Origin of the sequence: Streptomyces sp. NPDC008121 (assembly GCF_042957155.1) — a bacterium.
In the GTDB taxonomy this organism is placed as follows: Bacteria; Actinomycetota; Actinomycetes; order Streptomycetales; family Streptomycetaceae; genus Streptomyces.
The window spans coordinates 825,419-882,372 of record NZ_JBIBHT010000001.1 but is presented as its reverse complement, the minus strand read 5'-3'; the positions used below and the strand labels follow the sequence as shown (position 1 = coordinate 882,372).

At 74.1% G+C, this 56,954-nt stretch carries 45 protein-coding genes and 3 pseudogenes (1 of these 48 cut by a window edge); 20 read left to right on the top strand and 28 right to left on the bottom strand.

Annotated elements, in window-relative coordinates:
• Positions 1–146: 146 nt before the first annotated feature.
• Positions 147–1,073: a 2-dehydropantoate 2-reductase gene (locus ACFZBD_RS03820; protein WP_391134767.1), complete on the bottom strand. Its 927-nt coding sequence runs from the start codon at positions 1,071–1,073 to the stop codon at positions 147–149.
• Positions 1,074–1,232: 159 nt separating this feature from the next.
• Here ACFZBD_RS03820 and ACFZBD_RS03815 point away from each other — a divergent pair, with 159 nt between their 5' ends.
• Complete coding sequence (locus ACFZBD_RS03815; RefSeq protein ID WP_391134764.1) at positions 1,233–2,618, top strand: ROK family protein; 1,386 nt, start codon at positions 1,233–1,235, stop codon at positions 2,616–2,618.
• A 342-nt stretch (positions 2,619–2,960) separates the two neighbouring features.
• Positions 2,961–3,683 carry a CDP-alcohol phosphatidyltransferase family protein gene (locus tag ACFZBD_RS03810; protein ID WP_391134761.1) on the top strand — a complete coding sequence of 241 codons (723 nt, stop codon included), beginning with the start codon at positions 2,961–2,963 and terminating at the stop codon, positions 3,681–3,683.
• On the opposite strand, the gene ACFZBD_RS03805 is transcribed toward ACFZBD_RS03810, so the two are convergent.
• Entirely contained in the window at positions 3,664–4,134 is a 471-nt protein-coding gene (locus ACFZBD_RS03805) for an adenylyltransferase/cytidyltransferase family protein (protein WP_391134758.1), read from the bottom strand. The two genes, ACFZBD_RS03810 and ACFZBD_RS03805, sit on opposite strands and share 20 nt — an antisense overlap.
• A gap of 200 nt (positions 4,135–4,334) precedes the next feature.
• On the opposite strand from ACFZBD_RS03805, the gene ACFZBD_RS03800 reads away from it, so the two are divergent.
• From ACFZBD_RS03800 to ACFZBD_RS03790, 3 genes are read left to right on the top strand one after another with little or no spacing between them, the layout of a single operon-like run.
• Positions 4,335–5,540 carry a glycosyltransferase gene (locus tag ACFZBD_RS03800; RefSeq protein WP_391135923.1) on the top strand — a complete coding sequence of 402 codons (1,206 nt, stop codon included), beginning with the start codon at positions 4,335–4,337 and terminating at the stop codon, positions 5,538–5,540.
• The gene (locus tag ACFZBD_RS03795; RefSeq protein WP_391134755.1) at positions 5,537–7,318 is read left to right on the top strand and encodes a lipopolysaccharide biosynthesis protein; all 1,782 of its coding nucleotides are present in this window, start codon (positions 5,537–5,539) and stop codon (positions 7,316–7,318) included. The genes ACFZBD_RS03800 and ACFZBD_RS03795 overlap by 4 nt, the downstream gene beginning before the upstream one ends.
• Positions 7,315–8,556, top strand: coding sequence for a hypothetical protein (locus ACFZBD_RS03790; protein WP_391134752.1), 1,242 nt, complete (start codon positions 7,315–7,317; stop codon positions 8,554–8,556). The genes ACFZBD_RS03795 and ACFZBD_RS03790 overlap by 4 nt, the downstream gene beginning before the upstream one ends.
• Here the strand turns inward: ACFZBD_RS03790 and ACFZBD_RS03785 are convergent.
• Positions 8,529–10,034 (bottom strand): hypothetical protein, encoded by a 1,506-nt coding sequence (locus ACFZBD_RS03785; RefSeq protein ID WP_391134749.1) that lies wholly within the window; start codon positions 10,032–10,034, stop codon positions 8,529–8,531. The two genes, ACFZBD_RS03790 and ACFZBD_RS03785, sit on opposite strands and share 28 nt — an antisense overlap.
• Positions 10,035–10,197: 163 nt before the next feature.
• On the opposite strand from ACFZBD_RS03785, the gene ACFZBD_RS03780 reads away from it, so the two are divergent.
• A complete protein-coding gene (locus ACFZBD_RS03780; RefSeq protein ID WP_391134746.1) occupies positions 10,198–10,734 on the top strand; it encodes a WcaF family extracellular polysaccharide biosynthesis acetyltransferase in 537 nt (178 codons plus the stop codon).
• A gap of 5 nt (positions 10,735–10,739) precedes the next feature.
• Positions 10,740–11,882, top strand: a complete 1,143-nt coding sequence (locus ACFZBD_RS03775) for a glycosyltransferase (protein ID WP_391135920.1) — start codon at positions 10,740–10,742, stop codon at positions 11,880–11,882.
• Here the strand turns inward: ACFZBD_RS03775 and ACFZBD_RS03770 are convergent.
• The 3 genes from ACFZBD_RS03770 to gmd all read right to left on the bottom strand — a co-directional run bounded on the left by ACFZBD_RS03770 (position 11,861) and on the right by gmd (position 16,519).
• Positions 11,861–12,550: a hypothetical protein gene (locus ACFZBD_RS03770; protein WP_391134743.1), complete on the bottom strand. Its 690-nt coding sequence runs from the start codon at positions 12,548–12,550 to the stop codon at positions 11,861–11,863. The genes ACFZBD_RS03775 and ACFZBD_RS03770 overlap by 22 nt on opposite strands.
• An 85-nt stretch (positions 12,551–12,635) precedes the next feature.
• The gene (locus tag ACFZBD_RS03765) at positions 12,636–15,365 is read right to left on the bottom strand and encodes a LamG-like jellyroll fold domain-containing protein (RefSeq protein ID WP_391134740.1); all 2,730 of its coding nucleotides are present in this window, start codon (positions 15,363–15,365) and stop codon (positions 12,636–12,638) included.
• Positions 15,366–15,505: 140 nt separating this feature from the next.
• Entirely contained in the window at positions 15,506–16,519 is a 1,014-nt protein-coding gene (gene gmd / locus ACFZBD_RS03760; protein ID WP_391134738.1) for a GDP-mannose 4,6-dehydratase, read from the bottom strand.
• Between the two features lie 143 nt (positions 16,520–16,662).
• Between gmd and ACFZBD_RS03755 the strand changes: the two genes are divergently transcribed.
• On the top strand, positions 16,663–17,640 hold the full coding sequence (locus ACFZBD_RS03755) for an NAD-dependent epimerase/dehydratase family protein (protein ID WP_391134735.1): 978 nt from the start codon (positions 16,663–16,665) through the stop codon (positions 17,638–17,640).
• A 21-nt stretch (positions 17,641–17,661) separates the two neighbouring features.
• Here the strand turns inward: ACFZBD_RS03755 and ACFZBD_RS03750 are convergent, their stop codons facing one another.
• On the bottom strand, positions 17,662–19,137 hold the full coding sequence (locus tag ACFZBD_RS03750) for an exopolysaccharide biosynthesis polyprenyl glycosylphosphotransferase (protein ID WP_391134732.1): 1,476 nt from the start codon (positions 19,135–19,137) through the stop codon (positions 17,662–17,664).
• Between the two features lie 571 nt (positions 19,138–19,708).
• Here ACFZBD_RS03750 and ACFZBD_RS03745 point away from each other — a divergent pair.
• From ACFZBD_RS03745 to ACFZBD_RS03735, 3 genes are all read left to right on the top strand, one after another.
• Positions 19,709–21,268 (top strand): endo-1,3-alpha-glucanase family glycosylhydrolase, encoded by a 1,560-nt coding sequence (locus ACFZBD_RS03745; RefSeq protein WP_391134729.1) that lies wholly within the window; start codon positions 19,709–19,711, stop codon positions 21,266–21,268.
• Positions 21,269–21,339: 71 nt separating this feature from the next.
• Positions 21,340–22,776 carry a WGR domain-containing protein gene (locus ACFZBD_RS03740; protein ID WP_391134726.1) on the top strand — a complete coding sequence of 479 codons (1,437 nt, stop codon included), beginning with the start codon at positions 21,340–21,342 and terminating at the stop codon, positions 22,774–22,776.
• Positions 22,773–23,237 (top strand): hypothetical protein, encoded by a 465-nt coding sequence (locus ACFZBD_RS03735; RefSeq protein WP_391134724.1) that lies wholly within the window; start codon positions 22,773–22,775, stop codon positions 23,235–23,237. Before ACFZBD_RS03740 ends, ACFZBD_RS03735 begins: the two co-directional genes overlap by 4 nt.
• Positions 23,238–23,286: 49 nt before the next feature.
• Here the strand turns inward: ACFZBD_RS03735 and ACFZBD_RS03730 are convergent, their stop codons facing one another.
• The gene (locus ACFZBD_RS03730; RefSeq protein ID WP_391134721.1) at positions 23,287–23,709 is read right to left on the bottom strand and encodes a DUF350 domain-containing protein; all 423 of its coding nucleotides are present in this window, start codon (positions 23,707–23,709) and stop codon (positions 23,287–23,289) included.
• A 254-nt stretch (positions 23,710–23,963) separates the two neighbouring features.
• On the opposite strand from ACFZBD_RS03730, the gene ACFZBD_RS03725 reads away from it, so the two are divergent.
• Positions 23,964–24,521, top strand: coding sequence for a DoxX family membrane protein (locus ACFZBD_RS03725; protein ID WP_391134718.1), 558 nt, complete (start codon positions 23,964–23,966; stop codon positions 24,519–24,521).
• 124 nt (positions 24,522–24,645) lie between these two features.
• The gene (locus ACFZBD_RS03720; RefSeq protein ID WP_391134716.1) at positions 24,646–25,656 is read left to right on the top strand and encodes a DNA topoisomerase IB; all 1,011 of its coding nucleotides are present in this window, start codon (positions 24,646–24,648) and stop codon (positions 25,654–25,656) included.
• Here the strand turns inward: ACFZBD_RS03720 and ACFZBD_RS03715 are convergent.
• The 3 genes from ACFZBD_RS03715 to ACFZBD_RS03705 form a co-directional block, all read right to left on the bottom strand.
• Complete coding sequence (locus ACFZBD_RS03715; protein ID WP_391134714.1) at positions 25,649–26,179, bottom strand: hypothetical protein; 531 nt, start codon at positions 26,177–26,179, stop codon at positions 25,649–25,651. The two genes, ACFZBD_RS03720 and ACFZBD_RS03715, sit on opposite strands and share 8 nt — an antisense overlap.
• A gap of 222 nt (positions 26,180–26,401) precedes the next feature.
• Entirely contained in the window at positions 26,402–27,211 is an 810-nt protein-coding gene (locus ACFZBD_RS03710; protein ID WP_391134711.1) for an SDR family oxidoreductase, read from the bottom strand.
• Positions 27,212–27,248: 37 nt separating this feature from the next.
• Positions 27,249–27,995: an SDR family NAD(P)-dependent oxidoreductase gene (locus tag ACFZBD_RS03705; protein WP_391134708.1), complete on the bottom strand. Its 747-nt coding sequence runs from the start codon at positions 27,993–27,995 to the stop codon at positions 27,249–27,251.
• A 558-nt stretch (positions 27,996–28,553) separates the two neighbouring features.
• Between ACFZBD_RS03705 and ACFZBD_RS03700 the strand changes: the two genes are divergently transcribed.
• A complete protein-coding gene (locus ACFZBD_RS03700; protein WP_391135915.1) occupies positions 28,554–29,885 on the top strand; it encodes an MFS transporter in 1,332 nt (443 codons plus the stop codon).
• 223 nt (positions 29,886–30,108) lie between these two features.
• Here ACFZBD_RS03700 and ACFZBD_RS03695 read toward each other — a convergent pair.
• The 11 genes and pseudogenes from ACFZBD_RS03695 to ACFZBD_RS03645 form a co-directional block, all read right to left on the bottom strand.
• Positions 30,109–30,897: pseudogene (locus ACFZBD_RS03695) on the bottom strand (glycosyltransferase family 9 protein); the annotation flags it as partial.
• A gap of 29 nt (positions 30,898–30,926) precedes the next feature.
• Positions 30,927–32,309, bottom strand: coding sequence for a PfkB family carbohydrate kinase (locus ACFZBD_RS03690; protein ID WP_391134705.1), 1,383 nt, complete (start codon positions 32,307–32,309; stop codon positions 30,927–30,929).
• Positions 32,310–32,728: 419 nt separating this feature from the next.
• Positions 32,729–33,355 (bottom strand): annotated as a pseudogene (locus tag ACFZBD_RS03685) (SIS domain-containing protein); the annotation flags it as partial.
• A gap of 137 nt (positions 33,356–33,492) precedes the next feature.
• Positions 33,493–34,737, bottom strand: coding sequence for a glycosyltransferase (locus tag ACFZBD_RS03680; protein WP_391134702.1), 1,245 nt, complete (start codon positions 34,735–34,737; stop codon positions 33,493–33,495).
• Positions 34,734–35,699 carry a glycosyltransferase gene (locus ACFZBD_RS03675; RefSeq protein WP_391134699.1) on the bottom strand — a complete coding sequence of 322 codons (966 nt, stop codon included), beginning with the start codon at positions 35,697–35,699 and terminating at the stop codon, positions 34,734–34,736. Before ACFZBD_RS03675 ends, ACFZBD_RS03680 begins: the two co-directional genes overlap by 4 nt.
• On the bottom strand, positions 35,696–36,826 hold the full coding sequence (locus ACFZBD_RS03670) for a glycosyltransferase family 9 protein (RefSeq protein ID WP_391134696.1): 1,131 nt from the start codon (positions 36,824–36,826) through the stop codon (positions 35,696–35,698). Before ACFZBD_RS03670 ends, ACFZBD_RS03675 begins: the two co-directional genes overlap by 4 nt.
• Positions 36,823–37,629: an HAD-IIIA family hydrolase gene (locus ACFZBD_RS03665; protein ID WP_391135911.1), complete on the bottom strand. Its 807-nt coding sequence runs from the start codon at positions 37,627–37,629 to the stop codon at positions 36,823–36,825. Before ACFZBD_RS03665 ends, ACFZBD_RS03670 begins: the two co-directional genes overlap by 4 nt.
• A 230-nt stretch (positions 37,630–37,859) precedes the next feature.
• Entirely contained in the window at positions 37,860–38,924 is a 1,065-nt protein-coding gene (locus ACFZBD_RS03660; protein WP_391134692.1) for a glycosyltransferase, read from the bottom strand.
• Entirely contained in the window at positions 38,921–40,585 is a 1,665-nt protein-coding gene (locus ACFZBD_RS03655; RefSeq protein WP_391134689.1) for a carbamoyltransferase C-terminal domain-containing protein, read from the bottom strand. The genes ACFZBD_RS03660 and ACFZBD_RS03655 overlap by 4 nt, the downstream gene beginning before the upstream one ends.
• Before the next feature lie 99 nt (positions 40,586–40,684).
• A complete protein-coding gene (locus ACFZBD_RS03650) occupies positions 40,685–41,647 on the bottom strand; it encodes an NAD-dependent epimerase/dehydratase family protein (RefSeq protein ID WP_391134687.1) in 963 nt (320 codons plus the stop codon).
• Positions 41,648–42,052: 405 nt separating this feature from the next.
• A complete protein-coding gene (locus tag ACFZBD_RS03645) occupies positions 42,053–42,550 on the bottom strand; it encodes a hypothetical protein (protein ID WP_391134684.1) in 498 nt (165 codons plus the stop codon).
• A gap of 653 nt (positions 42,551–43,203) precedes the next feature.
• On the opposite strand from ACFZBD_RS03645, the gene ACFZBD_RS03640 reads away from it, so the two are divergent.
• Positions 43,204–44,874, top strand: coding sequence for a trehalose-6-phosphate synthase (locus ACFZBD_RS03640; protein ID WP_391134681.1), 1,671 nt, complete (start codon positions 43,204–43,206; stop codon positions 44,872–44,874).
• A gap of 179 nt (positions 44,875–45,053) precedes the next feature.
• Here ACFZBD_RS03640 and ACFZBD_RS03635 read toward each other — a convergent pair whose 3' ends face one another.
• Positions 45,054–47,528: a polysaccharide lyase family 8 super-sandwich domain-containing protein gene (locus ACFZBD_RS03635; protein WP_391134678.1), complete on the bottom strand. Its 2,475-nt coding sequence runs from the start codon at positions 47,526–47,528 to the stop codon at positions 45,054–45,056.
• Between the two features lie 414 nt (positions 47,529–47,942).
• On the opposite strand from ACFZBD_RS03635, the gene ACFZBD_RS03630 reads away from it, so the two are divergent.
• From ACFZBD_RS03630 to ACFZBD_RS03610, 5 genes and pseudogenes are all read left to right on the top strand, one after another.
• On the top strand, positions 47,943–48,557 hold the full coding sequence (locus ACFZBD_RS03630) for an RICIN domain-containing protein (protein WP_391134675.1): 615 nt from the start codon (positions 47,943–47,945) through the stop codon (positions 48,555–48,557).
• 152 nt (positions 48,558–48,709) lie between these two features.
• Positions 48,710–49,504 (top strand): DeoR family transcriptional regulator, encoded by a 795-nt coding sequence (locus ACFZBD_RS03625; RefSeq protein WP_391134672.1) that lies wholly within the window; start codon positions 48,710–48,712, stop codon positions 49,502–49,504.
• Positions 49,505–49,554: 50 nt separating this feature from the next.
• Positions 49,555–50,019 (top strand): annotated as a pseudogene (locus ACFZBD_RS03620) (histidine kinase); the annotation flags it as partial.
• Positions 50,019–50,255 carry an RICIN domain-containing protein gene (locus ACFZBD_RS03615; protein ID WP_391134669.1) on the top strand — a complete coding sequence of 79 codons (237 nt, stop codon included), beginning with the start codon at positions 50,019–50,021 and terminating at the stop codon, positions 50,253–50,255. The pseudogene ACFZBD_RS03620 and the gene ACFZBD_RS03615, both read left to right, overlap by 1 nt.
• A 238-nt stretch (positions 50,256–50,493) precedes the next feature.
• Entirely contained in the window at positions 50,494–52,047 is a 1,554-nt protein-coding gene (locus ACFZBD_RS03610) for an alkaline phosphatase family protein (protein ID WP_391134666.1), read from the top strand.
• A gap of 122 nt (positions 52,048–52,169) precedes the next feature.
• Here the strand turns inward: ACFZBD_RS03610 and ACFZBD_RS03605 are convergent, their stop codons facing one another.
• The 5 genes from ACFZBD_RS03605 to ACFZBD_RS03585 form a co-directional block, all read right to left on the bottom strand.
• Positions 52,170–54,134 (bottom strand): ABC transporter permease, encoded by a 1,965-nt coding sequence (locus ACFZBD_RS03605; RefSeq protein ID WP_391134663.1) that lies wholly within the window; start codon positions 54,132–54,134, stop codon positions 52,170–52,172.
• A gap of 324 nt (positions 54,135–54,458) precedes the next feature.
• Positions 54,459–55,280, bottom strand: a complete 822-nt coding sequence (gene modA, locus ACFZBD_RS03600; protein WP_391134660.1) for a molybdate ABC transporter substrate-binding protein — start codon at positions 55,278–55,280, stop codon at positions 54,459–54,461.
• Positions 55,281–55,377: 97 nt separating this feature from the next.
• Positions 55,378–55,773 carry a TOBE domain-containing protein gene (locus ACFZBD_RS03595; protein WP_391134657.1) on the bottom strand — a complete coding sequence of 132 codons (396 nt, stop codon included), beginning with the start codon at positions 55,771–55,773 and terminating at the stop codon, positions 55,378–55,380.
• A 237-nt stretch (positions 55,774–56,010) separates the two neighbouring features.
• A complete protein-coding gene (locus ACFZBD_RS03590; RefSeq protein WP_391134655.1) occupies positions 56,011–56,469 on the bottom strand; it encodes an SRPBCC family protein in 459 nt (152 codons plus the stop codon).
• Between the two features lie 92 nt (positions 56,470–56,561).
• Positions 56,562–56,954, bottom strand: the 3' portion of a protein-coding gene (locus tag ACFZBD_RS03585; protein ID WP_391134652.1) for a hypothetical protein. It continues 333 nt past the right edge of the window; the window shows 393 of its 726 coding nt (coding positions 334–726); its start codon lies off the right edge, out of view; it ends in the stop codon at positions 56,562–56,564.

Sequence of the window (56,954 nt, the reverse complement as noted above, 5' to 3'; positions counted from 1 at the left end):
GCGAGCAGATGGCGGACCGTCGAATCCCGACACTGACCGGAATTCGCCCAGGAGACGCCCAGCCGGGACGGACCTGTCAGGGGCCCCGACCCCGTCACCCGAGACCCGCCCCACCCGCGCCGGGCGCCGGCCAGGCCCGACAGGCGTCAGGAGCCCGCCAGGGCGCGCCGCTGGTGCACGCGCAGGTGGAGGGTGGCGAGGTCCAGCAGGGGCGTCGCGACCGACAGGGCACGCGCCCGCGCCACCAGATCGCCGAAGAGGTGCTCGACCTCGGTCGGTCGCCCGGCCACCAGATCGCGGTAGAGGGAGGGCACCATCGGGGAACCGGTCGCCGTCACGATGCCCAGCGTCGCCGCCGTCTCCCGCTCCGGTACGGGATATCCGGCCGCGGCCGCCACCGCCGCCGCCTCCGCGAGGACCGCCGGGCCCAACTCCGTACCGCCGGGTTCGGCGTTCACCTCGCCCACCGTTCCGCGCATCAGGCTGGTCACCGCACCGAACGTGGTGATGAAGACCCACTTGTGCCACATCGCCGCCGTCACGTCCTCGGAGACCAGGACGTCGACGCCCGACTCGGCGAGCACGGACCGGATCTTCTCCACGCGGGGCGAGAGCCCGCCGCCCTGCTCGCCGATCGTCAGCTGGGCCAGGGGCGCCAGGCGGACGATGTCCCCTTCGTCGTTCAGGGTGGTGACCACCTTGGCGACGCCTCCGAGGACCTGCCCGGCGCCGAAGCGCGCGTTGAGGGCGTCGATGTGCGCCAGGCCGTTGAGCATCGGCACCACGGCGGTGCCGGGGCCGACGGCGGGCGCCACGTCCTCGATCGCCTGCCGGAGCGCGGTGGACTTCACGGAGAGCAGGACGAGGTCGTACCGGCCGGTCAGCGCGTCGGCGGTGACGAGGCGGGGCTCCACCGACCACTCCTCGTCCCGGTCGACGACCCGCAGTCCGCGTGAGCGCAGGACCGTCGCCCGGTGCGGGCGGACGAGGAAGGTGACGTCCTGTCCGGCGCGGGCCGGCAGGGCCCCGAAGTAGCCTCCGGTGGCTCCGGCACCGACGACCAGGATCCTCATGTGCGGCTGCCTTTCGGGAAGGGGAGTCCACGGACGGGGCGCGCCGCCGGTCGGGCGGCAGGCCGTGCGGCGACAGTATCCGGGGATGGAGAAGAGGGGGAGCACGGGTGGCACCGGGCGCCTCGGGCCGTGCGCGACACCCCCTAGGCTCGGCGCACGATGAAGAAGACTCCGGTGACCGGGAACGCGCGCCCGGTGGGACCCAGGAACGCGCGCCAGACGGGGCCCAAGGCCGACAAGGCGAGCGTGCGCCGTCACAACCTCAGCCTCGTGCTCCGCACGGTCCACGAGGCGGGCGAGACCACCCGCGCCTCGGTCGCGGCGCGGGTGGGACTGACCAGGGCCGCCGTCTCCTCACTGGCCGAACAGCTCCTGGAGAACGGCTTCCTGGTCGAGTCGGGCAAGACGTTCAGCGGGCAGGCCGGACGGCCGGGGACGGTGTTGAAGGCCGCGGACACCGGCCCGGCCGGGCTGGGTGTCGAGATCAACGTGGACTACGTGTCCGTCTGCGTCGTCGATCTGGCGGGCGCCGACCGGATCCGGATCACCCAACCCCTCGACAATCGCGCGGCCGCCGCGGGCGACGTCCTGCGGCGCGCCGCCCGGCTCGCCGCCGCCGCGCTGGAGGCCGCGGCGGCACGACGGCTGCACCCCGTCGGCGTACGGCTCGCCCTGCCCGGGCTCGTCTCCGCCGGGACCGTCCACCAGGCGCCCAACCTCGGCTGGAACCGGGTGGAGGCCGACCGTCTCTTCGCCGAGGCGCTTGCCGCCTTGCGCCCCGGGCGGTGGGGCCACGGGCCGGAGCTGCCGGTCGCCTCGGACAACGAGGCGAACGTGGCGGCGCTGGCGGAGCTGTGGTTCGGCTCCCTGGGGCCGGTGCGCAGCTTCGTCCACCTCACGGGCGAGATCGGTGTCGGCGGCGCGATCGTCGTCGACGGAGAACCGCTCCGCGGTGCGCACGGCTTCGCCGGGGAGATCGGCCACCTGCCCGTGGACGCGAACGGCCCGCTCTGCCGCTGCGGCTCCCGGGGCTGCCTGGAGCAGTACGCCGGACAGTCGGCCCTGCTGCGGGCGGCGGGCCTCACGGTCCCGCCCACCCCCGAGACCGGCACCCCCGAGACCGGCACCCCCGAGATCCCTGCCCCTGGGGGTCCGGCCCCCGCACCGGCCCCCGCATCCGAGCTGTCCGGCGCCGCCTCCGGCGTCGACTCCGGCGTCGACGAGCTGGTCCGACGGGTCGAGGCCGGCGAGCCCCGCGCCGTGGCGGCCGTCGAGGCGGCCGGGCGGATGCTCGGTATCGCCCTGTCCGGCGCGGTGAACCTGCTCGACCCGGAGGCGGTCGTCCTCGGCGGCGTCTACCCCCGCCTCATGTCCCGTCTGGGCCCGGCCGTCGAGGACGAGCTGGCCCGCCGGGTGGTCTCCGGGCTCTGGACCCCCTCCGCCGGGCGCCTGCGCGCCGCGTCCGCCAGCGCCGACGCGGCCCGGGGCGCGGCCGCCGTCGTCGTCCGCGAGGTCCTGGCCGACCCGCTCTCGTACAGCGGCTGACGCCGTCGCGGCCCCGGCCCGCCGCCTGTCCACGGCGGGCGCCGGGGCGCGCGACCGCCGCGATCCGGCCACGCGGCCCGGGAACGCGTCACGGAGGCGCAGGGGCGTGCGGCGGCGGGCGACCGCCATCCGGCGCGCTCACGGGGCGCCCGCGCGCCCGTGTCCGCGGCCTCCGCGAGGGGAAGATCACCCGTGCGCGGCGGCGTGACGCCCGGCCGCCGGACAGGTACGGTCCACGCCATTCCCGGGGACGGCCCGTGCGGGGCGGTCCCTCGGTGCTGTCATGATGTGGACCAACACATACGAAAATGTGACCATACGCATGATGACCCGGGGGGGTTCGTGGGAACGATCGGTACCGCGCTGACCGAGTTGAGATCAGCCCAGAAGTCCGCGAAGGGGGTCTCCCTCTATTCGCGCTTCGTCAACCGGCCGGTCGGGCGGTACCTCGCGGCCGGGGCGTACGCCTGCCGCCTGACGCCCAATCAAGTCACGCTGATCAGCGCCGCCTTCAGCTTCGCGGCGGTGGCCGGCGCGGCCCTGGGGACGCCCACGTGGACCCTCGGCCTGCTGATCTGGCTCGGTCTCGCGGTCGGCTTCGCCTTCGACTCCGCCGACGGGCAGCTCGCCCGGCTGCGCGGCGGCGGCAGCGCGGCGGGGGAGTGGCTCGATCACGTCGTGGACAGCGCGAAGATCACCGCGCTGCATGTGGCCGTCCTCATCGCCTTCTACCGCCACCCCGGACATTTCGGGACGGCCGACGACCTCTGGCTGCTGGTACCCCTCGGTTTCCAGCTCGCCGCCGTCGTCACCTTCTTCGGCGGGCTCCTCACCGAGAAGCTCAAGCCCCGCCCGGCTCCCGGGACGCCGGCCCAGGCGCCCTCCACCGTCCGCTCGCTCGCGCTGCTCCCCGTCGACCACGGCGTCTTCTGCCTGGTCTTCGTCCTGATCGGTGCGGGCCCGGCCTTCCGCTGGGCCTACACCGCACTCGGCGCCGTGAGCGCGCTGTTCCTCGTCGCCTTCCTCGCGAAGTGGTTCCGCGAGCTCAGCGCTGTCCCTCGCTGACCCCCGCCGGGCCGGCCTCCTGCGCCAGCAGGTCGAGCGAGCGCCGGAGCTGCGTGCTGGAGGTGTGGACCGTGTACGGGAAGTAGACGATCTCCACCCCCACCCCCGCGAAGTCCCGCTCCAAGCGCTCGCCCTTGGGCGTACCCCGCCAGTCGTCGCCCTTGAACAGCACGTCGAACCGGACCTGCTTCCAGGTCTCCAGCTTGTCCGGCACGGTCTCCACGAACGCCGCGTCGACGTACTTCACGCTGCGCACGATCTCCAGCCGCTCCACCAGCGGGATCATCGGACGGCGGCCCTTGGCCAGCTCCGCCATCTCGTCCGACACCACACCCGCGACCAGATAGTCGCACTGACTCCGCGCGTGCCGAAGGATATTGAGATGTCCGATATGGAACAGATCGTACGCCCCCGGGGCGTATCCGACCCGGTGCGGCCTGCCTGTGGTCATGCGAGGAACCCCCCTGGTGCGTTCGCGCTCCCCAGCGCGAAGGAGTCTCAGACGATAGCGTGCACGTTCCGTTGAGACCGAGTGAACGACTAGGGTGGAGCCTAGGTCCGGGTACGGGGAAGAGGGGGACCGGCATGGGGGAAGCAGTGAGCGACACGTCGACCGGAAAGAGTGCGTCCGGCGAGCGGCGACGCCTGCTCATGGTGTCCACGAACTACGCCCCCGAGCACGCGGGCATAGGCCCGTACGCCACCCAGATAGCCGAGCACTGGGCCGCCCTCGGCCACGAGACCCACGTCCTGGCCGGCATGCCGCACTACCCCTCCTGGTCCCTCGACCCGGCCTACGCCGGCGCCTGGCGCCGCACGGAGGAGCGCGCCGGAGTCGTCGTCCACCGCAGACGCCACACCGTCCCGCCCCGCCAGACCGCGCTCAAGCGGGCCGCCTTCGAGGCCAGCGTCCTGGCCCACGGCCTGCTCGCCCCGCCCGCCATGGCCCGGCCCGACGCCGTCCTCTCGCAGATGCCCAGCCTCGCCGGCGGGATCATCGGCGCCCGCCTCGCCGCCCGCTGGCGCGTCCCGTACGTGCCCGTCGTCCAGGACCTCATGGGCGCCGCCGCCGCACAGAGCGGCATCCGCGGCGGCGACCGGGCCGCCACCCTCGCCGCCAAGGCCGAGCGCTACGCCCTGCGCGGCGCCGCCCTCGTCGGCGTCATCCACGAGACGTTCGTCGACAAGGTCGCCGACCTCGGCGTCGACCGCGGCCGCATCCGGCTCGTGCCGAACTGGTCGCACGTCGCCCGGCCCTCGGCGCCCCGCGAACAGACCCGCGCCCGGCTCGGCTGGCACGACGGCGAGACCGTCGTCCTGCACTCCGGGAACATGGGCCTCAAGCAGGGCCTCGACGTCCTCGTCGAAGCCGCCCGGCGCGACCCCAAGACCCGGATCGTCCTGCTCGGCGACGGCAACCAGCGTGCCCACCTGGAGGCCCTGGCCGCCGGCGTCGACAACCTCGACTTCCTGGAGCCCGTCGGCGACGACGAGTTCCCCGACGTGCTCGCCGCGGCCGACGTCCTCGCCGTCACCCAGCGCGCCTCGGTCCTCGACATGAGCGTCCCCTCCAAGCTGACCTCCTACTTCGCCGCCGGCCGGCCCGTCGTCGCCTCCGTCGCCGCAGAGGGCGGAACCGCCCTCGAAGTACTGCGCTCCGGCGCCGGAGTCCTCGTACCGCCGGAGGACCCCGACGCCCTGCTCGCCGAAGTCCGTAGACTCGGCGACGATCCGGCGGCCGCCGACGCACTCGGCGCGCAGGGGCCCCGCCATGTCGAGGCCCACCTGACCCGGAAGGCCGGACTGGCCCGGATCGACGCACTGATCGAAGAGGCTCTGGGGGGTCCGACCACGTGACACACACGCACGTCTCCGCGGTGGAGGACGACGAACCGGAACTGCTGCGGGACCAGTTCCGCCAGCTCCTGCGCTACCGCTCGATCATCGCGGGCGGCATCGGCATCGGCCTCCTCGGCGGAGTCTGGTTCGGCCTGTCCAACGCCGACACCTACGTCGCCACCAGCCAGGTCGTCCTTCGCGCCCCCGTGAACGACCCCTTCAACCCGAGCATCTCGCAGGACAAGACGCTCAACATGGGGTCCGAACGGCAGACCGCGCTCAGCAGCAGCGTCGCCGAACAGGCCGCCAAGCGGCTCGGCTGGACCGGCACCATCGGCAGCCTCCAGAAGGACCTGCAGGTCACCAACCCGCCGCAGAGCCAGGTCCTCCAGTTCACCTACACCGCGGACACCCCGCACGCCGCCGCCGACCGCGCCAACGCCGTCACCCAGGCCTATCTGAAACTGCGCGAGAAGCAGTGGACCGACGTACGGGCCACCATGCTCGCCGGCCAGCAGAAGCAGCTCGACGAGGTCGCCAAGAAGCACGACCAGAAGACCAAGGAACTCGACCGGATGGCCGACGGGTCGGCCCGCGACGCCGAGTACGGCGTCAAGACCAACCTGCTCAACCGGATCAACGAACTCGACGCCCGGATCAGCCAGCTCAAGTCCCTCGACATGTCGCCCGGCACCGTGATCCGCGTCGCCAACGCCCCCGGCTACTCCGACGGCCCCGGGCTCCCCATGAGCCTCGGCCTCGGCGCCCTCGTCGGCGTCGCCCTCGGCCTGCTCGCCGCCTGGGTCCGGCTGGTCTTCGACCCCTCGCCCCGCTCCGCCGGCGACGTCGCCCGCGCCGTGCGCGCCCCCGTCCTCGGCACCCTCCCGCGCGGCGCCACCGACGTCCTGCTCGCCGACGACCACACCGACGCCCGGGTCGCCGAGGAGTACCGCTCCGTCGCCTTCCGGCTCGCCTACGACCAGCGGTTCGCCGACCGCCGCCGGCTCCTCGTCGTCGCCCCGCGCGGTTCCAACGACGCGGCCGTCGCCGTCGCCTCCCACCTCGCCGCCTCCTTCGCCGAGACCGGCAAGGACGTCCTCCTCATCGAGGCCGACCTGCGCACCCCGACGCTGGCCGGACGCCTGCGCGCCCACGCCGCGACCGCACCCCGCTGGAGTCACCCGGCGGAGCCCGCGGGCACCGAGGAGAGCGGCTGGCCCTCCCGCCGCCAGCTCTCCGTCGACGCGGGGGAGTCCGGCTCCTTCGGCCTCGTCCCCGGCGAACGGGTCCGCAACGTCGCCCGAGCCCTGACCGCCCCGCGCGTCACCCGGCTCATCTCCGAGGCCGACTCGCCCAACTCCACCGTCGTCGTCCTCGCCCCGCCCGTCCTCAACTACGCCGACGCGCTCGCGCTCGTCGACCGGGTCGACGGCGTCCTCATCGTCTGCGACCCGCGCAGCGTGCACCGCGCCGACCTCCAGCGCATCCGCGAACTCATCGCCGGCGCCGGAGGCACCGTCCTGGGCGCCGTCGTCCACACCCCCGGCGGCGGGCGCGCCGCCAAGCAGCCCGCCGGACGCCGCGGCGGCGGCCGTGGCCGCCCGCCGGCCCCCCGCCCGGCCGAACCGGAGGAGTACGACGGCGACCCGGAGCCGGAGCACGATTCCGAGCCCGAGCCCGAGCAGGTCGTCCCCGGTGACGGCTCCGACACCGTCACCCTGCGCTCCCTCCGGCCGAGCGACCTGCGCGGCGCGGGCTCCTCGCGGGGCGGCGCCGGCCGCACCGGCGATCGGTGAGACGAGCCGTCACCGTCGCCGCCTCGGTCCTCGACCAGGCGGCGGCCAGCCTCACCAACATCGCCGTCCTGGTGATCGCGGCGAGGGTGTCCACCGCGGACGGCTTCGCCGCCTTCTCCATGGTCTACATCACCTTCACCGTCCTCATGGGCCTCAACATGGCCTTCGTCGGACAGAGCGTGGTCCTGGAGAAGGGCGAGGACGCGTCCGTCGGCGGAGCCGCCCGCGCCTCCGTCACCTTCACGGCCCTCGCCTCCACCGCGGGCGGGCTCCTGCTGGCCCTCGGCGGCGCCCTCACCGGCGGCGCCACCGGCCAGGCGTTCCTCGCCCTCGGCCTGGTGCTGCCCGTCGTCCTCGTCCAGGACGGCCTGCGGTACGCCTTCTCCGCGCTCCGCCGACCCCACCGGGCCCTCGCCGCCGACACGCTGCGCCTCGCCTGCGTCCTCCCCGCCCTGCTCCTCCAGCCGCACGGCGCCTCACCGGCCCGACTGGTCCTGGTCTGGGGCCTGTCGGCGCTGCCCGCCGTGCTCCTCGGACTCGTCCTGCTCCGCCCCCTCGTGCGCGGCCGCCCCGGCGACCCCCGCCGCTATGTGCGCAAGGGCCACCTCGGCCGTCGCTTCGTCGTCGAGTTCGCCGTCGGCAACGCCTCCAGTCAGCTGGCCGTCCTCGGACTCGGACTCTTCGCCACCCCGCTCGCCGTCGGCGCGCTGCGCGGCGCCTCCACCCTCTTCGGCCCGCTCAACGTCCTGTTCACCTCGGTCAACGCCTTCGGACCGCCGCTCCTCGGCCGGGCCGGCTCACGCCGTGCCACCGTCCGCGCCGCCGCCGGACTCGGCGGGATCCTCGCCCTCCTCGCGGCGGGCTGGGCGACCGCGCTGTACGCGCTGCCCGACCGCCTCGGCCGGCAGCTCCTCGGCGACACCTGGGACTCTGCCGCGGCCCTGCTGCCCGCGACCGGAAGCCAGTACGCCGTGATGGCGGCCGGCACCTGCGCGCTGGTCACCCTCCGCGTCCTCAGCCCCCGCGCCACCCTCTCCGTGCAGGTCGTCTTTTCGCTGCTCGCGGTCGCCCTGATGCTCGGCGGGTACGTCCTCGGCGGCGCGGCCGGTGCCGCCTGGGGCCTGGCCGCGGGCTCCGCCCTCAAGGCCGTCGCCGCCTGGTCCCGCGTCAGCCGTACCCACCCCGAACCCCGGACGGACCAGACGGAGGATCAGCGCAGCACGGCGCCCTTGTCCTGACGCCAGGTGGTCACCAGCGCGATGCAGACCAGGGCGATCGCCACCCGACCCGACGCCTGGAGCAGCGGCCCGCGCAGCAGGATGAAGGAATAGCCCGCCACCAGGGGCACCACCAGCGAGATCAGACTGCCCGGCGGCGCCCTGCGCGTACCCCGGCGGGCGAACCGCCCGTCCACGCGCGCGGCGGCGTAGCCCAGGCCCAGCATCCCGGCGCTCATGCCGACGGCTCCGTAGTCGATCCACAGCTCCGCCCAGATCGGCGAGGACAGGTTGGTGTTGACCGTCCCCATCCACTGGCCGACCATCACGCCGGTGTCCCGCGGCTTGCCCGCCCACACCGACCGGGGCACCGCGAACAGCACGGACCCGGCCAGCTGACGGCCGTAGCGGTGCCGGCTGCCGGAGTTCACCAGCGTGATGGTGTTGGCGAACATGCCGACCTGGTCGTAGTCCTTCAGCGCCAGCGGCTCCAGCACCGACGTCGTCTCGACCGGCCGGTAGTTCTTCTCGTCGTAGCGGAACCGGTCGGAGAACGGGAAGACGATCAGCGCCATCACCACGCCCAGACTGAGCGCCGAGCGGTACATCGCCGCGCTCCGCGGGAAGACGGTGAACAGCAGCGAGAACATCACCGTCAGGAACCAGTACCGCGGGTTGGAGATGGGGTTGTTCACCACGCCGTTGAGCATCACCAGCGACAGGAAGACCGCGATCACCATCGGCCGCCGCCTGGCCCGCCGCGAGGTGACCAGCCACCGGCAGTACACCAGCAGCGCGAAGAGGGCGGGGACCGTGCCGAAGCCGCGCAGGAACGCCTGCCCGGCCTGCGAGTCGGCCTGGGAGACGCCCGCCTCCTCGATGCCCGCGATGATCTCCTGACGGCTGGAGAAGAAGACCGCGGGACCGCCCAGCTTGACCACGAACAGCCCGCTGCACGCGAAGGCGAGCACCACCAGGAAGTACAGCCGGCGCCGGTGCACCAGCGCCGGGCGCTCCTCGGCCCGCTTCGACCCGCCGGGACGGCCCCGGGCCAGCAGCGACCCCAGGTCGAAGGCGGCGCAGCCGACCAGGACCAGAGCGACCGCCATCGTCAGGTCCGAACGCGGACCGACCACCGGCGTCGGCACCCGGCCGAGGACCGCCTGCGCCAGGGGCGCCACCCCCATCGCCATGTAGACGAAGAGCCAGAACGACCCCTGGAGCAGCTTGCGCCGGTTGGTCAGGATCATCGCCGACAGCCGGGCGCCGGCGTACATGGTCAGCGCGATCTGGAGGTAGTAGGCGGCGTCCCGGGCTCCCGCGCCGGGCTGAATCGCCACGGCGAGCGGCAGGAACACCGAGAAGCCGAGCACGAGCGGGATCGACAACGCGCGCGAGAGCAGCGTCCGCGGGGAGACCGCCGGGGCCAACAGCAGCGGGGCGGGCGCGGGCGGAGCCGGACGCGCCTGTGTGCCCGTATCGCGTACATCGGTCGTCATCCCGCCCCCTGGCTTTTCTGCGGTCCCGCGCCGGGAAGTCGCCGCCCCCGCCCCCGGAACCTCACCGCGGCAGTCTACCGACGCCGCCCGGCCACCTCGCGTCAACCGTTAGTCTGACCTCGTCGGCACCAGGGGAGGCGCCGACGGGGGGTGAACCGAAATCATGAGAAACCTTCCGGCCTTCACGCTGGCCGGCTACGACAAGGGCCGCGGCCTGCTGACGCAGGCCCTGTGGTTCGCGGTGATGAACACGGTCTTCATGGCCTGGTTCTGCCCGGCCGGGCTCCGGGTCGCGCTGCTGCGCGCCTTCGGCGCGACCATCGGCGACGGCGTGCTGATACGGCACCGGGTCAGGGTCCTGTGGCCCTGGAAGCTGACCGTCGGCGACCACACCTGGATCGGCGAGGGCGCCTGGCTCCTCAACCTGGAGCCCATCACGCTCGGCGCCCACGTCTGCGTCTCCCAGGAGGCGCTGCTGTGCACCGGCAGCCACGACCACCGGGCCGCCGACTTCCGCTACCGCAACGCCCCCATCACCGTCGAGGACGGCGCCTGGGTCGCGGCCCGTGCCACCGTCCTCGCGGGCGTCACCGTCGGCGGGCACGCCGTCGTCGCCGCCGGCACCACCCTCCACAAGGACCTGCCGGAGCTCACCCTGCACACGGCCGAGGGCCGCCGACCCCTCCCGATGCCGGTATGAGCGGCCTGCGCGTGCTGCACGCCGTCACCCTGCACAGCCCCACCCACGCCTTCGGCGGGCCCGTCCGGGTCGCGCTCAACCTCTGCCAGGGCCTCGCCTCGCGCGGGCACCGGCCGCTGCTGACCGCGCTCGGCGACGGGTTCGACGCGGCGGGCGGCTCGCTGCCCACGGAGGTGGAGGGCGTGCCCGCCCGTCTCTACCAGGCCCGCTCGATCCTGCCGCTCGGCTTCAGCGGCATCACCTCGCCCGCGATGCTCGCCGGCGCGGGCAGGCTGGTGCGGGACGCCGACATCGTTCACGTCCATCTCGCGCGGGATTTGGTGACCCTGCCCGTCGCGCTCGCCGCGCTGCGGGCCGGACGCCCGCTGGTGCTGCAGACCCACGGGATGGTCGACCCGAGCGGGAAGGCGCTCGCCAAGGTGCTGGACGCGGTCGCCGTCCGCCGCGTGCTGCGCGGCGCCTCGGCCGTCCTCCACCTGACCGGCCGGGAGCGCAAGGACCTGGACGCCGTCGCCGGCGCCCCCCTGGAGCGGTCCGTACGGCTCGTCAACGGCGTCCCCGCCCAGGAGCCGCGCCCCGCCCCGGAGGGGCCGCCCCGCATTCTGTACGCGGCCCGGCTGCAGGCCCGCAAGCGGCCCACCGACTTCGTCGCGGCGGTCCCCGAGATCCTGCGCGACCACCCGGACGCCCACTTCGTCCTCGCCGGTCCCGACGAGGGCGAGCGGGCCGCGGTCGACGCGCTCGTCGCCGAGCTGGGTCTCGAGGACCGGATCAGCCGGCCGGGGCCGCTGTCGGCCGAGCGGATGCTGGAGGAGCTGCGCCGGGCGCACGTCTATGTCCTGCCGTCCGTCGACGAGCCGTTCCCCATGTCCGTCCTGGAGTCGCTGTCGGTCGGCACGCCGGCCGTCGTCACCGGCTCCAACGGTCTGGCCCGGGACATCGAGGAGGCGGGCGCGGGCCGCGTCGTCGCCGACGCCGCGGGTCTCGCCCCCGCCGTGCACGCCCTGCTTGACCCGAGGGAGAACGACGAAGCCTCCGCGGCGGCCCGGAAGCTGGCCGCGGAGGCGTTCTCGATGGATGCCGTCGTCGACACCCTGCTCGATGTGTACGAGAGGGCGCGCGCGGGTCAGGCGGGCAGCCAGGCGTAGCAGCCGGAGGAGACGAACTCCTCGGTGCCCGCGGGGATCTTGGCCTTGACCTGGCCTTCGGAGCCGAGCGGCGGCCCGGAGGCGAGGACCTTCCCGCCGTCGCCGAGCGCGCGCCAGGAGCACGCGGGGTCGGTGGTCAGCGCGCGGTAGGTGCCGGCCTCGGGAGACTTCACGGTGCCGTCGGGGAAGCCGGTGGCCGCCGTGGCGAGCAGCGGCTTCTGCGCGGTGCACAGGTGGGTGATCGTCGCCTCGGCGTCCTTGATGTCGCCGGCGATGATCGCGCCGACGGCGGCGTCCTTGTCCCGCTTGGCGGTGCGCTCCAGGCGCTGGCAGGACTCCTGCCCGGTCTGGAGCACGGCGGCGGGGTCGGTGTTCTTGGGGACCCGGCCGCTCAGGTAGGACTTCTGGGTCTTGGTGAACGAGCCGGTGGCGGGCTTGAGGTCGGAGTCCGGTACGACCGGTCCCCGGGAGGTGGAAGGGGTGGGGCCGGTCGGCGCCACCTCGTTCTGCCGGTCGGGCACGGAGCCCGGCCGGGTCGTGCCGGTGGCCGTGGGCGGCCCGCCGGCCTCGGCGTCGCCGCCGTCGGACGACGAGCAGGCGGTGAGGGCGAGCAGGCCGGCCAGCACGGCCGCCGCGGCCGCCGGGCGCCGGTGAAGTGGACGACGCATGGATGAGCTCCTGAGGTACGTGGGCCGCGGGGACCCGGCTGCTGCCGGGGCCCCGCGGCCTGTCATGAGGGGTACTGCGTGCTGCTTACGGGGCGCCGAAGGTCAGCACCAGCTGCGGAGTGCCCTCCGCGGCCGCCGCCTCGGACGACCAGATCCACAGCGGGTCGGTCCCGACGCTGGTCAGCGCGACACTGTACGAGCTGCCGAGCGCCGCCGAGATCGCCGCGTTGTCCAGCGCGGCGGAGTAGATCGCCGAGCCGTCCGTGGCACCGCTCAGGGTGCCGATCGGAGTGGCGCCGAGCGCGGGGCGGTTGGTGTACGTCACCGCTCCCTCGGTCCACGCGCCGGTGACCGGGACGACGGACTGGCTGTCCGCCGAACCCGCGCCGGCCATCGTGGTGGTCTTCACCGCGAGGCGGGCGCTCTTGAGGACGGTGCCGGCCGGGGCGGACGGCAGCGTGAACCGCAGGTAGGACTGGTACGCCGAGGTACCGCGGACCGCCATCGAGCTGGAGGTGCCGTAGTTGGTGCCCGGGGCACCGGCGTTGACGTAGCTGTCCTCGGTCGCCGTTACGGTGCTGACCGTGTCGGCGGGCGCGGAGGCCAGGTTGTAGTGCTTGGCGACCTGCGCGGCGGTGAGCGCCGACGGGTAGACGGCCGCCTCGTCGATCTGACCGGCGAAGAAGCTGCTCGACGGACGCAGCGGCCAACCGGAGAGGTTGTCGGCGCCGACGTGCCAGTAGCCGGAGTACTGCTGGTTGGTGGTGACGTTGTTCGAGCCGGCGAGCTTGCCGTCGATGTAGAGGCGCATCCCGTCCGGACCCTGGGTGCCGACCGCGTGGTGCCAGGCGCCGTTGTTGTACGAGCCCCACGAGGTGAGCGTGCGGGTGGAGCCGGTGTAGACGCCGAACACCACGTTGCCGGTGTTCGTCATGTACAGGTGCTTGTCGTAGCTGCCGCTGTTGCGGGTGGTGTTGTCACCGAAGCCGATCAGCTTGCCGCCGCGGTTGGTGGTCGTCTTGAACCACGTCTCGACGGTGAACGAGCCGTTGACGTTCTGCCGCTTGTCGGTGTGGATCTGCTCGTCCGAACCGTTGAGCGCCACCGCGGTGGAGGCTCCGGTGACGGCGGCCGGGGTCTGGCGCAGCACCGGGGCGTTGACGTACAGGCCGCTGTTGTTCGCGTCCGAGGAGTCGGCGGCGTACGGCGTCGCCGACTCGTCGAAGCGCCAGTAGAGGCCGGCACCGTCGGCGATGACCTGGGAGGCGTACGGCTCCGGGGACGTCGGGACGGTCACGGTGGACGTCGCGGACGGGGCGCTGGTGTTGCCGTCCGCGTCGCTCGCGGTCACCCGGTAGGTGTAGGTCTGGCCGGGGGTCACGCCGGTGTCCTTGAAGGAGACCTGCGGACGGGACCAGTGCAGGGAGTCGCCCTCGACGGTCGCGACCGGGGTGGCCGCTCCGTTGCGGTAGACCTTGTAGGTCAGCGTGGAGTCGTCCAGGTCGAGGCTGGAGCGCCAGCGGACCTGCACCGCGTTCGTGGCGACGGCCGCGGCGCTCGCCACGGGGACGGTCGGCGCACCGGTGTCGGGGCCGGAGGCGAAGCGGGTCAGACCCTGCGCCGGGGCGCCGTTGGTCGTGGTGAACTCGCCGCCCACCCACATGTACTTCGTGGCACCCGTGCCGGAGATGGCGAAGGCGCGCGGGCCGATGCCCTCACCGAGGCCGTCGTTGGTGTCGGGGAACCAGCCGAGCTTGCCGGTCGACGTGGTCGGCTGGGCGAGCAGGTGGTAGCGGCGCCCGTCCGGGAACTCGCCGACGCTGGAGCAGTCGTGTGCGTGCGAGGCGCTGTACAGCACGCCCTCGTACGAGCGGACCGCCTGCGTGGCGCCCAGGCAGGTGTCGCGCCAGCGCTGCTCGAAGTCCGAGAGGTTCAGGGCTATGCGGCCGTCGAAGACGCCGCCGCCCGTGCCCTCGTTGCCGGTGTAGAACCCGGTGGCGTCGGTCTCGATGTCCTTGACGACCGAGTTCTGCGGGATCCAGCCGTTGGGGTACGCCTTCGTCACGGTGCCGCTCGTGGCGTCGACCACGGCGAGGGCGTGCGAGTTGGCGCCGTTGACGCGGAAGAAGTCACCGCCGAGCAGCACGTGCTGCCCGTCCGGGGTGATCTCGATGGCGCGGCCGGGCTCGTCGGCGTCCGCGCGGAACGGCAGCAGCGCGCCGCCGGTGGTGATGGCCGCGAACCGCTCGCGGGTCTGGCCCTCGACCGAGCCGAAGTCGCCGGCGGCGTAGATGGTGGTGTCGGTCACGGCGAGCGCGCGCACGGTGGCGGGGAAGCTCGGAGTGAAGCTCGCCTTGGGCGTGCAGGTGGCGATGTCGATGGCCGCCAGGCTGGAGACCGGCGTGCCGTTGACGGCGCCGAAGTAGCCGCCGGCGTACAGCGTCTTCTTGTCCGGCGAGACCACCAGGGTCCGCACGGTCGCGGTGCCGCTGCCCACCGTGAAGGACAGGGAGCAGTTGGTGGGCGCGCCCGTGGCCGCGTTCATGGCGGCGAAGTTGACGGCGTCCTTCGGGGTGCCGGCGACGCCCTCGGGCGGCCGCAGCTCGGAGAAGGTGCCGCCGACGAAGACGGTGTCGTTCGCCTCGGCGAGCGCCCAGACGATGCCGTTCGTCTGCCAGGTCGGCAGATCGTCCGCGGTGAAGGCGACCGGCGGCGTGAGCGCCGAGGCCTTCGGGGCCAGGAGCGAGCCGCCGGCTGCGACCGCCGCCCCGATGGCGATGACGAGGGCCGAGGTGAGCCCCCAAGTTTTACGCATGTTCCCCCCAGGCGTGAAGCCCAGTAAATGTGGCGCGAAGTCGTGCCATGCGATGTGATGAATGCGAACTGTATGACGAACCGGACGGCATTGTTGCGCACTTGACCAATCCGGTACATCCGACCCGGTGAAACCGCAGGTCAGCGGTCAATTCGAACGGTAGCTCCAGCCAACTGGTCCTGGACAAGACGGACATCCGCGTCCACCATGATCCGCGCCAGCTCCTCCACGAGGACGGTCGGCTTCCAGCCAAGCAGTTCGTTCGCCTTGCTCGCGTCACCGATCAGCGCGTCGACCTCGCTCGGACGCTCGTACTTCGGGTCGAACCGCACGAACTCCGACCAGTCAAGACCGGCGTGCGAGAAGGCCGTCTCCAGGAACTGCCGCACCGTGGCCGGCACCCCGGTCGCCACCACGTAGTCGGTCGGCTCGTCCTGCTGGAGCATCCGCCACATCGCGTCCACGTACTCGGGGGCGTACCCCCAGTCCCGTACGGCGTCGAGGTTGCCCAGGTACAGCCGGTCCTGCAGACCGGCCTTGATCCGCGCCACCGCGCGGGTGATCTTGCGGGTCACGAACGTCTCGCCCCGGCGCGGGGACTCGTGGTTGAAGAGGATCCCGTTCACGGCGAACATGTCGTACGCCTCGCGGTAGTTCACCGTCGCCCAGTACGCGAAGACCTTGGCCGCGCCGTACGGGCTGCGCGGGTGGAACGGCGTCTGCTCGTTCTGCGGCGGCGGCGTCGCGCCGAACATCTCGGACGAGGACGCCTGGTAGATGCGGGTGTCCACGCCGCTCGCCCGGATCGCCTCCAGGAGCCGCAGCGCGCCCAGGCCCGTCACGTCGCCCGTGTACAGCGGGGCGTCGAAGGAGACCCGCACATGGGACTGCGCGCCCAGGTTGTAGACCTCGTCGGGCCGGATGTCCCGGAGGAGGTTCACCAGCGCGACCCCGTCGGAGAGGTCCGCGTGGTGCAGCACGAACGAACGGTTCGCCTGCTGCGGATCCTGGTAGACGTGGTCGATCCGCTCCGTGTTGAAGCTGGACGACCGGCGGACCAGGCCGTGCACCGTGTAGCCCTTGGACAGCAGCAGTTCCGTCAGGTACGAACCGTCCTGACCGGTCACGCCGGTGATGAGTGCGGTCTTGCTCATGCGTGGAGCCCCTCCCGAACGAACCGGCCCCCAGCCGATCCGTAGCGTGCGAATATCCCGTGGCATACGGGTCTGTGGTGGAACAAGAAGAAAATCCGGATCTGGTGTGTGATCGCCCCCGGCGGCCTGGCATGATCCCGACCATGACTCAATCGACGACCGACCCGACGACCGACCGGACGGAAGCTCCGTCGTACCTGCCGGAGCACGCCCGCGTCTTCGTCGCGGGCCACCGCGGCCTGGTCGGCGCCGCCGTGGCCCGTCGGCTGACCGCGGACGGACACGACGTGATCACCCGCACCCGCGCCGAGCTCGACCTGCGGGACGCGGCGGCGACCGCCGCGTTCCTCGCCGAGACGCGCCCCGACGCCGTGGTGCTCGCAGCCGCCAAGGTCGGCGGCATCATGGCGAACAGCACCTACCCGGTGCAGTTCCTGGAGGAGAACCTCCAGATCCAGCTCAGCGTCGTCGCGGGAGCGCACGCCGCCGGGGTCGAGCGGCTGCTCTTCCTCGGCTCGTCCTGCATCTACCCCAAGCTGGCCCCGCAGCCCATCCACGAGGACGCGCTGCTCACCGGCCCGCTCGAGCCCACCAACGAGGCCTACGCCCTCGCCAAGATCGCCGGCATCGTTCAGATCCAGGCCTACCGCAAGCAGTACGGCGCCGCCTACATCTCCGCGATGCCGACCAACCTCTACGGCCCCGGGGACAACTTCGACCTCGAGACCTCGCACGTCCTCCCGGCGCTGATCCGCCGCTTCCACGAGGCCCGCGAGGACGGGCGCGAGGAGATCGTCCTCTGGGGCTCCGGCACCCCGCGCCGCGAGTTCCTGCACGTCGACGACCTCGCCTCGGCCTGCGCCGTCCTGCTGCGGACCTACGACGGGGACGAGCCGGTCAACATCGGCTGCGGCGAGGACCTCACCATCCGCGAACTCGCCGAGACCGTCGCCGACGTCACCGGCTTCCGCGGCCGGCTGGCCTGGGACACCGCCAAGCCCGACGGCACGCCGCGCAAGCTCCTCGACGTGTCCCGGCTCAGCGGCCTGGGCTGGAAGCCCTCGATCGGTCTCCGGGACGGCATCGCGTCCACGTACGCCTGGTGGCGCGCACAGCACTGAAACCATGAGGCGGCCGGCCCGTCAGTACGCTCCGCGACCGTCGACGACGGCGCGGAACGTACGGGCCATGACGTCGACGTCACTGGTGAACGACCAGTTGTCGACATAGTGAAGGTCCAGCTCGACCGTCTCGTCCCACGACAGGTCGGAGCGGCCGCTTATCTGCCACAGACCCGTCATCCCCGGCCGCACCGAGAGCCGGCGCAGCTCCACGTCCCCGTACCGCGCCACCTCCTCCGGCAGCGGCGGACGCGGGCCCACCAGCGACATGGCGCCGGACAGGACGTTGATCAGCTGCGGCAGCTCGTCCAGCGACGTACGGCGCAGCAGCCGCCCCACCCGCGTCACCCGCGGGTCACGGCGCATCTTGAACATCAGACCGTCGTTCTCGTTGGCGTGCGACAGCTCGGCCTTGCGGGCGTCTGCGTCCACGAACATGGTGCGGAACTTCCACATCACGAACGGCGCCCGGTCCTGACCGATCCGCACATGGCGGTAGAACACCGGCCCCGGCGACGTCAGTCGTACCGCCGCTCCTATCGCGAGGAACAGCGGCGACAGGACGAGCAGACCGAACGCGGCGCCCGCCCGGTCCATCACGGACTTCAAGAACTGCTGCACACCGCTGCGCACCGGCGGAGCGACCCGCAGCAGCGCCATCCCGGCCGCCGACGTGGTCTCCAGCCGCTTCACGGAGAACTCCACCAGACCCGGGGCGAGCGCCAGCTCGGTGCCCGCGTCGTGCAGCCCCCAGGAGAGCCGGCGCAGCCGCTCACCGGCCATCCGCGCACCGGCCGCGACCAGGACGACGTCCGCCTCCAGTTCACGGGCGGCGGCGAGGACGTGCTCGGTGTCCCCGTCGGCGGCCTCGGGCATCAGCACGCCGAGCCGGGCGGCCACCGGGGCGCCGGTACGGACCGGGCCCTCGCCTATGGCGACGACACCGACCACGACGTACGGGTGCTCGGTGCGGCCCGCCAGGTGCTCGGCGACGTCACCGGCGGCCCGGGGCTCGCCCAGGACGAGGACCCGGGTGACCACCTGCGCCTCGCGGCGCGCGGCCACCAGGTGGTTCCAGGTCAGCTTCGTGCAGATCAGGGTGAGGACGGGCGCCGGCAGCACGGCCGCGAGGCAGAGCAGCGCCGGGTGGTGCAGATCGGCGGCGGCCCGCAGGACGGCGAGCACACCGAGCAGGATCAGCCAGTCGTGCAGCACCGGCAGACTGCCCCGGGACTCGCCCAGCGAACGGCCGGCGTAGCGGCGGCGCAGCGCGCGCACCACGACCCACGCCAGAGCGGCGACGGCCGCGCCGGTGAGGGCGTACGGCTGTCGCTCGACGCGCATGATCAGCGCGGTGGGCAGAGCCACCCCGAGGATGTCCACCGCCAGAGCGAGAACCCGATACCAGCGCGCTTTGGCGCGTGGATGCGGATGGACCGGTCGTGAGCCGCCTTCGGTGCGGACAGACTGGGTCTCAGTTGTACGGGCATGCCACATGTACCCCCCCGGCACGTGTCGACGTTCGCCGCCCTACTCACCGGGCCCCTGACCGGATGAGCAAGCGTCGCAACGCGGAACAGTACGACAAACTCGCCCACGTCCGCTGCGGTTCACGCGAACGACCTCAGAAGGTGATGGCGCGTTCATCTCGTGACAAGGCGGCCCGCGTTCTCGCGGCCGACCGCATAATACGCCCGGCGGGCCCGAGTTGGCGCACGTGAGGCGGTGAACGGAACCTCCGGGTCCGCCCGAAGGAAGGCAGACCTCACTTCTCGAAAAGTTCCCAGTGTGGCGAAAACCACAGTCATCCCCTGGTGGAGAGGCGGGCAGGAACGGGACCTTCCGGGCGAAACGAATTCGGTCGTCCGCCGCCGGCGAAGCGGAACCCGCCGCCCCCTCGTCCGCCGCCGGTCACCCCCGCCGACGCGCCCGCAAGCGGTACCGGCCGCGCCGCCGGAGGCCGCCCGGCGCGACCCGGACGGTTGTTGTCCCCCGGTGCGGGATCGGCTGTACTACTGACAGCGCAGCCCGCGGGACCGCGGCAGCCTCGACCCGCCGGAGGGACCCCATGGCGCCCATCCCCACCCCACCCGCCCTGCCGGGACGCAGGACCCGCGCCGCACGGCCCCACCGGGCCCCGGGGCGCCGCAGACTCCTCCCCGGCCTCGTGCTCGGCGTCCTGCTCGCCGGATCCCTCGCCGGCATCGGCGCGGCGGCGGCGCTCCGCGACGGCGCGACGGCGGAACGGGCCACCACGGCGGAGCAGTACAGCACCGCCCTCCCCTTCGACCTCCCCGACACCCGGACCCTGCGCGCCTCCGGCAAGCTGGTGTTCGCCCACTACTTCACGCCGTACCCGCTCTCCCTCGACAACCGGCCGCCGCGCGACGACTACTACAGCCGCAACTACCTCACCGCGAACGGCGAGAAGGGCAAGCACCGCGCCTACGCCGGACTCCTGCGCGACCGTCCGCTGCCCGCCGGACCCGAGACCGGCGACTGGGAGCTGGCCCACCTGCGCCAGGAGGTCCGCACCGCACGCGACGCCGGACTCGACGGCTTCACCGTCGACCTCCTGTCGCTGAGCGGACGCAACTGGGAGCGGGTCGGACTCCTCATGCGCGCCGCCGCCGAGGAGGACCCCGGCTTCCGCGTCCAGCTCATGCCGGACATGACCTCCCTCGACACCACCCCGGCCGCCCTCGCGGATTCGCTCGCGCAACTCGCCCGCCACCCCTCGGCCCACCGGCTTGCCGACGGCCGGCTCGTCGTCTCCCCCTTCAAGGCGGAGGAGAAGGACCCCGCCTGGTGGCGGCTCACCATGGACGAACTGCGCTCCCGGCACTCCGTCCGGACCGCGCTCGTCCCGCTCTTCCTCGACTTCACCCCCGACCGCGAGCGGTACGCGTCGATCAGCCACGGCTTCTCCGACTGGGGCAGCCGCACCTACCACCGCCAGTCCGGTGCCACCGCCGACGCCGACCGCGCCCACCGGCTCGGCAAGATCTGGATGCAGCCCGTCTCCGTCCAGGACGCCCGCCCCAACCAGGGCATCTACGACGAGGCGGGCAACACCGAGACCCTGCGCGCGAGCTGGGGCGCGGCCATCGCCTCGAACGCCGACTGGGTCCAGCTCACCACCTGGAACGACTACTCCGAAGGCACCCACTTCGCGCCGTCCCTGCACAACGGCTACGCCTATCTCGACCTCTCCTCCTACTACCTCACCCGGTTCAAGACCGGCGCCTGGCCGAAGATCGTCCGGGACACCGTCTATCTGACCTCCCGCGTCCAGTTCGCCGGCGACAGGCCCCCCGCCGCGGCCCAGCCGAAGGTGATAGAGCCGCGCGAGGGCACCGCCCCGCCGCGGGACACGGTGGAGGTGCTGAGCTTCCTCACGGCGCCCGCGCGGGTGCGCACCGGCACCGGGGGAACGCAGGGCGCGTACCAGGCACCGGCGGGTGTGCACGCGCAACTCCTGCCGCTGCGCACCGGCCACAGCGAGGCCACCGTGGAACGCGCCGGACGGATCACGACGACGGTGACCAGCCGCTATCCGGTACGCCGGCCGATCGACCGGCAGGACCTGCAGTACTACGCCGTGACGAGCGGCCGCAGCCAGCGCTGAACCGGGGCCGGGGAGGCGCCGGGGTCCGGGGTCGAGGAGCGTTGTCAGTGGCAGCGCCTACGGTTTTCCCCATGACGACGAAGACCTATCTGGAGCTGTCCCAGGACGGCGGCGGCGCGCACAAGTTCTACGAAGTGACGGTCGACGACCTCGTGGTGTCGGTCCGTTACGGCCGGATCGGCTCGGCCGGACAGACCCAGACCTCCACCTTCCCGACCACCGAGAAGGCCCGTGCCGCGGCGGCGAAGAAGATAGGGGAGAAGGTCCGCAAGGGGTACGCCCCGGCGGTGCAGGGCCGGCGCGCCGCCCGGTCGATCACCCGCCGCGAGGTCGTCTCCGCACCCTCCACGGCACGCGCCGTCGCCCCGGTCCTGTGGCGCTTCAGGACCGGCTCCGCCGCCTTCGGCATCCACGTGGACGACCAGCACGTCTATGTGGGGAACCAGGCCGGCTCGGTGTACACCCTGAGCCACACGGGTGACGTCCGGGCCCGGTTCAGCCTCCCCGACGGCGTGAAGTGCCTGGTCGCGGACGACTTCTGGATCTACGCCGGCTGCGACGACGGCCGGGTGTACGACCTCTCGTCGAAGCTGCCCTTCGCCGCGTACGACATCGCCGCCGACGTCGACATCTTCTGGCTCGACATCCACGAGGGCGTCCTCGACGTCGCCGACCGCTCCGGGCGGCTGACCGTCATCGACCACGAGGACGAGCACCAGTGGTCCCGCAACAGCCGGGGCGAGCACGCCTGGATGGTCCGCGCCGACGGCGACGCCGTCTACCACGGGCACAGCAAGGGCGTCACGGCGTACGCACCCGACGGCGGAGGCGAGTTGTGGCACACCGCGACCGCCGGCGGCGTCCTCTTCGGATGGCAGGAGGACGCCGCGGTCTACGCCGGAACCGCCCACCGGAAGGTGCAGCGGCTGGCGAAGAAGACCGGGCGCGTCGAGGCCGTGTACGCCTGCGACAGCCCGGTGTACTCCTGCGCGACCTCGCCGGGCGGCCGGTTCGTCTTCGCCGCCGACTCCGCCTCGTCGGTGTACTGCTTCGCCGAGGACGGCACCCGGCTCTGGAAGCTGGGCACCGGCGGCGGCTCCGCGCTCTCCATGCAGTACCGCGAGGACCGGCTCTATCTGGTGACCACGGACGGTTCGCTGGTCTGTGTGGACGCGAGCGAGGCGGCGATCGCCGCCGCCCAGCAGGGCACGGTGCCGGTCGCCAAGGACATCAAGCTCGCCGCGGCCCTGCCGACCTACGAACCGGCGACGACCGTGGAGGCCGTGACGGTGGTGAGCGCCGCGCCGGCCGGCTCGGTCGTCGTGGAGTGCGTCCAGGAGGGCGGCAGGACCCGGGTGCACGTGATCTCCGAGGGCTACGAACCCTCCTGGAACGTGCAGTTCCCCCGAGCGATCCGCGAGGCCGGCGCACGGTACGTGGTCGATGCCCTGCACCCGGCCTCCGGCGGCTTCTACCGGGTCCGCGGCGACATCCGGCGCCTGCAGTGAGCGGCGGGGCGTTCGAGGCGGCGACGGGGGACGGCCCGCCGCCGCCGGCCGAGGAGGCCGAGCAGCGGTCGCGGGAGGTGCGGGCGGCCTGGGAAGGGCTGCTGCAGATCCGCCGGTTGAGCCGCCGCGACGGCGGCGAGCCGGGTGCCCTGCCCGCCGAATGGGAGCGAAGACAGCCCGTCCGCGCGATCGCCCTCGCCCTGGAGGCGGCGAAGACGCCTCCCTCGGCCGTCGACCCCGCCGGAGCGCGCGTGGCGACCGGCTACCGCGTCACCGCGGGGGAGCGGCCGGGCACGGCCGTCGTGGAGTGGCTGGGACCGCCGGCCGGCGGCGCCGCGGGAGAGGCGGAACCCGCCCTCACCCGGCTCGTCCCCGCCCTGGAGCGGTGCGGCTGGGAGGCGCTGCTCTACCGGGGACCGCGCGGCCGGCGCTTCCTGGAGGTCGAGCCGCTCGGCGGCTGACACCGGCGGAGGTGGGCGCGTCTCCCCGGCGACGGGCCGGGCGCGGGGGTCAGGCGATGGAGGCGGAGAGGATGGCGGAGACCGCCAGGTTGCACGAGGCCGTAACCCAGACCGCCGGGTGCGGCTCGGGGTCGACGAGGGTGGCGCCCAGCTTGCCGGGCGTGACCAGGTCCACCACCAGGAACGCCACGGCCATCATCACCAGACCCAGCAGACCGAACGCGGCCGTGGAGGCAAGCCCCTTGCCGAAGGAGTCGTAGGTCGTCCAGATCGACGTGAAGACGATCCCGCCGATGCCGAGCAGCGCCGAGCTGAGCAGGAGCGCGGCGTTGCGGTTGCGCTCCTCCCAGATCTGCCGCCCGAGCTTCCCCGGCGTCAGGAGGTCCACCAGGACGATGCCGAGGATCAACAGCACCACACCCAGGGCGCCGTAGGCGGTGGCCCGGCCGAGGCCGTTGACGATGTCGCTCATGGGATTCCGGCTCCGAACAGAAGTGATCGCGGATGATCGAGGGGCGGGGGACCGGCAAAATGTAGCGCACGACTCCGCCGGGCGGACCCGGCGGTCTCGAACGGACGGACGGGACGGCGCGGGCCGGGCAACCGCGGGGCGGCGTAACCCATGTGGCGCAACAACGCAGAGGCCCCGGCTCCCGGGGCGGCGAGAGTGGGTCACGGAGGGCACGCCGTACGCCCGCCCCGACCCCAGCGACCGGGAGACCCCTTATGACCTGCCTCAACCGACGCGACCTCGGGCTGCTCGTGCTGCGGGTCGGCACCGGCGCCGTTCTCGCCGCGCACGGAACCCAGAAGCTCTTCGGCTGGTTCGGCGGCGGCGGGGTCGAAGGCACGACCCACGCCATGGAGGCCATGGGCTTCTCCCCGGGCCGGGAGAGCGCGATCGCCGCGGGGGCAGGTGAGACCGGCGGCGGAGTCCTGCTCGCCCTCGGCCTCGCCACCCCCGCTGCCGGGGCCGCGGCGGCCGGCGCCATGGCGGGCGCGGTCGCCGTCCACGCCCCGGCCGGCTTCTTCGCCCAGGCCGGGGGCTATGAGTACCCGGCCTTCCTCGGCTTCACCGCCGCCGCCATCGGCGTCGCCGGTGCGGGCCGCTACTCCCTCGACCACGCCACCGGGCACGTCGTCGACCGCCCCTGGGTCGTCGCCGTCGCCTTCCTCGGCAGCGCCCTCGCCGCCGCGGCCGTCGTCGGACGCCGCGGCCGGATCCAGTCCGCCCGCTCGGCCGCGGAGCCCGTGCTCGACCCGGGCCCCGACGAAGCACCCTGAGCCCGGCCGGGCGGACCCGGCTGCGCGGACCGACGTACGGGGCCGGTCCGCGGCGCCCGCCCCGCTTCCGCCGCTCCCGGCAGCCCCCGGCAGTGAAACGGGCCGCACCGGGCACAAGGAGGACGTGCGACTGAGAACGAGCGACCCCGACCGTCCGGGGTGGCGGCGCGTACGCCACGGCCGAGGCTTCCGCTATCTGGACGCCGACGGACACCCCCTGGCGAAGGACGACACCGAGCGCGTCAAGGCGCTGGTCATCCCCCCGGCATGGCAGGACGTGTGGATCTGCCCCTGGCCCAACGGCCACATCCAGGCCATCGGCACCGACGACGCCGGCCGCCGCCAGTACCTCTACCACGAGGAGTTCCGGCGCCGGCAGGACGAGGTGAAGCACGAGCACGTCCGCGCGGTCGCCCGCAGCCTCCCCCGGCTCCGCGAAGGCATCGCCGCCGACCTGGAGCGCCGGGGCCTGTGCCGCGCACGCGTCCTCGCCTGCGCGGCACGCCTGCTCGACCTCGGCTTCTTCCGGGTCGGCGGCGACGGCTACCGCCGCGACAACGGCTCGTACGGCCTCACCACCCTGCGACGCGAACACGCCCGCTGCGCCCGGGGCGAGGTCCGCCTCAGCTACCCCGCCAAGTCCGGCCGCCACCAGACCCGCGCCCTCGTGGACGAGGCCGCGCACAAGGTCCTGAGGGCCCTGCTCCGCCGACGCGGCGGCGGAGAGCAGCTGTTCGCCTACTGGGACCACGGCGCGTGGCACGACGTCCACGCCGACGAACTCAACGCCTACCTCCGTGAGCGCTCCGGCAGCGACATCACCGCCAAGGACTTCCGGACCTGGCACGCCACCGTCCTCGCCGCCGTCGCCCTCGCCGTCTCCGAGGTGAGGGCGGGGGAGTCACGGACCGCCCGGGCCAGGGCGGTCGGCCGGGCCGTACGGGAAGTCAGCGGCTACCTCGGCAACACGCCCGCCGTCTGCCGCAGTTCGTACATCGACCCGACCGTCGTCGAACGCTTCGAGGCAGGGGACACGATCGCGTCCGCCCTGGACCGCCTCGGCGAGGACGGGGTGTTCGGCCGCCCCGCCACCCAGGGGGCGGTGGAGCGGGCGGTCCTGCGGCTGCTCAACTGAGGCTCGCGGGAGGGAGGTCGCGCGGGGCGGCCGTTCCTGCCGCGGTCGACCGTACCTCCGCTGTCAGGACGTGCGTCGCGGCCGTCGTCCGCATGGCCTCCAGGGCCTGGGACTGGCGCCGGGCGCGCTGGATCAGCTCGTCGAGGGCGTCCGGGTCGAGACGGGGATCCGTCCGGGCCAGCCCGCGCAGGGAGCGCCAGCAGTCGGCCTTGCCCTCGACGGCCAGCCGCATCGCCTCCAGTTCGAGGACGTCGCTGAGCGGGGAGCGGGTCAGCACCCTTCCGTTGAACTTGAACCGTCCGAGCCTCTCGGCCGCCCATCCCGCCGCGGCCCTGGAACGCCGCCGGGGGACGCCGAGCACCTCCATGAGCCGGCACAGCGTCCGGCGGTCCTCCCGCACCTCCTCGGCCAGCCCGGCGAGTTGCCGTTCGAAGGCCCTGCCGCGATGCGCCCGGGTCATCCGGCGCGCCAACTGCACACCCGCGGAGGCTCCCGCGAGGTGGTCGTTGAGATAGACGGCCACCAAGGGGGGTCCGGAACGCTTCCCGGCACCCCTGCCGTGCCTCCACCCCGGCCCCCTCAGCTCTTCCGCTCCCGCCTCCGCCGTCGTCCTCGTGTTCGTCCTCGTCTTCACTTCGCCTCCGGCTCGTCCGCCCCGAGCGGCCGCCCGCGCGAACGGCGCGCGCGGCGTGTCCGCCGGTCATGCGGCGCGTACCCGCCGCCGTCCCGCCCAGACATCCCGTCGTCAGGGGCGCCGCCAGTCGTCGCTCTCCAGGTGCGAGCCCGCCATCGGCCCCATCCGCAGCATCCCGCCGTCCACCGACCACGAGGCGCCGGTGACGTACGACGCCTCCCGCCCCGCAAGCAGCGCCACCACGGCCGCCACCTCACGGGCGTCCCCCGGCCGGCCGAGCGGGATGCCCGGGCGGGACGCGGCGAGCACGTCGGCGTCCTCCTGGCCGGTCATCGGCGTGGCGATCTCGCCGGGCGCGACCGCGTTCACCGTGATGCCGTGCTCCGCCAGCTCCAGCGCCATGACCTGCGTCAGCAGCCCCAGGCCGCCCTTGGCCGCGCAGTACGGGCCGGCGCCGACCCGGGGCTGGTGCTCGTGCACCGACGTCACGTTCACGATCCGTCCGCCGCCGCCCTGGGCGATCATGCGCCGCGCCGCGCGCTGCGAACACAGCAGCGGCCCGACGAGGTCCACGTCGAGGACGGAACGGACGGTCGCCAGGTCGAGATCGAGGAAGGGTGTGGCCGTACCGGTCCCCGCGTTGTTGACGAGGACGTCGACCCGGCCCAGCTCCTCCGCCAGCAGATCGACCACGTCGGCCGCCTCCGGCAGCCGCGTCAGGTCCATCCGCGCGACCACCGCCCTGCGACCCTGGGCACGCACCTCCTCGGCCGTGGCCGAGGCGCCCTCCTCATCGGTGTGCCAGGTGATGCCCACGTCCAGTCCCGCCTCCGCCAGCCGCACCGCCACGGCGCGGCCGATACCGGAGTCCGCACCAGTGACGATCACCGTCCGGGGGTCGAAGCCGAGGGTGTCGGCCATGGCTCTGCCTCCTCCACAGAAGATTTCCGTCCGTCGGTCACGGCCACGAGGGTTCCCGCCGGGGGACGACCACAACCTCGGCGACCGCGCTTCCCGGCGGCACCGACAGCGCGTACATCACGGTGTCCGCCACGATCTCCGGGCTCTGCAGGAGCGAGACGTCGGCGTCCGGAAAACGGTCCAGGATGAAGGCCGTCTCCATGCCGCCGGCCACCACCCCCGTGACGCCGATGCCGGGGCAGTCGCGCTGCGCCTCCTTGAACAGGGTGTGCGTGAACGTCCGCAAGCCCGTCTTGCCGGCGGCGTACGGGCCCGCCTCCGTCCACGTACGGATCGCGGCCGTCGACAGGATGTTGACGATGTGTCCGCCGCCCCTCGCCACCATCCGCCCGTAGCCCTCCCGGCACAGGTACATCGGGCCGAGGAGGTTGGTGGTGATGACGTGCGTCATCTCCTCCGCCGTCAGCTGCTCCACGGCCTTGGTGACGTCGACGGCGGCGTTGTTGACCAGGATGTCGACCGCCTCGCCGGTGTCGTCCAGGTCCCGGAAGACCTCGGCCACCGCCTCCGCGTCGCGGACGTCCAGCACGACCGGCCGCGCCCGGCACCCCTCGGCGAGCAGGCTCTCGCACAGCTCCTTCGCGAGGTCCTGGCGCACGTCGGCGACCAGCACGGACGCTCCCGCGCGGGCGAGTCGCCGGACGATCGCCGCACCGAGCCCCCGCGCCCCACCGGTGACGAGAGCCTGCTTGCCGTCCAGCTCGACCTGTACGCCGCTGTTCATCGCGTTCCCTTCCGTGGGCGGGCGGTGCCGGTGCTCCGCGCACGGCGACTGCCGTGGCTCCGCCGTCGCCGTGCGTTCCGTCCCACTCTGCGTACGGGTCGGGGAGCGGGCGCGTCGGATTACGCCGCCGGGCGCAACGGCACCCCCTAGGGGGTGCCCGGGCGCGGGGCCGGGCGGGGGACGCCGCTCGGGCGGGGACGGCGGCCGGTGTGAGCAAGCACACCAGAGGCGGCGATGCCCGCAGGCGAGGGCCTGTTGGGGGTTTCCGGTGCCGTCGGCGCGGGACGGGCCGACGGCTTCTCGGGCACCGTCTGCCACGATGGTCGCCGGGACCGCCCCGCCGCTCACCGCCGAGCGCACGCGGAACGCCACTCCACCCTCCGGGGACAGGCGCACCGGCCCCCACGCTCCCTCCCCGTCCGCGCCGAAGCGCCCCCAGGTACCCCTGTGTCTTCCTCCACGCCACCGCCCTCGCCCGCCGTCCAGGGCGCTCCCGTCCCGCCGGCCCGGGACGCTTCGAGCGACCGCTCCCCCTGGCGTTCCCTGCGCGGGCGCAGCATGCGCTGGTGGGCCGTCGCCCACTTCGTCTCCAACGCCGGCACCTGGATGCAGCTCACCGTCCAGAACCTGCTCGTCCTCCAGATCACCGGCTCCGCCGCCGCGACGGGACTCTCCATGTCCGTCCAGGCCGCGCCCGGCCTGCTCCTGGGCCCCCTGGGCGGAGCCGTCGTGGACCGCTGGCCCCGGAAGCTGACGGCCGCCGTCGGCCAGACGCTGCTCGCCGGGATCGCCGCTCTCACCGCCGTACTCGTGGCGCTCGACCAACTGAACCTGCCCGTGCTCATGGGCCTGGCGGCGCTCACCGGGATCGTCGCGACGGTGGACGGGCCGGCTTGCGCCCTGCTCGGCAACGACCTCGTCCGCGCCGAGGACGTCCCCTCCGCCATCGGGGTCGGCTCCCTCGCCCACAGCGGGGGCCGGCTCGCCGGAGCCGCGCTCGCCGGCGTGACGGTGGGCGTCCTGGGCACGGCCGCCGCCTACGTCGCCAACGGGCTGTCGTTCCTCTTCGTCGCCGCCGTGATCCCCTTCCTCAAGCCCGTACGGCACGACGGGCGGCCGAAGGCCACGGGGCGGGCGCGGCGGCGGTCGCCGCGGGCGGAGCGGGCCGGGCGGACGCGGCTCGAGGGCGCGCGGCTCGGACGAGGCGGCGGCGCCGGTGACGGCGGGGGCGGTGTACGGGAAGGGCTGGCCTTCTTCGCCCGGCGCCCGCGGCTGGTCGCCCTGGCGGGCCTCAACGCCGTCAGCGCCCTGTTCGGCCGCAACTACTCGCTCACCCTCGTGGTCCTGGTCACCGGCCCCCTCGCGGGGGACGCCGCAACGTTCAGCACCGTGGCCACCGTGCTGGCCGTGGGCGGCATCGTCGGCGCCGTGCTCGGCGCCCGCCTGCGCCGCCCCGGGGTCCGGCTGGTCGCCCTCCTGACGCTCGCCGGGGCGCTGCTCCAGGTCCTCGCCGGCGTCGTGCCGTCGGTCGCCGTCCTGCTGGTCCTCGTCCTGCCCATGGCGGTCGCCGAGTCCGTCGCGGACACCGCCCAGAACACCGTCCTGCAGACCGACCCCCCGCCCGCTCTGCGCGGCCGCGTCCTCGGCGCCTGGAACAGCGTCCGCACGCTGTGGGGCCTGGCGGCCCCTCCGACTCTGGGCCTCCTGATGGAGCTCCTCGGCGTCCGCGGAGCCCTGGTGACGGGCGGCCTCCTCGTCGCGGCCACGGTCACCGCGGCCCTGGCCGTCCGCTCACGCCGGGGCCGGACCAAGGCCGTCCCGCTTCCCGCCCTCGTACCGATCGGGCCGGCTGTCCCGACGGCGCGGGCCCGGGTGGGCACGGCGGTCTGACGGCGGGAGTGCCCGCCAGGGCCCTTTGCATGGTCCTCGCCACCTCGTCCGGGGTGATCCGGAGGAGTCTGGGATCCGGGGCCGGACCGTGGGGGTCGCCCGGTCGGAGGGGGTCGTCGGTGGGGGAAGGGTGCCAGATCGGGTGGTGCGGGCCGGCGGCCGGCGGGCCCCAGAGCCGGGGCGCAACCGGCCCGAAGAGGACGACGGAGGGGGTGGCCAGGGCCGAGGCGAGGTGGGCCAGCCCCGTGTCGCCCACCACCACGCAGCGTGCCTCCGCCACCAGCGCGCACAGCCGGTCGAACGGCACGTCGTGCCCACCGCCCATGACCGACGCGGCGGGCAGGCCCGCCAGCTCCGCCACCGCACGGGCCGTCGGGCCCTCGCCACGGCCCGCCGTGACCGCCACCGGGTGCCCGGCCCTCCGCGCGGCGCGCGCCACGGCGGCGAAGCGGTCGACGGGCCAGCGGCGGGCGGCCGCGTCCGCCCCCGGGTGGATCACCACGGCCCCCGGCAGCGGGGAGGGCACGACCGGGCGCGGGATGCGCAGCGCGTCGGGGTCGGCGTCGAGGCCGTACCAGCGCAGCAGCCGGCACCAGCGCTCCCGTTCGTGCTCGTCCGCCTGCCACCGCGGGCCCCGCTGATCCGGCAGGCCGGGATGGCGGAACGCCCAGAGCGCGCCCGGCCCGAGCCCCGCCAGAAGGCGGTGGCTGAGCGGGCCGTTGCCGTGGAGGTCGACCGCGAGGACGGGCGGCGGGCCGGGCCAGTGCAGCGCGGCCGGGACCTCGCGCCCCGAGGCACGCGTCGGCAACAGCCGGTCGACCGCGCCGGTGGCCCGCGCGACGTCCGCGAGCCGCGCCGGAGCGGCGAGGACGATCTCGTGGCCGGGGTATCCCCGGCGCAGCGCCCGCAGGGCCGGTACGGCGGTCAGCAGGTCGCCGAGCCCCAGGGCGCGGAGCACCAGGACGCTCGGCCGCCGCCCGGTGGCGTGCTCGCCCTCGCTCGCGTACGCCATGTCCGACAGGTCCTCCGCCTCCCGCGCCGTCACCGTTCGGCCGCCGCCCGGGCCGCGCGGTCGGCGAGGGAGGTGGTGGAACGGCCGTCGAGATAAGGCAGCACCACCGCCTGGCCGTCCCACTTCCGCAGCACCTCCGCCTCGGGCAGGTCGTCGGCCGCGTAGTCCCCGCCCTTGACCCACACGTCGGGCCGCAGCGCTTCGAGGAGCCGTACGGGAGTGTCCTCCTCGAAGGACACCACCGCGTCGACGCTGCCCAGTGCGCCGAGCACCCGCATGCGGTCCGCCAGCGGGTTCAGCGGCCGCCCCGGGCCCTTGAGTCGGGTCAGCGAGGCGTCGGAGTTCACGCAGACGATCAGGCAGTCCCCGATCCGGCCCGCGTTCTCGAGGAGACCCACATGGCCCGCGTGCAGCAGGTCGAAGCAGCCGCCGGTGGCCACCACGGTGCCCCCGCGCGCGTGGACCCGGCGCGCCAGCTCGAAGGCGTCGGAGGACGGCGGCGGTCCGGCGTCGCCGGGGCCGGCCGGTTCCCAGAGGCCGGGGTTGCCCGCGCCTCCGGCGTTCACGAACGCCGCCGCCTCGGCGACCGCGCGGACGACCGCCTCCTCCGGGAGCGCGCCGTCCGCGAGGGCGCAGGCGACCGCCGCCGCGAAGCAGTCGCCCGCGCCGCACGGATCGCCGGAGGCGCGGTAGGGGGGCGGAACCAGGACCGGAGCGGACCCCGGCCGGGTGAGGAGCGCACCCCGCTCGCCGAGCGTCACGCACACGGAGCCGGCCGCCCACCGCCCGGCGAGGTCGGCGCCCCGGCCGGCGTGGGCACGCAGGGAGCTGCCGACGACGGCGCAGAGCGCGGTCGCCTCGGAGGCGTTGGGGGTGACCAGGCGGGCGCCCGGAACCGGCGGGCCGCCCCGGGGATGCGGGTCCCAGACGAGCGGCACCCGCGGGGCGGCGGAGGCGAGCGCGGTGCGCAGGACGTCGGCCGTGCCCCGGCCGTAGTCGGCCACGAGGACGGCCCGGGCCGAGGCCAGGGCGGCGAGGACGCCGGACCCGGGCGCGCCCGGCGTACCGCCGCCCCGGTCGATCCGTACCACCGGCCGGCCGGCGGCGAGCACCCGTGTCTTCACCGGCAGCGTCCCGTCCAGCGGAAGCTCCGCCAGGGCCACCCGGTCCCGCAGCGCGCGCCGGGCGGTGTCGCTCGCCGCGTCCCGGCCGAGCGCGGTGATCAGGACGACCTCCCCGCCGTACCGGGCGGCGAGCGCGGCCGCCAGGCCGGCCCCGCCGGGCCGGGACCGCCGCGTGGCGGCCTCGACGACGGGCACGGGGGCATCGGGGGCGAGGCGGGTGGCGTCTCCCTCGATGTCCTCGTCGAGGAGGAGGTCGCCGACGACGACGAGCGGCCCGGACGAGTTCACGGCGACCTCCTGAGGACGGGGGCGGGGGTGGCCGCCGGGCCGGAGGGGGGCGCGGGCGCGCGGTCGGGTGCGGGGCCGCGGTCGGGTGCGGACCCGTCGGTGGGCAGCCCGCGCTGCGGCGCGCCGGCCCTCGCCGCATTCCGGCGAACCGTGTTCCGTGCGGCCGAAGCCGAAGCCGAAGCCGAAGCCGAAGCCGAAGCCGAAGCCGAAGGCGGTGTCGGAGCCGGAGCCGGTGCCGGTGTCGGTGCGGGCCTCGTTCCCGAAACCGACGCAGCCCCGCGTGCGGCCGTCTTCGGTCGTCCCGTCTTCCGGGCCGGGGCCGCCCGGGCCGCCCCGTTCAGGACGACCCCGTCGGGCCGCGCCCCGGCCGCCCCGGCCGCTTCCGCTGCCCGGGAAGCCGTCCGCGTGTCCCGTACCCCCGCGACGGCGGCGTCGAAGGATGCGCAGAGCAGGTGCACGGCGACCAGGTGAGCCTCCTGCACCGTCGCCGCCGTGGCCGCGTCGACGCACAGAGCCTCGTCGGCCGCCTCCGACAGCGGGTTGGGGGACGGGCCGGTCAGGGCCCAGACCCGGAGTCCGGCGGACCGGGCGGTCATGGCGGCGGAGAGGAGATTGGCGCTGCTCCCCGAGGTCGACAGCAGGACGAGGACGTCGCCGGGGCGGCCGTGCGCGGCGACCTGGCGGGCGAAGACCTGCTCGAAGCCGTAGTCGTTGCCGATGGCGGTGAGGCTCGACGTCTCCGCGTGGAGCGCGAGCGCGGAGTAGGCGGGCCGCTCCTCCCGATAGCGGCCGACCAGTTCGGCCGTCAGGTGCTGCGCCTGCGCGGCGCTGCCGCCGTTGCCCGCCGCCAGCAGTCGTCCCCCTGCCGGGAGCGCTTCGGCGAGCTGCTCGCCCCAGCGGGCGAGCAGCCCGAGGTCCCGGCGGCGCAGCCGCTCCAGGGCGCCCGCGAGCGCCTCGACGTGCCGCGCGGCGTCGTCGTACGGGTGGGGCGAGGAGGGCCGCGCGGGCGAGGTATGAGGGAGGCGTGACGTGGGGGAATGGCTCATGGTGGGTCGGCCGGGCGCTTGCTTCGGCGCCCCGCCGCACCTCCTTCCGGCTTCGGTGCTTCCGTGCTTCCGTACTTCGTGGCTCGTGGCCGGTCCGCCGCCGGCCCGGTGAGGCCGCCCGCGGCCGCCCTCGCCGTTCAGAGCGCTCGCGCGACGGGGGCGCGGGCGGCGAGGGCCGTCCGGTACGAGACCTCCGTGGCAGCCGCCACCCGCGCCCAGGAGAACCGTTCGAGGACGCGCCGGCGGCCCGCCTTCCCGTAGGCCGCACGCAGGGCGGGATCGTCGAGCAGGGCGGACACCGCCGCGGCGAGGGCCCTGGGATCCCGCGGCGGCACCAGCAGCCCGTTGACCCCGTCGGCGACGGTGTCGAGCTGCCCGCCCACGGCGCTGGCGACGAGCGGCCGCCCGCAGGCCATGGCTTCCAGGGGGACGATGCCGAAGGGCTCGTAGTCGGCAGGGCAGAGGACGACGTCCGCGCCTCGTATGAGGGCGGGCACCTCCGTGGTGGGGACGCCGCCGAGGAAGCGGACCCGGTCCGCGACGCCGGCCTGCCGTGCGAGGGCACGCAGGCGCCGTACCTCCGGATCGCGGTCGAGCCGCTCGGCGGGCGGCCCTCCGGCGAGGACCAGCTCCGCGTCCGGCAGCCCGGCCAGGGCCGCGATGGACACCGCCGCCCCCTTGCGCGGTACGAGACGCCCCAAGTGGAGCAGCCGGTACGGGTACGGTCCCCGGGGCGCGACGGCGCCGTCGGGGCGGAAGACGCCGGGGTCGACGCCGCAGGGGACGATGTCCACCTTGGTGCGCGGGACGCCCATGGCGGCCAGTTCGTCCACTTCGTCGCGGCAGGTGGCGATGACCCGCTCGCAGCCCGCGCCGACGTCGCTCTCGCAGGCGATCCGGACCCGCGGGCTGGTGTCCGCGTGGCCCTGGTGCCGCCGCTTGACGGTGCCGAGGGCGTGGTACGTGTGCAGCAGCGGCAACCCGGTCTCGCGAGTGGCCCGAAGCGCGGCGACGCCGGACATCCAGAAGTGCGAGTGGACCGCGTCGGGGGCGCGGACCTGCCAGTGCCCGGCGAGATGATGGGCGAACTCCTGCATGTACGGCAGGAGTTCGTCCTTGGGCATCGGTTCGGGCGGCCCCGCGGGCACGTGGTGCACCTCGACGCCGGACCGTAGCTCCGTGTGGACCGGGAGGTCCGGGGCGTCGCGCCGGGTGTACACGGTGACCTGGTGGCCGAGGTCGGCGAGCGCCCCGGCGAGATGGGCCACGTGGACGTTCTGGCCGCCGGAGTCGACGTCACCGGGGGGCGCGAGGGGGCTTGCGTGCTCGGAGACGAGGGCGAGGGCCAGGGGACGGCCGCCGGTGGTGGGAAGCGATGTCATGACCGTACCTCCGCGATGAGCCGCTCCCAGTCGTCCAGGAAGCGTTTGAGGCCGTACCGCTCCAGGGCCGCCTGCCGGGCCCGCGCACCGTCTTCGGCGGCGGCCTCCGGTTCGGCGAGGTAGTGCCGCGCGGCGCGGGCGAGGACCTCGGGGCGGGTGGAGAGGGTTCCGGTGCCGGCGGGGACGGCCTCGACGGCCTCGGTGGTGGCCAGCGCCACCACGGGCATCCCCAGGTGCATGGCCTCCAGGAGGGAGAGCCCCAGCGAGGTCCAGCGCACGGGATGCAGATAGAGCCTGCGCTCGGCCATGGCGGCGTGGAGTCCGCCCTGGGGGAGGTCGGCCGCGCGGCACCGGTCGGCGGGCAGTCCGAGATGGCCGGCCAAGCCTTCCGTCCGCATGCCGAAGACATCGAGCGGTGCCGCCCCGGCCAGCAGCGGCAGCAGGTCCGTACCCACGTAACGGCCCCGTCTGACAGGCTCGTTGACGACGACGGCGGCTCGCGGCAGCCGACCGGTGTAGAGGTGGCCCGGATCGACGATGCCGTGTTCGATGACGGTGGTGCGGGTGGTGCCGTTGTCCCAGAAGAGCCGGTTGAAGTGGGTGACGTGCACCAGCGTCACGTCGTCGCGGTCGGCCATGGGGTGCCGGGTGTCGGGCACGTCACCGCGCGGGGTGTTGTGTTCCAGGTAGACGGCCGGCACGTCCTTGCCCGGGCGGCGGCCGCCGAGCCAGCGGTCGGCCAGCTCCTCCTCATGCGGGCGCTGTAGCACCACGAGGTCCACCGGGGCGTCGGCCAGTTCCTCCGGGGTCGCCTCGCGGACGGTCGACGGCCAGCTGAAGGTCTCCGCCCGGCCGCGCCCGTCGGCTCCCCGGTCCGGGGTGACGGGGACGAGGTAGGTGTGGGGGCCCTGGACGAACGCCGTGGTCCAGGAACCGTGCACGTGCCACAGCAGGATGTTCATACGCCCGCTCCTCGCTCGGTCCCGTAAGCGCCCTCGCGGCGGACCCGTTCGGTGCCCGGCCCCGGTCGGCCGCGGGCGTGGGACGCCGCACCGGCATGAGCGGTGTCGTCCACCGGCGGGTCGACGAGGGCGGCCACCGCCGCGATCACGTCGGCGTCGCCGACCGCGTCGAGGCACGGATGCCCCTCGACCGGGCAGACCCTGGCCCTGGTCAGCGCGCAGGGTGCGGTCTGGTCGCCGAGCAGCGCATGGGGGACGCCGTACGGTCGCCAGCGCTCGGCGGGCACCACCGGCGCGAACAGGCAGACCACGGGCGTGCCGACGGCCGCCGCCAGGTGGGCGGGGCCGCTGTTGCCGGCCACCACGCACCGGGCGCGGCCGAGGACTCCGGCGAGGGTGCGCAGATCGGGGGTGGCCCCGCCCAGGTCGACGGCGTGCCGGCCCGCGACCCATGCCGTGAGCGCCTTCTCGGCGGGGCCGCCGGTCACGATCACCCGGTGGCCGGCGTGGTGCAGGGCGGCCGCGGCCCGCTCCGCCCGCGCGGGGCTCCACGCGCGGGCGGGCACCGCCGCGCCGGGGTGCAGCACGACGTACGGCTCGGGGCCGGTCAGTCCGGCGGTGTCGGGCGGGTCGGAGACGCGCAGGGCGCCGTCGTCGCCGGGCGGCAGCCGGAACCCGGCGGCGTGCGCCAGGTCCCGCGCGGCCTCCGCCTCGTGCCGGCCCGGACGGCGGCGGTGCCGCAGGTCGAGCAGGGTGCCGGGATAGTCCTCGCTGTCGGCGGCGATCCACGGCACTCCGGCGAGCTTCAGGAGCAGGGCGGCCGGGAGCGGACTCTGGTGGTACGAGACGAGGACGAGAGCGCGGTCGAAGCGGTGCGCGGTGACGGCTTCGACGAGTGCGGCGCAGGCGCGCGACGACACCGGGGGCGGTTCCAGGCCCACCCAGGGTGCGTCGTGGACGAGGACGTCGTCCACCCCGGGGAGCACCTCGGCGGCGGGGGCGCCGAGCGGGCCGCAGAGCATCGCGGTCCGCGACGACCCGGCCGCCACCGCTCGGACGGCGGGCCCGGCGAGCAGTACGTCCCCGGCGCTGTCCAGGCGTACGACGAGGGTGCGGGGCGCGTTCATCGGCCACCTCCGGGCGGCGACGGGTGTCCGCCGCCGGAGCCCCGCGGGCGCGGGCCGGGGTCACGGCCGCGGGCGCCTTCCGGGTGCGAGCGGCCGCCCGGCGCCGGCGGGCGCGCGGGCGCCTGGGGGGCGGCGTGGGCGGGGGCGTGGGGCGGGAAATCGTCCGGTCCGGCGACGGGCATCGCTCCGGCGAACGGGGTGTGCACGGTCGGCGCTTCGGCCTCCGCGTCGTCGGCGAGCGGTCGGCGTTCCGCCGCTGGGGGAGCCACCCCGGCTTCGGCTGTCGCGCCTTCGCCGAGCAGTCGGCGTGTCGCCGCGGGGAGATCCGCTCCTGTCCCCGTCAGCAGCCTGCGGACCGCGGTCCGCAGGTCGGGGGCGGTCTCGGCGGCGGTCTCGATCTCGGTGGGGAGGGTGACCGGGGTCGGGACGAGGACGCCTCGGGCGCCGGCGGCGCGGGCCGCCTCGGTGTCCGCCGCGATGTCGCCGATCACGACCGTGCGGGCGGGCGGAACTCCCAGCCGCGCGCAGGCGGCCAGGACGAGGCCGGGTTCGGGTTTGCGGCAGGCGCAGCCGTCGTCGGGTCCGTGCGGGCAGACCGCCCAGACGGCGAAGGGGCCGAGGAGCGCGTCGACCCGCCTCCGTACCGCCTCCACGTCAGGACGGGTGATCAGGCCGCGGGCCAGGCCCGACTGGTTGCTCACCACTCCGACGGCGATCCCGAGGCTCCGGAGGGCGGCGACGGCCTCGACGGCGCCCGCCATCGGCGTCACCAATGCGGGATCGCCGTTGTACGGGACGTCAATGATCAGGGTTCCGTCGCGGTCGAAGAGGACGGCCCGCGGCAGCCGCGCGTCCGGCCCGCGCGGCCGGCCGCGCCCCGCCGTTCCCCGGGACGTCGCGGGTCCCCCGTCCGGCCCGCCGTCGAGAAGCCACGGTCCGGACGTCGACGGGAACCCTGTTCCACCGCGTCCGGCGCCGGCCGCGCGTCCCCCGTGCGCGTCGGGCGCGTGAGGCCGGGCTGTCGAAGGGCCGGTCATGAGCGGACCTCCGCGCGCCGGGGCTCGTCCGGGGCGCTCCGGTACCGGGCGGGCGGGCCGGCCGGGCCGCGGGGGCGGGCGCTCCGGTGGGCGATCAGGCCGCGCACGCGGTGCCACGCGGCGGCCGGGGGGATGACGACGCTCGTCAGGAGCATGCTGGTGATCTCCTCGCGCGTGCGGGGCCCGGGGGCGATGCGGGCGAGGGCGAACTCGGCGGTGCCCGCGAGCCAGCCCGCCGCGCACACGGCGGCGCCGGTCCGGCGGCCGAGGGCGGCGCAGCCCAGGGCGGAGACGCCGGCCGCGGTCACCGCCAGGTGGCGGGGGATCCGGCCGCGGGGCGCGTCCGCGCGGGTCCACCAGTCGGCGCCGTGCAGCCGCTTCATCAGGATGTCGTCGGCGTTTCCGGCCTGTTGGCGCAGCGAGATCCAGCGGTCGGCGGGGCGTACGGGATGGGTGGTCCTGCGGGTTCCGGCCGCGAGGACCCAGCCGCCGTCGAGGAGCCGCAGCGCCAGGTCGGCGTCCTCCCGGAAGGCGCGGCGGAAGCGTTCGTCGAAGCCGCCGGAGGCGTCCAGCGCTTCGCGGCGGAAGGCCATGTCGGCGGTGATCCAGCGGGCGGTGGCGAGGCCGGCCGTGTTGCGTTCCCAGTCGGTGGCGCGGCGGTCGGCCGGGAGCGGTACGTCGATGCGTGCGGAGACCCCCGCCGTGTCGGACGAGGCCGTGGCGAGGTCGCGGACCAGGTCCTCGCCCCAGGTGGCCGAGGGGAGCACGTCGTCGTCGAGGAAGACGATCCAGGGGACGGAACCCGTGGCCGCGACGCCGGTGTTGCGGGCCGCCGCCGGCCCGCGGCCTCCGCCGGGCACCACGACGGTCCTGGCCTTCAAGGCCTCCGGGATCCTGAGCCCGGGGATGGCGCCGCCGCCGGGGCGGTCGTGGACGATCACGACCCGGGCGGGCCTCGGCCCGGGGGAGGCGGCCAGGGCGTCGAGGCAGCGACCGAGGCTGGGCCGGCCGAGGGTCGGGATGACGACGGCGTACGAGAGCGGGGTGCGGGTGTCGTTCACCGGGACCACCCGCCCGCGGACGACCGGAACATCTCGCCGCGGTGGACCGCGAAGGGGCCGATGGCCAGCAGGTCGACCGGCGCGGATCCGAAGCACTCCAGGGCGTCGCGCGGATCGTCCACCATGGGCCGTCCGGCGGTGTTGAGGCTCGTGTTGACCACGACCGGCAGGCCGGTGCGGCGCTCGAACTCCTCCAGAACGCGGGCCATCAGCGGTTCCCTTCCACGGTCGACGGTCTGGATGCGTGCCGTGCCGTCCACGTGCACGACCGCGGGGATCCGGTCCCGCCATCCGGTGGCGACCCGGTGGACGAAGAGCATGTAGGGGCTGGGTAGTTGTCCGTCGAAGATCTCGGCGGCGCGCTCGGCGAGCACCATGGGCGCGACGGGACGGAACTGTTCGCGGCCCTTCACGTCGTTGAGTCGCTCCAGGTTGCCCGCGTGGCCCGGGTGGGCGAGCAGCGAGCGGTGGCCGAGTGCCCGGGGACCGTACTCCGAACGCCCTTGGAACCAGGCGACGACGGCGTTGTCGGCCAGGGCCTGGGCCACGGTGGCGGCGATGTCCGGGGGGCGTTCGAAGGGGATGGCGGCCGTCTTGAGGAGCCCGGCGAGTTCGGCGTCGGACCAGTCCCGCCCGAGGGCGGCGGTGGACATCGGTTCGGGGTCGTCCCCCGCTCCGGCGGAGAGCAGCAGCGCGCTGCCGAGGGCGGTTCCGGCGTCACCCGCGGCGGGCTGGACCCAGACGCGGTCGAACGGGCCTTCGCGGGCGATCCGGGAGTTGGCCACGCAGTTGAGGGCGACCCCGCCGGCCAGGGTGAGGAGTCGGTCGTGCGTGCGCCCGTGGAGCCAGCGCACGAGATCGAGCATCGTCTCCTCGAGGACGGCCTGGGCGCTCGCCGCCACGTCGGCGTGGGCCCGGGTCCACTGCTCGTCGGGCGCGCGCGGTGGACAGAACTCGCCCCACGGGACACCGCTCGCACGGAAACCGCCGTCGCCCGTCGGGTGGACGTGGCGGCGGAGTTCGGCCAACATCCGGGGGGTTCCGTGCGAGGCGAGGGCCATCACCTTGAACTCGTCGGAGGAGCGCAGGAACCCGAGGTGCGCGGTGAGCTCCTCGTACACGAGGCCGAGGGATTCGGGGAGGTCCTGGGCGTACAGCGGCTCGATGCGGTCACCGGTCCGGCGCGCCGAGAGGTGGGAGCCGCGCTCGCCCCGCCCGTCGAGGACGAGGACCGAGGAGGTGCCGGCGTCGTCGGCGGCGAAGGCGCTCGACGCGGCGTGCGCCATGTGGTGGCCGACGAAGCGGACGATGCCGGGGTCGAGGCCGGGCAGCGCGGCCTCGAGGAACCCGGGGGCCTCTCGTGCGTAGCTCTGACGGAGGTGGTCCCACGGATCGTCGAGGCCCATGTCCGCGGCCGGCCGGGCCTGCGCCGGGTCGTAGGAGTACGCGACGGCGTCGAGGTCCTGTGGTCGCAGCCCGGCGCGCTCAAGGCACCATCGGGCAGCCTGTTCGGGCAGCTCCCAGGCGGAGAACGGCACGGGGCGTTTGCCGTGCTTACGCCTGGAGAATCGTTCCTCCTCGGCAGCGGCGACCGTCGTGCCGTCGACGACCAGGGCGGCGGCGGGGTCGTGGAAGAGTGCGTTGATGCCGAGAACGCGCATGGTGCGGGGCCTTTCCGCTGTCGGGTGGGGGCTGTCTCGGGACGGGCCGGCTCGCGGTTCCGCGAGGGGCGCTACCGGCGGCGGTGCACGCGCGCGGGGTCAGTCGTCCTGATGGGCGCGGAACCAGTCGATGGTGCGCCGCAGCCCCTCCTCGGCCTGGACCGTGGGCTCCCACTGGAGCTTGTCCCGGGCCAGCGTGATGTCCGGACAGCGGACGGCGGGGTCGTCGGTCGGCCGCTCGATGAACCGCACTTCCGAGCGGGAGCCGGTGAGTTCGACGATCCAGCGGGCCAGGTCCAGCATGGTGATCTCGGCCGGGTTGCCGAGGTTGACCGGGCCGCGCATACCGTGGGCGGCGGCCGCGAGGATGCCCCGGACGGTGTCGTCGACGTAGCAGAGCGACCGGGTCTGGAGCCCGTCGCCGGTGACGGTCAGCGGTGCGTCGGCCAGCGCCTGTCGTACGAAGGTGGGCACGGCGCGCCCGTCGTACCCCCGCATCCGGGGGCCGTAGGTGTTGAAGAGCCGCACGATGGCCGTGTCGGTGCCGTGCTCCGCCGCCTCCGCCGTGGTGAGCGCCTCTCCGAAGCGCTTGGCCTCGTCGTACACGCTGCGCGGCCCGACCGGATTCACATGGCCCCAGTACCGCTCGTTCTGCGGGTGCTCCTGCGGATCGCCGTACACCTCGGACGTCGAGGCGAGCACGAACCGCGCCTCCGAGGCGCGGGCGAGGGCCAGGGCGTTCCGCGTGCCCAGGCTGCCGACCTCCAGCGTGTGCAGGGGGAGGCGGAGATAGTCCGCGGGGGAGGCGGGCGAGGCGAAGTGGAGGACGAGATCAGGGGGCCGGTCGACGGCGAAGGGTTCGGAGACGTTCGCCGCCACGAGGGTGAAGCCGGGCCGGTCCATGAGGGGGGCTATGTTCGAGCGGCGGCCGGTGCTGAAGTCGTCGACGCAGGTCACCGCCGACCCCGCGTCGAGCAGGGCGGCGCACAGGTGCGATCCGACGAAACCGGCGCCGCCCGTGACGACCGCGTGCTGCCAACGCGAGGCGGATGCAGGCGACATGGGTGATCTCCTCCGACGGGTGGGGAAGGACGGGTCGTGGCGCCGCTGGGTCGCCGGCGTCCTCCCCGCCCCCTGAGGCGGGGCGATGTCAGACCGGCCGGCGCGGAGCTTCAGAGTGCGTCACGGCGGTGCGGGCTGCCAGGCGAAACCGCCTGTCCGGGTGGTCTCCGACGGTGCGCGGGAACCGGCACCGAGGGGTCGTACGGGTGTGCAGAGACATGGAGTGAGCGGGGGGCGCTCGCCTCCGGCACCGCACGTACCCCGGCCGGCAGCCGCTACGCGGCGGAGTCGCCCGATGACGCCCGTATGGCGGCACAGGTCACCGACGGTCTCGCGCGGCGGGCCGACGCACGGGGCGCCGGCGCGTCGTGCATCGACCCCCGCCCGCCTGCCGCCCGGGGCCGGTCAGCCCGTCGTACAGCCGGCGGCGTTCTCGGCCTCGGTCAGTGCCTTGGTCAGCGCCGTCAGATCGGGTGCGATGCGCGCCTGGGCGGCGGGACCGGTGGCGTCGGGGGCGAGGCGGGCCACGGACGCGCTTAGCCTGTCGTACGCCGTGCGCAGACCGTCGACGCGTACATCCGTCCCCTCGGCGGCCTCCTCGACGTCGTTCATCGACTCGGCCAGGTCGGACCGTACGTCCTCGATGTCCTCGACGGTGTCGGAAGGCTCCAGGGCGGCCATCTCCGAGGCGTCGGACCTGAGGTCGTCAAGGCTCTCGCAGACCGCCTGGGCGGCGTCGTCGGCGACCCCTGTGTCATTGCCGCCGCTGGGACCGGCACCGTCGTCGGAGCAGCCGGCCAGGGCCAGCAGCGCCGCGGCGGCGACAGCGGTCAGCGGACCGCGCCGGGCGGCCGGGCGTCCGCGCCCACTGTCGCCGACGGCGCGCGTGAGGTGCGGGGGCATGGTCGGCCACCTCCTCCGGATCCTCGGGAAGCGGTCGGCGGCTACCCGGGCACGGCCGGGATACTCGGGGGCTCTCTTGACGGCCCCATCCGTGCCCGTCCTGAGCGCGGTCAGGAAAAGAGGAACGCGAGAGCTCTCGGATGGTGAGAGAGCGCTCCTGTAGGGCTCGGGCGAACGGGTCGGAGGCATATTCCACCCGCCGCCCGCAGGGCCGTCCCCTCCCCTCATCTGGATCGCCCTTGTTTCCGCGTTGCGGGGGCCGCATTCCTGCCCACCCGGCGGGTGGTTCTCGGCCATGCTTTTCTCCGGCCGCGGCGATGCCCCGGGAGCGCCGTCAGAGGCCCATGGACGCCCGGCCGCGCCGTCGCGGTGGCCGCGGGGCGGAGGGCCGCCTCAGGGGAGCCCATCGGGAAGGGGAGCCTCTTTCGCTTCGGCCCCTCTGCTCTCACCCGTTTCCCCTGACACAAGAGCACCGGTGGGGGAAAGGAATATGCCGCCACCGTGCATGAATTCGAGCAATAAGCCAGCCTGTTGGACATTTTCGAGAACCACCGGGGCACCACCGATCTGAAGGCGATCGTCGACTTCCGGAACTATGCCCACCGTTTTCCTGGTGTGCCTGGACCGAGTGATCTCCCGAAAGAGGGCTCCGGATGGAAGAGCTGCACAAGAACGGGCTGCGCGGCAACGGGCCGCACCGGAACGGGCTGCACCGGAACGGGCCGCGCGAGGAGGGGGCGCCGGGAAGCGAGTCGTCGGCAAACGGGTCGCCGGGAAACGCGTCGCGGGGAAACGAGTCGCAGGGAAGCGGGTCGCCGGGGCACGGAACGCCGTCGGCCGGAGCCGGGCTCGTCGTCGTCGCCAATCGGCTTCCGGTGAGCCTGGAGCGGGGCGCGGACGGCGCCGAACGGTGGCGGCGCAGCCCCGGCGGTCTCGTAAGCGCGCTCGAGCCGTTCCTCCGCGCACAGCAGGGGGCGTGGGTCGGCTGGCCCGGGGTCGGCGGGACCTCCCGGGGATCCTGGCAGGACGGCGAACTGCTCCTGCACCCGGTGGACTTGACCGCGGAAGAGGTCGACCAGTTCTACGAGGGCTTCTCCAACGCCACCCTGTGGCCGCTGTACCACGACGTCGTCGTGCCGCCGGAGTACCACCGCCGCTGGTGGGAGGCGTACGTCCAGGTCAACCGGAAGTTCGCGGTGGCCGCCGCCCAGGTCAGCGGGCACGGGGCGACGGTCTGGATCCAGGACTACCAGCTCCAGCTCGTCCCCGCGATGCTGCGCGACCTCCGTCCCGACCTGCGGATCGGGTTCTTCCTGCACATCCCGTTTCCGCCGGTCGAGCTGTTCATGCGGCTTCCTTGGCGCACCGAGATCGTCCAGGGACTCCTCGGCGCCGACCTCATCGGCTTCCACCGCCCGATCGGGGCACGGAACTTCCAGTGGCTCGCCCGGACGCTTGCCGAGGCGGAGACCGCACGGCCCGTGTCGGCCGTCGACGACGAGCCCGGCCTGCTGACGGTCGGCGACCGCACGGTCGGGGTGGGGGCCTTCCCGATCTCCATCGACGCGGCCGAACTCGACCGGCTGGCCCGCAGGCCCGACATCGAGCGCCGCGCCCGGCGGATCCGCGCCGACCTCGGCAACCCCCAGAAGGTCGTGCTCGGAGTCGACCGGCTCGACTACACCAAGGGCATCGACGTCCGGCTGCGCGCCCTGCACGAGCTGCTCGCCGAGGGCCGGATCTCCGCCAGGGACACCACCATGGTGCAGATCGCCACCCCCAGCCGCGAGCGCGTCGAGCACTACATCCGGATGCGCGAGGACATCGAACGCGCCGTGGGCCGCATGAACGGCGAGTTCGGCCGGGTCGGACACCCCGCCGTGCACTACTTCCACACCTCGGTCGACCGCGAGGAGCTCGCCGCCTTCTACCGCGCGGCCGACGTCATGCTCGTCACCCCGCTGCGCGACGGGATGAACCTCGTGTGCAAGGAGTACGTCGCCTGCCGCCACGACCTCGGCGGCGCGCTGGTCCTCAGCGAGTTCGCGGGCGCCGCCGCCGAACTCACCGACGCGCTCCAGGTCAACCCGTACCACCTGGAGGAGGTCAAGGCGCAGCTCGCCCGCGCCCTGGAGATCACCCCGGAGGAGGCGCGGCGCCGGATGAGCGCCCTGCGCAGCCAGGTCCTCACCCACGACGTGAGCCACTGGGCCCGCTCGTTCCTGACCGCCCTGCGCGGCGGCACGGCGGGCGTCCCTCCGTCGGGCGCCGACACCGCGGTGGGCGAGCCGGTCGGCGCCGCCGGGCATGCCGTACCGCTCTGACGCCGCCGCGCCGGCAGGTGAGGCCTCCGCCGCCCGTGCGGCCCCGGGAAGGTCGCCGTCCCGGTCGCGGGGCGGCGACCCGTCGTCGCGTAGGGGAGTACGGCGCACCCGGACGAGACCTGAACCGCGCGCCCGGCGCCCGCGCTCCCGCGGCCCGGGCTCGCAAGTGTCCGCGCGTATCAGCCCAGGCGGACCACCGCACGGTGCACCCCCGCGAGGGTGCCCGGAGTGACGCGCAGCCTGAGGCTCGGACCGGTGGCCTGGACCGCGACCGTGGGGTCCTTCGACAGGACGGCCGGGACCGGCCGGTTCCAGGTCAGGTCCACGGCCGCTCCGTCCCGCAGGGGGCCGGAGACGCAGACGGTGGCGGTGGTGCCCGTCTCGCGGATCAGCACCGAGGCGGGCGCGCCGGCCGTCACGGCTCCGACCGTGCCGCCGAGCCAGAAGTTGATCCCGGTGAAGCCCAGGGACGGGACGCGTACGCCCTGCTGGTCGTTGCTGTTGGCGAGCACCTGGAGCCAGGCCGGGTCGGCCGCGCGGGCCGCGGTCGCCGCCGTGCTCGCGCCGGGCATCAGGACGTAGGAGTACGCGGCCCAGGTCGGGTCGGTGCCGTGGTCGAACCAGAGGGTGAGGTAGCGGCGGGTGACCGGATCGGTCACGGCCCCCCGGTTGATGTCCGACCAGGCGCCGGTGCGCGCCTCGCGCAGCGCCTTCAGCGGCGCGGCCGCGCCGCCCGGGAAGACGTACCCCGCGTGCCCGGCGAGGTGCGCCCACCGGGCGCCGGTGAGGGTGGCGCTCCAGCCGGGCGTGGTGGGCCGGGCCGCGCCGTCGACGGTGAAGGCGTGGACGCCGTTCGCGCCGAGGTTGCGGTTCTCGACCACCGACTCGACGCCGGTGCCGTCGCGGCCGTGGATCCCGGCGCCGAGACAGACGACCGCGTCGTCCAGGAAGAACCACGACTTCTTGGCGAGGAGGGTGGAGGCCAATCCCTTGAGGTACTGCCCCACGGCCGCGTACGTGCCGTCGGTGGCCCCGCCGACCCAGCGCACGTCCGGCCGGGCGACGCCCCACGCGCCGCCCTGGCCGTCGGTGAGGGGCTTGCGGGAGGCGGTGGTGCCGGGCAGCCGGTAGGGGTCGACCGTGGGCCAGAAGTCGTCGCTGTACTGGCCGTTGGCGAAGTCGCCGCCCCACCAGTACAGCATCCCGGAGCCGCTGTGCCAGGCCCTGAGGTTCTCGCCGTTGCCGTTCTCGTAGTACGTGATCCGCTTCGACGCCATGGACAGACCGGCCGCCCAGCCGGGGCGGCGGTGCACGGCCCGGTCCATGCCCGGGAAGAGGCGGTGCCCGACCGGCTCGGGGGTCGTCGGCGCCGTACCGCCGTCGACGGTCTTCAGACGGGCGAGGGCGGCGACCCCCAGGGCGGGACTGGTGAGGAGCGGGCTGTAACGGTCCCGCGCGATCCAGCCCTTGACCATGCCGTCCCAGCGGGCCTTCTCCGCCGCGGACGCGCTCCCTGCGAGCAGGGCCACGCACGCGATGATCGCGTGGCCGCGCAGATGGTCGTCCTGACGGACGCCCCGGGCGTCCGCCTTCTGTACGCCCCGGCTGATCGCACGGCCCGAGACGGCGTCCATGGCGAGGCCGTTGAAGAGGAACGGCGCGTACGCCTTCTCGACCGAGTCGAAGACGACCTGCCGGCCGCTGTCCGTGACCTCCCACGCCGAGCCCTTGAGGAGGGCGAACAGCATCGAGAGGCCGCCGAGCATGACGGCGCCGTACGAGCCGGCGTACGGGACGTAGAGGTGCTGGACGAAGCTTCCGTCGGCGTAGAGCCCGTCTCCCGAGGAGACGTACGGGAAGACCGGCGACAGCGCGTCGCGCGCGAGGGCGAGCTTCGCCGGGGCCCTGCCGACGACACCGCGCAGCGCGAGGACCCGGCACAGGTCGACCCGGTTGGCGCCGGTGGAGGTGCCGGTGTAGGCCGCGACCGCGCTGTCGGGGACGAAGTGGTCGACCGCGGCGGTGTGTTCGGCGATACGGGACGCCCCAAGGTGCTCGTACAGCAGCACGTCGATGTCGAACAGGGCCTGGGGGATGCCGATCTGCCAGTTGTACCAGTTGCCGTAGCGGGCCCGGCCCGCGTGGAAGGCCTGGTCGTGGAGGTGGTCGAGCCCGCGGAGGACGTCCGCGCGCAGGCCGGCGTCGCCGGTGAGGCCGGTGCCGGGCTGGGCGTACGCCTCGGCCAGGGTCCGCAGCCGGTTGAAGCCGGTGTTGAGGTTCCCGGAGTACGTGTACGACTCGGCGTCCGTGTCCGGCTCCGGGTCGAGGTAGGGCAGGTCGGGCCAGAGCGAGCCGTTCGCCGGGGACATGGTGGAGCGCAGGGCGCGGGCGGTCTCGCCGAGCGCGGCGAGCTTCGAGGCGAACGGTTCGGCGGCGGGGTCGAGGTCCGTGCCGAGGAGGAGGTCCCGCCAGGCGAGGCGGAGGGTGTCGTACGCGTCGGCCGCGGGGGCGGCCGCGGCGGAGGCGGACACCGCGAACGGCGCGACGGCCGCGGCGCCCAACGCCGCGCGGAGCAGGGTGCGTCGGGACGGCGATGCGGCGGTGACGGCGGCGGGGAGAGCGGCCGGAAGAGCGGCGGGGAGGGGTGGGCGCATGGCGAGGGGCCCCCGGGAGGTGGGGTGGCGGTGCGGGAGGAACGCCCGCTAGTAAGCGGTTTCTCTCATGAGGGCCGACGCGGAGTCAATGAGTCGTCCGCATGTGGGTCTTCCCATGTTCCCCCGGTGCCCCTCCCCGTGTCCCTCCTCGTGCTCCGCCCCGCCCTCGCTCCGGGCCGCGTGCCCGCTTTCCCCTCCGTCGTGAGGCGGGGTGGCGGCGGGCGGGCGGTCCCAGCGGCTGTCGTCGTACGGCGGCGTCGGCAGCCCGGTCGGTCCCGGCCGGCAGAGGAACAGCCGGCCGGCGTCCGGTTCCGGTGGGCCGTCCGGAGCGGCTCGTTCCGTGCCGCGGCGCGGCCTGGCCGTGGTGATCATCAGGACGTCCAGCTCCGGGCCCGCGAAGGCGCAGCCGGAGACGTGGGCGGCGGCGACCTCCACGACGCCGACCGGAAGTGGCTGCTCTCCACCACCGGTGAGGGGCACTACACCTGCAACAGCGCCACCGGCACCCTCCTCGACGTCAGCGGCCAGTCCACGGGCGACGGAGCGGCCGTCGGCGTCTACCGCCCCACGACCGGATCCAACCAGTCCTGGACCTTCCGCTCGGTGGCGGCCGACAGCTGCACGCCCCTGCGCATGCGCCACAGCGGCAAGTGCCTGGACGTGACCGGCGCTTCCCCGGCGGACGGCGCCCAGGTGGTGCAGTACGGCTGCGGGGGAGCGACCCACCAGCAGTGGTCCATGCGCCCGACGGGCGATGGTTACGTCACCATCGTCGCCCGCCACAGCGGCAAGTGCCTCGACGTCACCAACGCCTCCACCGAGGACGAGGCGATCGCCTTCCAGTACGCCTGCAACGGCGGCCCCAACCAGGAGTGGTCGGCGCACAAGTCCTCCGACGGATTCGTCACCCTGCTGGCCCGCCACAGCGGAAAGTGCCTGGATGTGAGCGGTGTCTCCACGGCGGACGGCGCGGAGGTCGTCCAGTACGCCTCCGGCACGGCGGCCAACCAGCAGCTCACCACCTCCTGAACGGAGGCGTCTCCGGGGGCCGGTGAGGCCCTCCGGATCAGGCCGTTTCCCACGGGCGGGAATGTATTCTGTTCGAATGTGATGACTTCGGTGGACCTCGCGTCGACCGGTTCCCACACACCACGCACGGACGAGACGGGGACGGGGAGCGGATGCTGGCACCGCAGCGGCGAGCGCTGATCCTCGACCTCGTGCGCCGCGAGGGGGCGGTCCGGGTGGCCCACCTCGTCGATCAGCTCGGGGTCTCCGACATGACCGTCCGGCGGGACCTGGACGCGCTGGCCCGGGCCGGCTCCCTGGAGAAGGTGCACGGCGGAGCCGTCGCCACCTCCGCCACCACCTCCGAGGAACCCGGCTTCGAGGCCAAGGCCAAGCTCGAGTCGACGGCCAAGACCGCGGTCGCCACGGCGGCCGCGGAGCTGGTCAAGCCCGGCAGCGTCGTTGCCATCTCCGGCGGTACGACCTCCTACGCCGTGGCCTCCCGGCTCCGCGACACCCCCGGCCTCACCGTCGTCACCAACTCCCTCCCCGTCGCCGAGCTGCTCCGCGGCTACGCCCAGGAGCCCGGCGCGTCCGCCCCCGCGGTGCTCCTGACCGGCGGAGCCCCCACGCGGTCGGCCTCGCTGGTCGGCCCCCTGGCCGACCAGGCGATCCGCTCTCTGCAGGTGGACCTGCTGATCATCGGCGCCCACGGCGTGTCCGAGCGGGCCGGCGTCACCTCCCCGAACCTCGCCGAGGCGCAGACCAACCGCGCGCTGATCGCCTCCGCGACGCGGGTCGCCGTGGTCGCGGACCACAGCAAGTGGGGCGTGGTGGGGCTGAGCCGCTTCGCCACGCTCTCGGAGATCGACTACTTCGTCTCGGACGACGCGCTGGACGAGGACGCCCGGACGGTGCTGGGTCACGAGGTCGGCCGGCTGATCCTGGCCCACACCACCCACGCCTGACGCCCCCACCACTGCCCCCGCCCGCCGCTGTCCCTAGGCCCCGCGCCCCCGGTCCCGCCGCGATGACCCGGATATACGAACACCACGACGCGGTCCTGCGCGCCGTCCGCGAGGGCGTGCTCATCACCGGGCGGGACCGCCGGCTGCTGCTCGGCAACGACGAGGCGCGCCGCCTGCTCGACCTGCCGGCGGACGCCGAAGGCCGCCGCGTCACCGACCTCGGTCTGGATCCCTCCCTCACCTCTCTCCTGACCTCTGAGCGGATCGCGACCGACGAGGTGCACCCGGCGGTCGATCGCCTGCTCGCCCTCGACAAACGCCTCACCCCTCCCCTCGGAGGCCGGCACGGCAGCGTGGTCACCCTGCGGGACACCACCGAGCTGCGCGCGCTCTCGGGCCGGGCCGAGGTGGCGCGCGAGCGGCTGCGGCTCCTCTACGACGCCGGTGTGCGCATCGGGACCGCCCTGGACGTCGTACGGACCGCAGAGGAACCGGCGGCGGCAAGTGCCTGGAGGTGAGCGGCGCGTCCACCGCGGACGGTGCCCTCGTCGTCCAGAAGACCTGCGGCAGCGCGAAGAACCAGCACTGGAAGATCGAGGCGAGCGGCGACGCCGGCCACGTCCAGCTCGCCGCCCGGCACAGCGGCAAGTGCCTGGACGTCGCGAACTACTCGTACGCCGACGGCGCCGAGCTCGACCAGTGGACCTGCAACGGCGGGCAGAACCAGCAGTGGGAGCGCACCCTCGTCTGACGGGACCGATCCTCGGGAACGCCCCTCCACCCCCGCGGTGGAGGGGCGTTCCGCCGTGCGCGCCGCGAAAAACCCCAACATCACTACACGGTAACGGGTCTGAACCAGCTGTCGTGTGCTGTTCATCCATGAGGGGTTCCGCGTGCATCTGTTGATCCCCGCCCGGGCCCAGGCTCGTCAACGCCCGGCCAGACGGCCGGGCACCTCATGCCCCCACAGGTCTTCCCAGGGAGATTCCGTGCACCTGTCCCGTTCCCTTCGGGCCGCCCTCGCGGTCACCGTCGCGGCCGCCGTCCTGCCGCTCGCCGCCGCCGCCCACGCCGCGGGCCCCGTCGCCGGCAAGGGCGCCCCCGCCGCCGGCCAGAAGAAGGTACGGCCCTCCGGCGCCCCCGCCACCACCGCCGCCAAGCAGCCCAAGTCGCTGGTCATCGGCGTCGACGGCGCCACCTTCGCCACGTTCGACAAGGCGAGGATGCCCCGCGTCAAGGGCCTCATGACGGGCGGCATGACCGCCACCAGCAACCTCTACGCCCACCCGATGGCCCCCACCTCCTCCGGCCCCGGCTGGTCGTCCATCGCCACCGGCGCCTGGCCGGACAAGCACAAGGTGGTCGACAACACCTTCGCCGGCGCCCGCTACGACCTGTACCCCGACTACGCCACCCGCCTGGAGAGCTCCGACCCGGCGCTCGACACCCTGGTCGTCGGCACCTGGAGCCCGATCCGCGACACCGTCTTCGGCCCCGCCGTCGACACCCGCCTCGGCGGCGTCAACGACGCCGACACCACCGCGACCGCCGTCTCCAAGCTCACCACCACCGACGCGGACGCCACCTTCGTCCACCTCGACGAGGTCGACGGCGCCGGCCACTCCCACGGCACCGAGCACCAGGCCTACCGGGACGCCCTCAACGTCGCCGACGGCCAGATCGGCCGGATCCTCGACGCCGTCACCTCCCGCCCCGGCTACGCCGACGAGGACTGGCAGATCATCGTCACCGCCGACCACGGCCACAAGCCCGGCGGCAACCACGGCGGCAACACCCCCGGCGAGCGGCAGACCTTCGTCATCGCCAAGGGCACCGGCTTCACCCCGGGTTCGGTCCGCCACGACGTCAAGATCACCGACATCGCCCCCACCGTCCTCGCCCACTTCGGCATCGCCGCCGACCCGGCCTGGCAGCTCGACGGCCGGCCGATCGCCGCCCTGACCCCCGACGCCTTCGACACCCTGCGCCCCACCCTGAACACGCGCGTCGACGAACTCGGCCTGCCCTCCACCCTCAAGGGCTGGAAGACCACCCCGCCCGCCGGCTGGTCCGTCGACAACTCCGCCCTGCCCACCGGCGGCGTGACCGAGTGGCGCGGCTGGTCCTTCGCGACCGACGAGTTCTGGAGCAACACCGACCTGGGCCAGAGCCGCGAGACCAACGTCCGCGCCCGGAACGTCTTCGCCGTCGCCGACTCCGACGAGTGGGACGACAAGGCGCACGGCGCCGGACAGTTCGACTCCACCCTCGTCAGCCCCGCCTTCCCGGTGACCGGCGGCGCGTCCGCGACCGTCTCGTACGCGACGAACTACAAGATCGACGGCCCGCAGACCGGGGACACGTACATCTCCTTCGACGGCGGAGCCCCCCAGCTGCTGAAGTCCTACCGAGCCGACCGCAACGCCTTCGAGAAGCTCACCGTCGCCGTCCCGGCCGACGCCACCAGCGCCCGGCTGCGCTTCCGCTACACCGGCACCAACAGCGCGTTCTGGACGGTCGACCAGGTCACCGTCACGCACTGACCCGGCACACCGGACCGGACACCGGGAGCGGACCGCGGCCGCTCCCGGCACCGGCACGACCCGACACGCTCACGGGCCCGCGAGGCCCGCCGGGCGCGCGGTGTCTCCCGGGTCCTGGCGGTTCACAGCGCGACCACCGTCACCTCGGTCGCCTTCACGCTCGTCCACACCGACGTCCCGTCGGCCAGGGCGAGTTCGGCCGCCGCCTCGGGCGTGATCTCGGCGACGAGGTCGGGGGAGCGGTCCGAGGTGACGAGGACCCGCAGCCGGCTGCCCGAGGCGGTGATCTCCCGGACCGTGCCGGGCCAGACGTTACGGGGGCTGCCGGCGGGCTTGTCGCGGTGGAGGGAGACGGCCTCGGGAGCGATGATCGCGAGGGCCTCCGTCCCGGCCGGAAGGGAGTCCGCGACCACCAGCCGGCCGCCGCCGGCGAGCCGCAGGCCGTCGTCCGTAGCCGTACCGGGCCAGGCGTTGCGGCCGAGCATGCGCGCCACCCAGGGAGAGCGGGGGTGCCGGGTGACCTCGGCCGGCGGGGCGTCCTGGAGGGGGCGGCCGTCGTCGAGGACGAGGACGCGGTCGGCGAGCGAGACCGCCTCCACCGGGTCGTGGGTGACGATCAGACAGACCCCGCCGAAGCCGTCGAGATGCCGGCGCAGGGTGTGCCGTACGTGCGCGCGGGTGGTCTGGTCGAGTGCGGCCAGGGGTTCGTCGAGGAGCAGCAGCCGGGGCCGGGCGGCGAGGGCGCGGGCGAGGGCGACGCGCTGTGCCTGTCCGCCGGAGAGCTGGGCCGGCTTGCGGCGCGCCAGGTGCCCGACGCCGAGCCGGTCGAGCCACTGCTGCGCCTCGCGACGCGCCTCCGCCCGGGCGACCCCGTGCGCGCGCAGGCCGTACGCGGTGTTGGCGAGCGCGGTCAGGTGGGGGAAGAGCGCGCCGTCCTGGGGGACCCAGGCGACGCCACGGCGGTGCGGCGGCCGTACGGTGACGTCCGTGTCGCCCAGGCGCACGGCCGCGTGGGCACGCGGGGTGAGGCCGAGGAGGGCGCGCAGGAGCGTGGTCTTGCCCGCGCCGTTGGCGCCGACCACCGCGATGGTGGTGCCCGGTTCGGCGTCCAGCGTCAGTTCGGTGAAGCCGGTGACCTCGGCGTGCAGGGGCCAGCGCTCCCGCGCCGTGACGGGCTCGGCAGGGACCGTCACGGGTACGGGCCCCGGCTCGTCCACGGCGGGCGGGGCGGGACGGGCCCGGTCGCTCGGCGTCCCGGTCCAGCGGCCGCGCAGCGCGATGAGGACGAGCAGGGCGATGGCGAGCAGCAGGAGCGAGACGGACGTCGCCGCCTCCGGCTCCTCCTGGAGCAGGAGGTAGACCTGGAGGGGCAGGGTCTGGGTGGTGCCGGGGAGGTTGCCGGCGAAGGTGATGGTGGCGCCGAACTCGCCCAGCGCCCGCGCCCAGGTGAGGGCGGCGCCGGCGATCAGCCCCGGGGCGACCATGGGCAGCGTCACCGTGAGGAACACCCGCAGGGGCGAGGCGCCCAGGGAGGCGGCGGTCTCCTCGTACCGCGGCCGGAGCCCGCCGAGCGCGCCTTCCAGGCTGATGACGAGGAACGGCATGGCGACGAACGTGGCGGCCAGGACCGCGCCCGAGGTGTGGAACGGCAGGGTGACGCCGAACGACTCCTCCAGCCACGGGCCGAGCAGGCCGCGTCGGCCGAACGCCAGGAGGAGCGCGACCCCGCCGACGGTGGGCGGCAGGACCATCGGAAGCAGCACCAGGGAACGGACGAACGCCTTGCCCGGGAACGGCACCCGGGCAAGCAGCCAGGCCAGCGGGACGCCGAGCAGCAGCGACAGGCCGAGGGCCCAGAGCGAGACGACGAGGGAGAGTCGCAGCGCCCGGGTCGTGCCGGGACTCGTCAGATGGGCACCCAGTTCGCCCCAGGACGTGCGGGCGAGGATCCCGACGAGCGGGAGCATGAGGAACGCGATGGCCAGCAGCGCGGGCACCGCCAGGGCGAGCGGCGCGCGGGCGCGCGGTGTCCGCGGGGCCCGGGGCTTCTCCGTCGGGGCCGGCGCGAGGGGGCTGGGGCGTGTCATCGGTGGTTCCCGGGCTCGGAGGGGGAGGGCTCGGCGGGGGAGGGAGTGGGAGAGGGGCAGGGGGAGGGGTGCGTGGCGCGGAGCCGTACGCGTGCCGCCGTTCGCGGGCACCCGTACGAGAGTGCCCGTACGAGAGTGCCCGTACGAGAGTGCCCGTACGGGCGCGGCGGGGAGCCGCAACGCACGCTGCCCGCAGGGAAGATCCCGTACACGCGCGGCGCGGAACCGCAACGCACGCTGCCCGCAGGGGAGATCCCGTACGCGTGCGGCGCACGGCCCCGCGGGGCTGCCCGGCCCCCCGGCCCGGGCAGCCCCGCGACACGGTTACGGCTGCTGGAAGCCGGCGTCCCGCAGGATCTTCTGGGCCTCAGGGGTGCCGAGCCAGGCGACGAAGGCGGCCGCGGCCGCGGAGTTCTTCGACGCCTTGAGCGTGGCGGCCGGGTATTCGGCGATCGCGTTCTGGTCGTCGGGGATGGCGACCGCGTCGACCTTGTCGGCCGACTTCTCGGCGTCGGTCTTGTAGACGAGACCGGCGTCGGCCTCGCCCAGCTCGACCTTGCTGAGCACGGCGCGGACGTTCGGCTCCTGCGAGACCGGCTTCACCGTGATCTTCTGGGCGTCGAGGATCTTCGCGCTGTAGCGCCCGGCGGGCACCTCGGGCGCGGCGAGGACGACCTTCAGCCCGCTGTCGCCGAGGTCCTTCAGCTCGTCGATCTTCTTCGGGTTGCCTTCGCCGGTGGCGATGACCAGACGGTTCTTGGCGATGACGGCCGGCGCGCCGGTGTCCGCCTTCAGGCCGTCCATCGTCTTGGTGTCGGCGGTGACCAGGGCGTCGGCGGGGGCGCCCTGCTTCACCTGGGCGGCCAGTTCCTGCGACCCGGCGAAGGAGAAGGTCACCGTGGTGCCGGGGTGCTTCTTCTCGTACGCGGCGCCCGCGGTCTTGAACACGTCGGTCAGGGACGCGGCGGCCAGCACCGTCAGGTCGGCCTCGGGGACGCCGGGGGCGGACGCGGTGGCCTTGCCGCCGGAGTCCTTGGTGCCGTCGCCGTCGCCGTCGCCGTCGCCGCAGGCGGCCAGCGGTACGAGGAGGGCGGCCGTCAGGACGGCGGCGGTGCGGCGTCTGGTGAAGCGGGATGCGAGAGACATCAGGCGGTTCTCCTGGGGACGACGGCCGGTGGGGCCGTCCGAGCGGATGGCGGTGAGCCGCGCCGGAGAGGTGGCGCCGCTGGTGTGCGTGAGGGGGTCAGGTGCGGTCGATGTGCACGCTGGTCGACTTCACGCGGGCGGTGGCCTGCATGCCGACTTCGATTCCCAGCTCCTCGACGGCCTCCCTGGTGAGGAGGGAGACCAGGCGGTGCGGACCGGCCTGGATCTCGACCTGCGCCGCCACGTCGCCGAGTTTGACGGCGGTGACGATGCCGGGGAACGCGTTGCGCGCCGAGGTGTAGGAGGCGTCGTCCTCACCGTGGCCGCCCTGGGCGACCTCGACGGAGAAGGCGGCCAGATCGCGGCCGTCGATCAGACGGCGGCCGCCTTCGTCGCGATGGGTGGCGACGCGGCCGGCGTCCGCCCAGCGGCGGGCCGTGTCGGGGCTGACGCCGAGCAGACGCGCGGCCTGTCCGATGGTGTAGGACTGCATGTGCGTCACCGTATGGCCCTTCGCCTCTCAGATGCAATTGATTCGTGGGTTCATAGCAGCAGATGCCAGATCGCATGGAGGAAAGGACGAGGCGAAGGCGTCAGGCGGTCGGTACGGGCGTCAGCCCGCGCCGCACGGAGATGGCACGGCGTTGAGACGGCACGGCGTGGTGGCGGCACGGCGTGGTGACGATGCGGCGGCGGGCACCGGGAGGCGCCGGTGGTCGCGGCGGAGGCGTCAGCGCGCCGGGATCGCCGCCTCGGCGGCCGCCTTGATCCGGCCGCCGAAGGCCGGTGCGTCCTTACGGGCGGCGGAGAGCGCCACCCCGACGAGGAGCTTGCCCAGCCCGTGGCCTTCGAGCACGTTGTGGATCCGGACCCGGGTCCCGCCGCCGGGCAGCGCCTCCAGGTCGTAACCGCCCTCGCGCGCGGTCACCAGGTTCTTCGACACCTCGGCCCAGCGGATCGTCGACGGCGCTTCGAGGGCGGTGATGCGGAACTCCCTGCCGGTCTTCATTCCGGCGTCCTTCACGGTGCTACGGAACACGGTGCCCACGGCGGTCGGGGCGTCGGGGGTCCGCTCGATCCGCAGGACCCGGGGGCTGAACTGCGGGTCGTTGCGCCCGTCGGCGAGATAGGCGAAGACCTCCTCGACGGGCCGGTCGACGTCCACCGACGCTTCGAACTGTCCTGACATGGGCCACTCCCTGTCGTTCGCCGGGGGCGAGGTCACGCGCAGTCAGCCGCGTACCCCCGGTCAATCGCGCGCAGTCAGCCGCGTACCCCCGGTCAATCGCGCGCCCGCAAGGCCTTGGTGAGCAGGACACCGGCCACGATGAGGAGCACGCCCAGCCACCACACGTTGTCGAAGATCAGGACGGCGATCCCGACGGGAATCAGCAACCCGGCGAGGGGCACGAGTATCCCGGTCAGGGACGGCCCCTTCTCCCCGGACCGGCCCGCCGCGCTCATCGCGTGCGCCCGCGCGACGTCCGGGTACCAGACGGTGAAGCGCAGCGCGATGATGATCGCCAGGACCTGGATGATCCAGCCCGTCCAGATGTTGTTGGAATTGCGGAGCACCAGGTCGCCGTAGCCGCCCGCGATGGCCGCGACCAGGAAGGCCAGGCCCCACACCCCGGTGATGAGGTAGTTCGTCCGCAGGAACGTCGGCGTGTGCCA

Coding starts and splice junctions, on each gene's coding strand:
- ACFZBD_RS03820 (WP_391134767.1), bottom strand. CDS start 1,073: ATGAGGATCCTGGTCGTCGGTGCCGGAGCCACCGGAGGCTACTTCGGG.
- ACFZBD_RS03815 (WP_391134764.1), top strand. CDS start 1,233: ATGAAGAAGACTCCGGTGACCGGGAACGCGCGCCCGGTGGGACCCAGG.
- ACFZBD_RS03805 (WP_391134758.1), bottom strand. CDS start 4,134: ATGACCACAGGCAGGCCGCACCGGGTCGGATACGCCCCGGGGGCGTAC.
- ACFZBD_RS03800 (WP_391135923.1), top strand. CDS start 4,335: ATGGTGTCCACGAACTACGCCCCCGAGCACGCGGGCATAGGCCCGTAC.
- ACFZBD_RS03785 (WP_391134749.1), bottom strand. CDS start 10,034: ATGACGACCGATGTACGCGATACGGGCACACAGGCGCGTCCGGCTCCG.
- ACFZBD_RS03780 (WP_391134746.1), top strand. CDS start 10,198: ATGAGAAACCTTCCGGCCTTCACGCTGGCCGGCTACGACAAGGGCCGC.
- ACFZBD_RS03770 (WP_391134743.1), bottom strand. CDS start 12,550: ATGCGTCGTCCACTTCACCGGCGCCCGGCGGCCGCGGCGGCCGTGCTG.
- ACFZBD_RS03765 (WP_391134740.1), bottom strand. CDS start 15,365: ATGCGTAAAACTTGGGGGCTCACCTCGGCCCTCGTCATCGCCATCGGG.
- gmd (WP_391134738.1), bottom strand. CDS start 16,519: ATGAGCAAGACCGCACTCATCACCGGCGTGACCGGTCAGGACGGTTCG.
- ACFZBD_RS03755 (WP_391134735.1), top strand. CDS start 16,663: ATGACTCAATCGACGACCGACCCGACGACCGACCGGACGGAAGCTCCG.
- ACFZBD_RS03750 (WP_391134732.1), bottom strand. CDS start 19,137: ATGTGGCATGCCCGTACAACTGAGACCCAGTCTGTCCGCACCGAAGGC.
- ACFZBD_RS03745 (WP_391134729.1), top strand. CDS start 19,709: ATGGCGCCCATCCCCACCCCACCCGCCCTGCCGGGACGCAGGACCCGC.
- ACFZBD_RS03740 (WP_391134726.1), top strand. CDS start 21,340: ATGACGACGAAGACCTATCTGGAGCTGTCCCAGGACGGCGGCGGCGCG.
- ACFZBD_RS03730 (WP_391134721.1), bottom strand. CDS start 23,709: ATGAGCGACATCGTCAACGGCCTCGGCCGGGCCACCGCCTACGGCGCC.
- ACFZBD_RS03725 (WP_391134718.1), top strand. CDS start 23,964: ATGACCTGCCTCAACCGACGCGACCTCGGGCTGCTCGTGCTGCGGGTC.
- ACFZBD_RS03710 (WP_391134711.1), bottom strand. CDS start 27,211: ATGGCCGACACCCTCGGCTTCGACCCCCGGACGGTGATCGTCACTGGT.
- ACFZBD_RS03705 (WP_391134708.1), bottom strand. CDS start 27,995: ATGAACAGCGGCGTACAGGTCGAGCTGGACGGCAAGCAGGCTCTCGTC.
- ACFZBD_RS03700 (WP_391135915.1), top strand. CDS start 28,554: ATGCGCTGGTGGGCCGTCGCCCACTTCGTCTCCAACGCCGGCACCTGG.
- ACFZBD_RS03680 (WP_391134702.1), bottom strand. CDS start 34,737: ATGACATCGCTTCCCACCACCGGCGGCCGTCCCCTGGCCCTCGCCCTC.
- ACFZBD_RS03675 (WP_391134699.1), bottom strand. CDS start 35,699: ATGAACATCCTGCTGTGGCACGTGCACGGTTCCTGGACCACGGCGTTC.
- ACFZBD_RS03670 (WP_391134696.1), bottom strand. CDS start 36,826: ATGAACGCGCCCCGCACCCTCGTCGTACGCCTGGACAGCGCCGGGGAC.
- ACFZBD_RS03655 (WP_391134689.1), bottom strand. CDS start 40,585: ATGCGCGTTCTCGGCATCAACGCACTCTTCCACGACCCCGCCGCCGCC.
- ACFZBD_RS03650 (WP_391134687.1), bottom strand. CDS start 41,647: ATGTCGCCTGCATCCGCCTCGCGTTGGCAGCACGCGGTCGTCACGGGC.
- ACFZBD_RS03645 (WP_391134684.1), bottom strand. CDS start 42,550: ATGCCCCCGCACCTCACGCGCGCCGTCGGCGACAGTGGGCGCGGACGC.
- ACFZBD_RS03640 (WP_391134681.1), top strand. CDS start 43,204: ATGGAAGAGCTGCACAAGAACGGGCTGCGCGGCAACGGGCCGCACCGG.
- ACFZBD_RS03635 (WP_391134678.1), bottom strand. CDS start 47,528: ATGCGCCCACCCCTCCCCGCCGCTCTTCCGGCCGCTCTCCCCGCCGCC.
- ACFZBD_RS03625 (WP_391134672.1), top strand. CDS start 48,710: ATGCTGGCACCGCAGCGGCGAGCGCTGATCCTCGACCTCGTGCGCCGC.
- ACFZBD_RS03605 (WP_391134663.1), bottom strand. CDS start 54,134: ATGACACGCCCCAGCCCCCTCGCGCCGGCCCCGACGGAGAAGCCCCGG.
- modA (WP_391134660.1), bottom strand. CDS start 55,280: ATGTCTCTCGCATCCCGCTTCACCAGACGCCGCACCGCCGCCGTCCTG.
- ACFZBD_RS03595 (WP_391134657.1), bottom strand. CDS start 55,773: ATGCAGTCCTACACCATCGGACAGGCCGCGCGTCTGCTCGGCGTCAGC.
- ACFZBD_RS03590 (WP_391134655.1), bottom strand. CDS start 56,469: ATGTCAGGACAGTTCGAAGCGTCGGTGGACGTCGACCGGCCCGTCGAG.